The organism is Bacillus sp. OTU530 (assembly GCF_038440375.1).
In genome coordinates, this window is the sequence record NZ_JASATP010000051.1 from 1 (window position 1) to 40,822 (window position 40,822).

The following is a 40,822-nucleotide window of genomic DNA, read 5'->3' on the forward strand; positions in this document are numbered from 1 at the left end:
TGCAGCAACATCCATTCCATCTTCTACACGAATATATTGCCAGCCGTATGCTTCGTAACGTCCTTTTACACTTTCAGAGAAGGAACGATCTAAATCGCCATCTAAGGAAATATCATTGGAATCGTACAATACAACCAAACGCCCTAAGCCTAAATGTGCTGCCAAAGAGGATGCTTCAGCTGAAACACCTTCCATTAAGTCACCGTCTCCGCAAATTACGTATGTATAATGATCTACTACGTTGTATGCTTCGCGATTATATTTTGCAGCTAAGTGACGTTCCGCCATAGCCATACCTACAGCTGTAGCAATCCCTTGTCCAAGCGGTCCTGTTGTGCAATCTACGCCAGGAGTATGATCGTATTCTGGGTGTCCTGGTGTTTTGCTTCCCCATTGACGGAAGTTTTTTAGATCATCCATCGTTACATCATAGCCAGATAGATGAAGCATGCTGTATAAAAGCATAGATCCATGACCTGCAGAAAGTACAAAACGGTCCCGGTTAAACCATTTTGGATTGCGTGGATTATGGTTCATAAATTGTGCCCATAATGTATACGCCATCGGAGCAGCACCCATCGGCATCCCAGGATGGCCTGAATTTGCTTTTTCAATTGCATCTATAGAGAGTGTTCGAATTGCCGAAATAGATAATTGTTCAATGGCTACTTGTTCAGTAGATAGATTCATATTACATTCGCCTTCTTTCTTATTTTCTAAAAAGTAACGGGACGATTATATTATCTATATCGCCCCGGACTACCTTTAAATCCAGTTTAATAAAGCATTTGCGATCAGTCGGTACATCAACACTATCTTCCAATTTGATAAGGTTGATGCTCCAATTCCTTTTACAATACTTTTGTCTATGCTACTTTCTCTGTTTTCCGTAAAGTTCTACAACATCAAAGCTTATTGTTGATACATTCCAAAACTTGCAACATAAGCAATGACAACCGCAAGAACACCTGTGATTAAACGGCTATATAATACCGCCGGTACACCATATTGAATGGTCTCAGGTTTTGCTTCCCCAAGTGATAAACCAACAGGTACGAAGTCAGCCCCTACTTGTCCATTGATTGCGAATAAAGCTGGCAATGCGAACTGAGGCGGAATATTCCCTGCAGCTATTTGTGTACCAATTAATACACCAATAACTTGTGAGATTACCGCGCCAGGACCAAGCACTGGAGATAAAAATGGCAAGGTACACACCACAACAATCGCGATTAATCCCCATAAGGAGCCTGCAAGGGGTGACAAGAAGTTAGCAATTAAATTTCCAATTCCCGTGTAGTTAATAATTCCGATTAACATACTGACAAATGCCATAAACGGAATGATGTTTTTAATCAGCATATCAATCGAATCTCGGCCTGCCTGATAAAACGTTCCCGTTACTTTTCCGATCCCTCTTGAAAATCTCATTAAAAAGTTATCATTATTATCTAACTTTTCCTTTTTAAGCTCTTCATAATTCTTTTTGAAGCTTTCTTTATCTTTTGTATCAAAGTTCTTCGTTGCTTCTTGTTCTTCTGTTTCTTGTTGACTCTCTGTAGCTCCTGATTGTTCGTCCACTACCTGAATTTGTTTTTCCGTAACCCCTGAAACGAAAATGTCTTCTGTAATATGTTTAGCCAACGGGCCTGACGGGGAAGACGGAAGAATATCAACTGTCGGGATACGTTTCATTGGATACAGACCAATTCTCGCGGTCCCACCGCAGTCAATTACTACACACATCATTTCATCTTCCGGTACGGAATTTTTGAATCCATCAACAGCTTCTGTTCCTGACAATTCAGCTATTCTTCGAGCAACAGGATGAATTCCTCCGCCCGTAATGGAAACAACCTTTACTTTTTTCCCTTTTGGTTCAATCTTTAGGCCTCTTCCCCAGCCCCCTGAACCTTTATCAACAAAAATTGCACGAGCAGCCATCATAATCCCTCCCTAAGTTAAGAATTCGCTTCCATTTTTTTCGCCAGATACTTTGTGATCATCTCTGTAATCACGCCACGCACCAGCATAATAACGATTCCCACTAAAAAGTATCGGACAGCAAGTTCTGACATGGAATAACCAGCTTCTTTTATACCGTTGGCAATTCCCAAATACACGAATAGCTCACCTGCGTTTGCATAAGGAAACAGAGCAGTAACAGGATGCAAGAAGGAAACTAAAGAATCATAAAATGCTGGCTTTTGCTTTTCCGGTACAAATCGGCCGAATGTATAAGCCATTGGGTTAGTCAACATCATAATAGATAACATCGGCATTAACGTATATCTTAAAATTGTATATTTTGCAGCAAATTGAATGACCCTATTCACTCGCTCTTCCCCGATGAATTTGATCATTGCGTACGTAAACGTTAACAAAACAACTAACGTTGGAACAATCCCGGTTAATAACCCCATAAACTGTTTTCCACCGGCATCAAACATTCCGATAAAGTGTTCTCCAAACCATTGAATCCATTCCATCGAACCCAACACTCCTTCCCGCTACACTAAAGATGTTATTAAATAATCAACAAAACACATAAAATAATGGCAATTTCCTTAAAAAAGAACGGTATTGTCTCCAGTTGCTCTCTTAGCATAAAGGCAGTGCTGCAAAACTCTTGTAAACCTTTTTAAAGCTATGAGTTTTGCAACACCATCTACAAATTAAATTAATCCTTAAATGACGCTACTATTAAAGTGTTATTTCGCGCAAATCTTGTACAGGGAATAAACGATCCTGAAGCGCTCTTAGCTTCCAAACTGTTGTATTAGTGTCTAACTCTACATCATCAGTTGTTAGGAACTGACCTTGGCGGATGTCTTTCTTAGCTACAACGTTACCACTGATTAAACCGATAGGAATATGGCCGTTTCGCTTCATGTCCTGATGCGTTTCAAGAACGCCGCGTACAGAATAACCTCCGATACCATCTAACGTTTCCCCAGCTTTAATGTCACGTTTTGCAACGGTAACAGTTTCAGAAATAGGTGCGCCTAAAGGGTGAATGGATGATTCATGCTGTAAAACCGCTTTTGCAATGGTAATTGGTGTTTCTAGACTTGCCAAATGATATGGACGATATAGGATATGGTGATCTCTTTCACCTTTTTTCAACAAATAGTTCAATTCATGTGCTACACCTTCGTTTTGGCCTTTTACAATGACAAACACCCCAGGAGCAAGACCATCCACATATTCAACTACTCCAAATTGACTTAATACCCCGCCATTTTCCTTAAGATCTAGATCTTTCACAACGGAATCAAGATCTCCGGCGATTCCGTGCATTCCCACTACATCGGGAACAAATCCAATCGCGTTAGACAATAGATTCATTTCAGCCATTGTTTTTGTGCCATCTTGGAAAGCAGCAAGCATCTTAGGAGACATTTTGTTCCTCATTGCCTCTTCTTTTGCAGTATCAGGATTTGCTGTGGTACGCAATTTATTGTTCTTTCCTTTACCAGCAACGAGTACTTCCATGCCCATTGTCTTTGCAAATTCAAATAACTCAAGTGTTGCTGCTGGCTCATCACCTGCTGAACCTGTGTATACCAACCCAGCATTGTCAAACAACTGATGCATAATAGAACCAATTGTGATGTCCACTTCAACATTTAATAAAACAAGGTGCTTTTTAGATCTTAATGCTTCAAGGGAAATGTTTGCTCCTACTTCTGGAACACCTGTAGCATCGACAATTACTTCCACGTTAGAAGATTGAATTACTTGACGGAAATCATTTGTTACAATAATCTGCTCTTTCTTAGCTGCTTTTGAATTATAGTAATCTGCAGCTCTTTGTGCAGCCTCAACATTGATATCACTAATTCCTGTTACAGACATACCTGGAATACTGGAAATTTGAGCAATCATACCAAATCCCATTTGTCCAGCACCGATAACACCCACTTTAATTGGCTCGTTCGCACGTTCTCTTTCTAAAAGCTGTTGATAAATTGACATTGTTAAATCCTCCTCTTAAAAAGTTCTGAAAATTTTTAATGTTAATTACTTTTATATAAAAGTAGAAAATAAAACCATTTATAAATTGGAACCTAGTTACATAACCTGCCTCTATCAAGTTATCATTAGCACTTCTCATACCAGACAACTCGAAATGTAACTTTTGTTCAATTAGTTAACATTAAAAAGATAATGTTAACTTTTTTTATAAACAGTAACAAAAGATGAATTTATTTAACATATGACACGATGTTTATCATTTGTTACTGCCATGTGCTTATAATAAAACGAAATGAAAGGGTTGTCAATAAAATTTGTGAAATAATATAAAGAACAAGGAAAGGCTCAGAGAATGAATAAAAAGGGTTATTACTACGGTCAATATGCTTGATTACTCCTGCTATTTCAGCGGTAATGACGATCTGCAACACCTATAAAATTCCATATTGAGAACGAGTGGATATTGAAAAATGGTGTTTGATCAGGTGAGACCCTGGAGGGATTGGAATAAATACAGACACAAAACAACTAATTGTAGCGGATAGTAATGCTAATGACGTCGTACGTAGCACAGAATGGGCAGGACAGAACTGTTTATGAGGTAATCCAAACAGCTAGACAAATATGTTAAACATGCATTAAGGAGTGATATGATCTCTTCTAGAAGGTAGACACAGAATCCCCTGTACTCTAAAGTGAAGTGAGCCCTAATAATAGGTCATGAAAAAACCTCCTTTGATTCGCATACTAAATAGGCGAACCAAGGGAGGTTTGTTTGTTTTGATCACAAGAGTATATTACCTAGCGGAGATCAAATGGAGTGGAAATCAAACTTTGTGATAACAGTCTGAGCGCCTGTCAGACGATTGGATTTCCATGTAGGATTAACGTATGGACTATTATCTAAGGGCTAGTGGAAGAAAAAATATATAGAAAGCAGGAGCGGATCCGGTTGTATCTCCTAACTCTCCCCAAAGAGAATTTGAAGAAACTTCACGGAATCAAAATTGGTTTACAACTGTAACGTATCCCCTATTTGGAGGTTGTGCCTTATCTCTCTTCACCATTACAGATGCCTGCAACCTTGAATTTCTCAGCTATGTCAAACAGGCGATACGTAAGCGTGATGCCACGGTTGTCATTCTTCACTCTGATCATGGAAGTATCTATACCTCTAAGGAATTCCAGATGTATGCCAAAGAAAACGGCATTACCACAAGCATATCCCGTAAGGAAACTGCCATGATAATGCCGTAAAGGAAAGCTCCTTCGCCGTATTAAAGTGTGAAACTTTCTACTCACAACAGATAATAGAATTATCCAATAAAACTGTATACACAGGAAGGATAATATCACTCTATTTATGAGTCATTTCATATACTTTGACTTTGTTAACTCGTGTTGCATGTCTACCACCTGCAAAAGGGGTTGTTAACCATACTTTTGCAATATCACGAGCTAAACCAGGACCGATCACGCGCTCTCCCATCGCTAATATATTAGTATCGTTATGTTCTCTTGTTGCTCTAGCGCTAAACGTATCATGCACAAGCGCACAGCGAACTCCCTTTACTTTGTTTGCTGCAATGCTCATTCCAATGCCTGTACCACAAATCAGAATACCACGTTCTACTTCACCATTTGCTACTTTTTCAGCTACTGGAATCGCATAATCTGGATAATCAACAGATGTGTCGCATTCACAGCCTAAATCTATATAATCGATATTCATGTCTTCCATCAAGGAAATTATTTCTTTACGAATAATTATACCGCCATGGTCAGATGCAATAGCTACTTTCACTTTCTTTCCCCCTATTCGATAATGCCAAATTCAATATCACCAGAAGCGGTAATATCTGCAACTTGAATTCTTCTTTATTTTTAAAGAAAACTCGCCGATTGGCGAGCCCTGCCCTTGGACGAAGACAGAGGCGTAGTTGCACTTATACTTTGTTCCTAAAATTTCTCACTACGTCGAATTGTCTTCCAGCCAGAAATTTATACTTTCTTAAAGTGTAAAGAAAACTCGCTGATTGGCGAGCTCTGCCCTCGGGCGAAGACGAAGGCGTAGTTGAACTTATATTTCATTCCTAAAATTTCTCACTACGTCGAATTGTCTTCCAGCTAGAAATTTATATTTTCTTAAAGTGCAAAAAAATAACGGGACGACTGTATAAATATCTCGTCCCGAACTGCTTTTAGACTTGGTCCAACAAAGCCTTGGCTGTTTGTTCATCTGTAACTAGTACATGAACCAATCTACCTTCCAATGCTGCTTTTATTGCTTGTACCTTTTCTAATCCACAAGCCACTCCAATGATAAGGGGAATTTCTTTTAGTTTCTCTAATTCCAACGTAATAACTTTTTCATTCCACGAACTATGGGCTGTCCGTCCATTCTTATCAATGAAATTGTAACAAATATCTCCAACTATATCTGTATGGTCAAAATGCTCCTGATGTTCCTTCCCTAAATAAGACTGTACCATGGTTGAGTGCTCTGGCGTTCCCCCAATCCCCACAATTGCTATATTGGATTGAGTAGCTAAGTTAAAAACATCTTGAATGGAGGTTTGCCTCATAAATATTTCTTTTGCTTCTTTAGAATCCACCATTACTGGAGCATGAAGGAGCTTGTATTGAGCTTGCATACTCTCGGCTAACTTTGCGACAATATGGTTTGCATGGATATCTACCCTCTCATTTCCCATTCCTCCAACTAGGGGAACAAAGGTAACAGCTGGATACTGCTGATTCGTGGACATAGCCTCGGCTACCTCATGTAGAGTCGTTCCAGCCGAAACTCCGATGGTTTGTCCATCTCGAATTACCCTTAATAGGTATTTAGTCGCTGCAGCTCCCAGTCGGCTTTTGGATGACTCATTTCCGAGATTCGGGATACATACCACTTCACGTAAACCATACAATCGTTCGAGCTTTCCTTCTAGCTGCCTAAAAGGATGAATGGTATCATCATGGATAATAATTTCAACAATACCAAGATCTTTAGCTTTGGCAAGGTACTTAGAGATAAGGGAACGACTTACTCCAATTTCATCCGCAATCTGCGATTGGGTAGCCCCCTCTTCGTAGTACATATGAGCAATTTTGACGAGTATTCTTCTATCTTCAAAAGAAGACACATTAATACACCCTCTTTCATTTTCTCTAATATCTCACTTCTAGAGGGCCTTGTTACACTAACCCTTAAATTCAATTATACTGCCTTCTTTAAACTTTGGAAGTACGTGTGGGCTAGCAAATACAGCTCCTGGGAGAACTTGTTCAGCCGGCTCCGAGAAATAGATTGAAATATGGCCGAGCTCCTTTAAATTATTATTTGCTGCAGACCCTACAGCTGTAATTGTAAATTGTTGATCATCAACTTGGAGCGTTCCGCCTTCTTTAATCGGTTCTTCTGAACTGTTTCCTTCTAACTCATGGATAACCGCTATTTCTTTTAACTCTTGCGTCGCTTGAGGACCAAATAAAACCACAATTTTTTCCTCTTCGAATGATAAAGCTAATGCCCCAATTTCTTTTACAATACTTTTATACATGTTAGTTCCTCCATTTTTTTGTAATATTATGCAACATCAAATGTTACTGATATTCTCAATACTTATAAAATAGATATAGGCTTATTGTTGATACATTCCAAAGCTTGCAACATAAGCAATGACAACCGCAAGAATACCTGTGATTAAACGGCTATATAATACTGCAGGTACACCATACTGAATGGTTTCAGGTTTTGCTTCACCAAGTGATAAACCAACAGGTACGAAGTCAGCACCTACTTGTCCGTTGATTGCGAATAAAGCTGGCAATGCGAACTGAGGCGGAATATTCCCTGCAGCTATTTGTGTACCAATTAATACACCAATAACTTGTGAGATTACCGCGCCAGGACCAAGCACTGGAGATAAAAATGGCAAGGTACACACCACAACAATCGCGATTAATCCCCATAGGGAGCCTGCAAGAGGTGACAAGAAGTTAGCAATTAAATTTCCAACTCCCGTGTAGTTAATAATTCCGATTAACATACTGACAAATGCCATAAATGGAATGATATTTTTAATCAGCATATCAATCGAATCTCGGCCCGCTTGATAAAACGTTCCTGTTACTTTTCCGATCCCTCTTGAAAATCTCATTAAAAAGTTATCATTATTATCTAGCTTTTCCTTTTTAAGCTCTTCATAATTCTTTTTGAAGCTTTCTTTATCTTTTGTATCAAAGTTCTTCGTTGCTTCTTGTTCTTCCGTTTCTTGTTGACCCTCTGTAACTCCTGATTGTTCGTCTGCTAGCTTAATTTGTTTTTCTGTAACTCCTGAAACGAAAATGTCTTCTGTAATATGTTTAGCCAACGGGCCTGACGGAGAAGACGGAAGAATATCAACTGTCGGGATACGTTTCATTGGATACAGACCAATTCTCGCAGTCCCCCCGCAGTCAATTACTACACACATCATTTCATCTTCCGGTACGGAGTTTTTGAATCCATCAACAGCTTCTGTTCCTGACAATTCAGCTATTCTTCGAGCAACAGGATGGATTCCTCCGCCTGTAACAGAAACAACCTTTACTTTTTTCCCTTTTGGTTCAATCCTTAGGCCTCTTCCCCAGCCCCCTGAACCTTTATCAACAAAAATTGCGCGAGCACCCATCATAATCCCTCCCTAAATTAAGAATTCGCTTCCATTTTTCTCGCTAGATACTTTGTGATCATCTCTGTAATCACGCCACGCACCAGCATAATAACGATTCCCACTAAAAAGTATCGGACAGCAAGTTCTGACATAGAATAACCAGCTTCTTTTATACCGTTGGCAATTCCCAAATACACGAACAGCTCACCTGCATTTGCATAAGGAAACAGAGCAGTAACAGGATGCAAGAAGGAAACTAAAGAATCATAAAATGCTGGCTTTTGCTTTTCTGGTACAAATCGGCCGAATGTATAAGCCATTGGGTTAGTCAACATCATAATAGATAACATCGGCATTAACGTATATCTTAAAATTGTATATTTTGCAGCAAATTGAATGACCCTATTCACTCGCTCTTCCCCGATGAATTTGATCATTGCGTACGTAAACGTTAACAAAACAACTAACGTTGGAACAATCCCGGTTAACAACCCCATAAACTGTTTTCCACCGGCATCAAACATTCCGATAAAATGCTCTCCAAACCATTGAATCCATTCCATCGAACTCAACACTCCTTCCCATTACACCGTAGAGATATTTTTTTTAGATATTGATAATAAAGCATTTTCAGCAGCCTTTGTAAGAGCCGCACCTAATGCAGGTAGTTGTTTACGCTTTCCTTTTTTGTTTATATTTTGTTCTTGCACTTCGTTTATAACGGCCCCTACATGTTGTCCTTTGTAATTTCCTACTTCTTTAAACTTTGATAGGATAGAAAAACCATTAACCGCATAACATTCTTGAACGATATAATTACTATCTACAACAAGCATAACGATTGCCCCTGGGCGGAATTGTCTTCTTTCCATCCCAGAGAATAAATAATATCCTTTTTTCCGGGTGTATTTTTTCACAATTTTATCCATGTTTTTGCGATAGTATCGAACTTGTATGAAAGTCAGTACATGCTGAACAATTAATAAGCCACATAAAATAATGATAATTTCCATAAAGAGTAACGGCCTCCTTCCCAATTGCTCATTTAGCACGAGAACAGTGTTGCAAAACTCTTGTAACCCTTTTTTAAAGCTATAAGTTTTGCAACACCATCTTACAAACCAAAGCGATCTTTACATTACACTACGATTAAAGTACTGTCTCACGCAGGTCCTGCGTAGGGAATAAACGGTCCTGAAGCGCTCGTAATTTCCAAACTGTTGTATTAGTGTCTAACTCTACATCATCCGTTGTTAGGAACTGTCCTTGGCGGATGTCTTTCTTAGCTACAACATTACCACTGATTAAACCGATCGGGATATGACCGTTTTGCTTCATGTCTTGATGCGTTTCAAGCACGCCGCGTACACAATAACCTCCGATACCGTCTAATGTTTCTCCAGCTTTAATGTCACGTTTTGCAACTGCAACAGTATCAGAAATTGGTGCGCCTAGAGGATGAATAGATGAGTCATGCTCCAACACCGCTTTTGCAATAGAGATTGGTGTTTCCAAACTTGCTAAATGATATGGGCGATATAGGATGTGATGATCTCTTTCGCCTTTTTTCAACAAGTAGTTCAATTCATGTGCTACACCTTCGTTTTGGCCTTTTACAATGACAAACACTCCAGGTGCAAGACCATCTACATACTCAACTACGCCAAATTTATTTAATACTCCGCCATTTTCTTTCAAATCTAGATCTTTCACAACTGAATCAAGATCTCCAGCGATTCCGTGCATTCCAACTACATCTGGCACGAATCCAATTGCATTCGATAATAGGTTCATTTCAGCCATTGTCTTAGTACCATCTTGGAAAGCGGCAAGCATGTGAGCAGCCATGTTTTTGCTCGCTGCTTCTTCTTTTGCAGTGTCAGGGTTTGCTGTCACATTTAATGCATTATTCTTTCCTTTACCCGCAACTAATACTTCCATACCCATTGTTTTCGCAAATTCAAATAGCTCTAGTGTTGCTGCTGGCTCATCACCCGCTGAACCTGTGTAAATCAACCCAGCATTGTCAAACATCTTATGCATAATAGAACCAATTGTGATGTCCACTTCAACATTTAATAAAACAAGATGTTTTTTAGCTAGCAGCGCCTCAAGAGAAATGTTTGCTCCTACTTCCGGAACACCTGTAGCATCGACAATTACTTCCACGTTAGAGGATTGAATCACTTGACGGAAATCATTTGTTACAACAATTTGCTCTTTCTTAGCTGCTTTTGAATTATAATAATCTGCAGCTCTTTGTGCAGCCTCAACATTAATATCACTAATTCCTGTTACTGCCATGCCTGGAATGCTAGAAATTTGAGCAATCATCCCAAATCCCATTTGTCCAGCACCGATAACACCTACTTTAATTGGCTCATTCGCACGTTCTCTTTCTAAAAGCTGTTGATAAATTGACATTGTTATATCCCCCTTTAAATACTTCTAAAATTCAACCTTTTAATCGTTTTCTAATAATAAAGTTAAAAAATAAGACGAGCTAAATAATTTATTGTTTGTTAAATTTTTCAACATTATCTATAATGAAAAATATCTTAACTTTTTTCTTAGACAGTAACAAAAGATTCGTTTTATTAACATATGACACAGTGTTTATCATATGTTACTGCCATGTGCTTATAATAAAACTAAATGAAAGGGTTGTCAATAAATTTTGTGAAATAATATTAAAGAAATGGAAAGGAGCAAAAAATGAATAGAAAGGATTATTATTACGATCAACATGCCCCAAAACCACAAACAATCGTTCCTGCTGTTTCAGCTGTAATTGTTAATAACAGACAGGAAATTTTACTTCAAGAACGAGTGGATAATGAAAAGTGGTCTTTGCCCGGTGGAAAAATGGAACCAGGAGAAACCGTAGAGGAAGCAATCAAGCGGGAGGTAAAGGAAGAAACTGGTTTTGATGTAGAGATAAAACAACTAGTTGGAGTGTACAGCGATCCTAATCATGTCATAGCATATAAAGATGGGGAAGTTCGACAACAATTTTCGATTTGCTTTTTATGCGAGGTTATAGGTGGTTCACTAGTAATTAGTGATGAATCAAAAAGGGTAGAATTTATTGCGCTAAGCAAGTTGGATTCTTTAAATATTCACGTAACCCAGAAGATACGAATTCAAGATGCTCTCAGCGGAGAGAGTAAAGCCTTTATACGATAAATCAATTAATGATTGGGAAAAGATACTATGAAATCTATGGAGGAACTAGATGAATAAACAAATGCATATTATTAAGAATGAACAGATTACAAAGGCATTAGAAGATACTACTAGACAATACTTAGTAGGTAAATTATCACGCCCTCAGGCGCTTGAGCATATAGAGGATGACAATTTGGAAATTGGCATTACCTCATATGATGAATTCTATAGTGAATTGCCGCACTATCATACTCAAGCATACGAATATCAGTACATAATCAGTGGTATGACAGAATATAAGGATGTAGAGACAGGTCAGCAGTATACCTTTCGTAAAGGGGACTTTTATGTGACTCCACCAGGTATTAAATACGCCCAACGTTCACAACCAGGAACAACCATTTTATTTATTAAAGCACCACCAGGCAACGATAAGATGCATGTTGAAGTGACAGATGAAATAAAAAACTGGCTTAGTGAGGAATGATGTCACTAAGCTTTCCTTATCAAAGTCACAAAAGCTACGACATCTGTATACTTAGCTTGGACTTGTTTTCCCTCCCCTGCTGAAAAAAATAGGTCCAGACTAAGTTTTTTCGAGGAAATTACTGGTTCCGTTGTAAATAATTTTTGACAGTCTCATTCACCAATTTGGATTTTCCTCCACATCCTAGTTTTTGTGACTGTTCTTCAATAACATCCCATACTTCAAAATCAAAATAAATCCCCCTCATAACAGTAGTAAGTTCCTTTGCAGGGATCTTTTCTTGAAGTTTTTTATAGTAGAAACGCTCTTTTTGTATGCGAAAAGTAACCATTAATTGATTAGAAGCATAAAAAAAGTTATTCACTAAAAAATAACTGAAAATAAAAATAATTTTGATTTTATAACAAAATTAACTAACTATAAAAAATGTTATTGCTTCTGTATAAAAGTCATGATAGTATACTGAATATAAATTAACCCAAATTAACAAAAAGGAACAAATTTGGTGTAAATTAGCATAATACAGATTCAGTGCTTGAGGATTATTAGTATAACTTTAATGCTTGTTTAACTATCATTGGGAAAAGTACTGATAAGGGGGCTGTTACATAAATTAGAATATTCTATCTGTATATTCCGAATTATTGCAATCATTATATCGATTGTCATAGAATCGAATCCTTCTGATCTTTTTAAAAAAATAATGAACTCTGTTTGGTGCTGCAACATATTGATTGATGATTGAGTATGTGCATCTTTTTTGTAAGCGGATACAAAAATCTCACAAATGGGTATTAAGTAAAAGTAGAAAAAGTAAAGATAACCCATCCGGAACATGACGTTGCGCATTTTGAACACGTCTCAACTCTCATATAAGTACTAGATAAATAGATAGTCCTCAACTTCCGGTTCTGTGCAAAGATTACATTTGTTTGAAAGAGGTATATAGATTCCTAATGAAATCTATTCTTATGCAGTTATTCCATTTATGTGCTTCATTCGGGATCCTGACGACATTTCGCGGATTTTATACGCTAAGACAATTACTGTAAATTGATATACCTAAAACAAGGTTTTTTGGTCAAAAGTACCCTTAGCGTAAGGAAATCAGAATTTTACCTTCTAGAAAATGTATCATCATACAGTATCCTCATTTTGTCGGCAGGAACTCGATATTTATAAAAAATTTTTTAGATGAAGGGAGAAACTTTTATGTTAGAAACAAAAATTATAGAAATTGGTCCAGCTGCTCCAGAGTTTAGAGAAGAAAATTTATTAATCCTTTTCGGTCCAGCTGCTCCACCTGAATTAAAGGAATTTTCAGTTGTTCATGAAGTAAAACAACAACCGGAAAACTCAATTGTTGAGGGTGGGACATTAGAAATTGGAAATAAAGTCTATAAGATTGAAAAAGTAGGGTCACTTGCTAATAAAAATTTTGAAGATCTAGGTCACCTTTCAATTTATTTTAAAGATGACACTTCACAGGAACTTCTTCCAGGAGCCATTTTAGTAACTCCTGAAGAGTATCCAGAACTTAAGGTTAATGATTATATAGTGCTTAAATAGTGATTCTGAAAAAGTTCAAGTATTTAACAAGTTCTTTAATTGGGAGGGATAAATAATGGAGCTTTTTGTTAAATTAGCAGAGGGATTTATGGCAATGATTAAAGAGGGTGCCGGCGTATTTATGGGATTTGTTACAGGGATTATTCCTGTTCTTATAGTTTTGATTACAATTGTAACCGCTTTTATTAAGTTGGTCGGCGAGGAGAGAATCTTTGGTTTCATGAAAAAGATTTCTCGTTTTACCATATTTAGATATACACTCATACCGTTCCTTAGCATGTTTTTCTTAACAAATCCTATGGCTTATACCTTTGGAAGATTTATTCCTGAAAAACAGAAACCTGCATTCTATGATTCTGCTGTGTCTTTTTGTCATCCGATCTCTGGGATTTTTCCACATGCGAATTCAGCAGAGCTGTTTATTTTCCTCGGAATTGCTAATGGTTTTGCAAAGGTTGGAAATCAATCTGAATTGGCTGTTTTGTACCTTGTAGCTGGTCTTACCGTGAGTCTAATGCGAGGAATTATAACTGAGAAAATTACAGCATTCCTTATGAAACGCAATGAAGCTTCCAAACAAAATGTTGCATAATATGGGGGGATAAAACATGTCTGAATACAATGTGGTAAAGGTTACAAAGGGGAAAAATGGCTGGGGAGGGCCATTCATTTTAAAACCAGATTCTCAAAAAAAATATGTCATAAGTGTTACCGGTGGAGGAATTCATCCTGTTGCACAAAGAATTGCGGATTTAACAGGGGCTATTGCCGTTGATTCATTTAAAAATCCAGTAGAAAAAGAAGAAACATTATGTGCGGTCATTGATTGTGGGGGGACTGCTCGTTGTGGAACCTATCCAAGACTTAGAATTCCAACGATTAATGTTAAGGTAGCGAGTCCATCAGGTCCTCTTGCCAAGTTCATGACTGAAGATATATTTATGTCCGATGTATCTGTCGATGACATCGCATTAGCTGAATCAGAATCTGTAGCCTTTGTTGCAGCCACTGTTGCAGCGGCTGTTGAAGAAACAAATATACAAAGGAAGCCTGCAGTCGAATCAAAAATTAATGTGGCCCCTCAAGCTTCTATTGAAGTAAAGAAAATGAATCCTGTTATGAAACTTATTGATGTGATTGGCCGTGGTGCAGGAAAGTTTATGAATGTTATGTACCAATCAGGTAGAGAAACAATAGATACAGTTATGAGGAACATTTTACCGTTTATGGCTTTTGTTGCTGCTTTAATTGGAATTATTAACTTTACGGGAATTGGGGAAATTTTAGCTCATGTACTAACTCCATTAGCTGGTAATATAACAGGATTGGTAATACTAGCATTAATTGGAGGTCTCCCTTTCCTTTCCCCATTGCTTGCGCCTGGAGCAGTTATCGGAGCGATTGTTGGTGTATTAATTGGTGGAGAAATTGCTAAAGGCACAATTCCACCGGCATATGCTTTACCCGCACTGTTCGCCATTAATGCTCAAGTAGGATGTGACTTTGCACCTGTTGGTTTAACTTTGGGAGAAGCCAAACCTGAAACGATTTCAGTCGGTGTTCCAGCTATCCTATTTTCAAGGGTTATTACAGGACCCCTATCCGTATTAGTTGCCTATGGATTTTCATTCTTTTTGTGATAACGAAAGCTAGGTGTAATTAAAAAAAGGGGCGATATTCATGCTACCCAATAAAATGAGGTTTGCGGTTTTAACAGAAAAAGGACATGCTGAAGTAAGAGTAAAGGAACTACCTAGGTTAAGAGAAGACGAACTCCTGGTCAAACAAGAGGCTTGTAATATTTGCACGACCGATTATCAACAATGGCTCGGTTTAAGGGAACATCAAGGGTACCCAATGGCCGGCGGGCATGAGGCATCAGGAATTGTTATTGCAAAGGGCGATAAAGCAGGAGATGCCTTTGAAGTGGGAGACCGGGTAAGTATCTTATATGACTATTGTGCCATATGTGATAACTGCAAAGCTGGTATGATCACAATCTGTCAAAATAAAAAACTATTTGGAAAGAATTATTCTGATGAGTGTTATGGAATCTTTGGTTTTTCTGACTATTTTATTAGAAATGCAAAAAGCTTTGTGAAGCTGAATGCAGATTTATCGCCATCTGAAGCAGGCTTTGTAGAACCCCTAGGATCCGTACTCCATGGTATGAGAAAGCTTAGATTGCGAGGTGGATATGATACAGTTGCAGTAATCGGTGGGGGAACGATGGGTTTATTGAATGCAGCAGCTGCTAGGGCAATGGGGGCCAGAGTGATTGTTTCTGGAAGAGGAGAAAGGAAACTGGAAATAGGAAGAAAAATGGGATTTGAAATGATTGACGCTGGCAACACCAATCCTGTAGAAGAAGTGAAAAGGTTGACAAATGGCCGTGGAGCAGATGCAGTTATTGTATCAGCAGGGGCAACATCAGCTAATCAGCAGGCTTTAGAAATGGTGAAGGATCAGCATGGACGAATATTATTATATGCCGCCGGATATCCAGTACCTGAATTAAATGTGGATTCAAATGTAATTCATTATAAAAATTTAGAATTAATAGGAACCTTTGGCTCTACTTTAGAGGATTTTAATAATGCAGGTGCAATGCTTAGCGAAAGACGAATTGATGTTTCATATTTAATAGAAGAGAAAGTCCCATTAACGAATATTCAGCAGGCATTTGAAAAAGCAAGCACAAAAGGTAATTTCAGGATATCAGTAATGTTACAGGAGTAGCAGGTAATGATACGAGCCAGAGTGTAAATAGGAGAGGGGAAATGAACAATGAAATGTTTAGCGATCTCTGATTTATTTATTACGAAAGATATGATGGATAAAGGTTTAGTTGAATTACGTAATCAAGGTGTTGAAATTACCATTAAGGAATGGCTTCATGAAGACTTGGAAGCTTTACAGAGGGATAACATAAAGTTGGAGCATGAGGGAAGCGAGGCCATTGCTTTACCTGCTGAAATTGTAGATAGTATTGAGGATTATGATATTATCATTACTCAATTTGCACCGATAGGGAAACAAGTGATTGATAAAAGTAAAAACTTAAAAATATTAGGAGTACTTCGAGCTGGAATAGAAAACGTTAATTATCGCTATGCGGGAGAAAAAGGAATTAAAGTATTTAATACACCTGGAAGAAGTGATACCAGTGTATCTGAATTTACTGTAGGCTTAATCTTGTCCGAAATTCGGAATATTTCACGAGGAAACTATCATTTAAAAAATGGGAAATGGGAAAAATATTATCCAAATGGGATTTTATCTCCAGAATTGAAAGAATCAACCATTGGAATCATTGGATACGGCGCGATAGGACAAAGGGTCGCTAACCTTCTTCGCCCATTTGGAGGGAGAATTATCTTTTTTGATGATTACTTTAAGGGGGAAACAGAAGATATCCAAGTTGATTTGGATACATTAGTCAGAGAAGCAGATATCATTTCAATGCATTGTCGATTAACAGAACAAACGAAACATATGCTTAATAAGGTCCACTTTGAAAAAATGAAGAGGTCTGCAGTTGTAATCAATAGTGCTCGATCCGGCTTAATCAATGAGCGTGATTTGATTGAAGCTTTACAAGAAAAAATAATTGCTGGTGCAGCGGTAGATGTATACGATCAAGAACCATTACCTCAAGATCATCCTTATTTACAGCTCGACAATATAACGATAACACCACATATTGCAGGTTCGACAATTGGAAACTTTGCCAACTCACCTAAGATCCTGACAAAAAGAATAATTCCGGAGATTTCCAATCTAGCAATTAAACAAGGAGAATAAAAGTGAAAGAGTTATTGGTTATTATTGTTACCCTTATGATTTTACAATTCCTAACAGGGATCCTACACATTAAATATTATCAAAGCGTACTTAGAAAAATGAGTAAAAAATCAGAAGGTTATCTCGGTGTGGGAATGAACCGACAAAAATTTAAGTTAAATCAAATCTGCATTATGGTTACCGATGTTCACGGGGAAATTACAGAATGTCGAATTCTATCTGGATTCACCATTTTTTCAAGGTTCCGTAAAGCCCCTGGTTATGAAGGTAAAAATATCTTTCACATGGAATGGAACGGAAAAGAAAAATACAAAGAAGTAATGGAAAATGCTATCCAAATGATTAAAAATGAAATGGAAAAGAGAAACACAAATGGATTAACAACTATAGAATTGTCAGCTAATTGAATATTATCTATTGGTTCTCCTTGTAATGAAGAATATATCTTGCTATATATTCTTCATTACAAGGAGTCTTTTGATTTTATCATGCAAAGGAAGTCTATGATCGAATCTCAACAAAGCCATCAAGAATTACCGAAGAGTATAAACAAGGTTTAGATGAGTTTTTAGGTATTACCTCATAATTTGGTTCATATTCCGCCTACATAAAAAACCCGAATAAGGCACTTTTTTATAAGCGTCCATTATTCGGGTTATTGTTCACTGCTAAGTTAACAGGGTATATCTTATAATTCTTCCCCATTCGTTTCGATTACTTGTTTATACCAATGAAATGAATCCTTCTTATATCTCTTCATTGATCCATTTCCTTCATTATCACGATCAACATAAATCATGCCATAACGTTTTTTCATTTCACCTGTTGTGAATGACACGATATCGATGATTCCCCATGGTGTATAGCCAATTAAATCAACACCATCATAAGTGACTGCTTTTTCTAATGCTTCGATATGTGATTTTAAATATTGGATTCTTTCTGGATCATGGATGGAGCCATCCGCTTCTAGAGTATCCACAGCACCAAATCCATTTTCTACGATAAATAATGGAACTTGATAGCGATCATAAAAACGGTTTAGTGTATATCGAAGTCCAGTTGGATCAATGGACCAACCCCAATCACTAGCCTTGATGTACGGATTTTCTACACTATTGGGTAATCCTCCATTCACAACATCTCCAGTGTTATCATTTACGACATCGCTTTTGACAGTTGTAGACATATAGTAACTAAAGCCTAAATAATCAACTGTACCATTTCTTAGGATTTCGTCATCGCCTTCTTCGAACTTGATATTATATCCTTCTCTTTCAAATTCTTTTAAAGCGTAGCTTGGGTAGTAACCGCGAACCTGTACATCAGGGAAAAAGTAACGTTGTCTCATTTCTTCTTCAGCTAACATCACATCTTCTGGATTGCATGAATAAGGATAAATTGGTACATGAGATACCATTGCCCCAATTTGGAACTCTGGGTTAATTTCTTTTCCTTTTGCTACAGCTAATGCACTTGCAAGCAGTTCATGGTGTGCTGTTTGGTACATAACTTCTTTCGCATTCTCGCCTTCTTTTACCATAACACCAGAGTTTGTCCATAAGAATATTGGATTGTTAACATCCATTTGGTTATTGATTTCGTTAAATGTCATCCAGTATTTCACTTTATCTTTATAGCGATTAAAGCAAACTTCAGCGAATTTTACGAAAAAGTCTACTACTTTTCTATTTCTGAATCCGCCATATTCTCTTGCCAAATGTAGCGGCAATTCAAAGTGAGATAGTGTAATAACAGGTTCAATTCCATACTTTAGTAATTCATCAAATACATCATCATAGAATTGTAGACCCTCTTCGTTCGGTTCAGCTTCATCGCCTTTTGGAAAAATTCTGCTCCAGCCGATCGATGTTCGTAAGCATTTTAATCCCATTTCAGCAAACAAGGCGATATCTTCTTTATACTTATGATAGAAATCAATTGCTTCATGGTTTGGATAAAACTTATCAGCTTCAATTGTTTCTGTGATTTCTCGTGGTACGCCATGTGCACCTGCTGTCATTACATCTACAACACTTGGCCCTTTACCGCCTTGATTCCAGCCACCTTCAAATTGATGCGCGGCTAAAGCGCCGCCCCATAAAAAGTCTTTTGGTAATTGTCCCATCTTCATTTCCTCCTTATTTCACTACTGTAAATAATTCCTGGTCTAATGTACTGTCTTTAACATCTTCGACAATAACTTCTTTATAAGCATGTGAATTCGTTATAATGACAGGTGTAATTGTTTTTAACCCTTTATTTTGGATAAATTCTTTATCAAAGCTGCTTAACAAATCACCTTTTTTAATTTTATCGCCATCTTTTACATGCAAAGTAAAAGGTTTTCCAGCTAGGGTTACTGTATCCAGCCCAACATGCACAAGTAATTCAACACCCGATTGAGAGCGCATCCCGATTGCATGCTTTGTAGGCGCAACCATAACAACTGTTCCATCAAACGGGGCGTACACTTTATTGCCCGATGGCTCTATCGCTACCCCTTGCCCCATTGCACCTGAACTAAATACTGCATCCGGAACCTCTGAAAGTGGTATTACTTTACCGATAAAGGGAGCAGCTACTGTTTCTTCATTGTTTTGCAGGCTATTTACTTGTAAATCAGCTCCACCTTGTTCTTGCTTTTCATTATCTGCTTTTTTTGCTGTGTCCTCGCCGTATCCGAAGATTTGGATTAAAACAACCGGAAGAATAACAGCAATCGCAACCCCAATTAAAATTCCCCAAATAGACATTGGATAGTCTGCACTGATACCATTTACAACTGTTAACGGTCCTGGCAGTCCTGCATATGCAAAGTAATATGGATTAAAGAAACTTGCTACGATAGCACCAATGGCGCCTGAAATACAGCCAAATATAAACGGCTTCTTAAACTTCAAAGTTACCCCGTAAATTGCTGGTTCTGTAATACCAAATAATCCAGTTACACCAGCAGAAATACTGACTTTACGTACTTCTTGGTTTTTTGTCTTTAGAATAACACCAAGCACTGCACCAACTTGTGCGATAACCGCAATCGTTTGATACGCTTGAAATGAATCTCGGCCATGTAAATCAAAATTCGCTAATACCATAGGAGTAATGCCCCAATGCACACCGAAAATAACGACTACTTGCCAGAATCCGCCGATAATTGCTCCAGCCAAAGCAGGTACATGTTCTGCCAAGAAATTGTATCCGCTTGCAATTCCGTTTGCTCCCGCTGTTGTAATAGGGCCAATTACTAAAATTGTTAATGGTACCATAATTACCATACATAAAAGTGGAACAAATAACGGTTTAATTACCTCATTCATTCTCTTATTTAAGAACTTCTCAAGATAAGATAAAATCCACACTAAGAATAATGGCGGTAGTACAGAAGATGTATATGTAGTTTTAGATAAGGCCATCCCCAAGAAAGTGATGCTTTTTCCTGTTGCAATTTGCGCTGCCATATCTGCCCATGTCGGACTAACTAATGCGGCACAGCATGCTACCGCTATGTACATGTTTGTTTTAAAATGCTTCGATGCCGTCATCGCGATAAAAATCGGTAAAAACGTAAATGATGCCCATGATATAAAGCTAAAAACCTGATAAGTTCCTGTCTTTGCAAAGCTAGGAAATACTAAATTAATTAATATTAACGCACCTTGCAAAATACCGGCCGCAGCTAAGATATATATAAATGGTGCAAAAACTGCTGACATCGTGGCAATTACACGGTTTAATACTGTTCCTTTGTTTCCGCCTGCGTCATCAGATGTGTCAAGTTTTACTAAACCCGCAAATTTCTCATAAACTTCTCCTACGTGCTGCCCAATAACAACTTGGAATTGGCCGCCGTTTTCCACCACTGTGATTACGCCAGGCATAGATGCTACTTGTTCTTTTGCTTTTGGATTAGAGCGTTTCAGTACTAATCTAAGTCTGGTTGCACAGCGGGTAGCTCCAATAACATTCTCTTCTCCACCAACAGCTTCTAAAATGTCCTTTGCAAGCTGTTGGTAATCTCTGACTTTCCCTGACAATTTAAATCCCTCCTTAATCTATCTATGCGCTTACATTTTTATTGTACCGGTATAATCGAATTATAATTGTACCGGTACAATTAATCAATACCTAAATAAAATATTTATATATGTATAACATTATTGAATGAGTTTTTTATAGGTTTATGCTATACTTCTGATTGTTAAGTGAAATAAATAAAACTAAAGTGAAATAAATAAACTAGCGAGGAATGTATATGCTAAAATACCAGCAAATCGCAACAGAAATTGAAAAATATATTGAAGATAACTCTCTCCAACAAGGAGATAAGCTGCCAGTATTAGAAGCATTAATGGCCGAATTTGAAGTAAGTAAGAGTACGATTACGAAATCCTTAGATCTATTAGAGAAAAAAGGGGTAATATTTCAAGTCAGAGGCAGCGGAATTTTTGTTAGAAGACTTAAGAGAAAGGGATATATTAGCCTGCTTATTAATCAAGGATTTAAAAAGGATCTTGAAGAGTTTAGTATAACTTCAAAAGTAATTGAATTAGATGTGAGACAACCAACACAAGAAGCGGCTCATAATTTAAATATTAAACTCGATGACGATATCTATTATGTAAAAAGAATCCGATATATTAACGGGCAAACATTATGTTTAGAGGAATCATATTATAATAAGTCCATCATTACCTATTTAAATAAAGAAATTGTTTGTGAATCCATATTTACCTATATAAGGGAAGGGTTGGGCTTAAAGATCGGCTTTTCAGACTCATATCTTCGTGTGGATAGATTGAATGAAGAAGAAGCGGAATATTTAGGTTTGGAGAATGGAGCGCCTAAACTTGACGTTGAAAGTATTATTCATCTAACCAATGGCCAGCCATTCGACTTTTCAAAAATTACTTATAACTATCAACAATCACAGTTCTTCATTCAAGCAAATAGTCATGCGTTATAAAGAAAACTCGCCGATTGGCGAGCCTTGCTCTTGGGCGAAGACAGAGGCGTAGTTGCACTTATACTGTATTCCTAAAACTTCTGACTACGTCGAATTGGCTTCCAACTGAATATTTACATTTTCTTACAGAGTAAAACATTACTGTCTAATCTCAAACCTTTAGATAGAAAGGAGTTAGTCATGACTGCCTTTTGGGGAGAAGTCGTTGGTACTGCCATTTTAATTTTTTTAGGAGGAAGTGTATGTGCTGGCGCTTCTCTCAAAAAGTCTTTTGCTTATAATGCAGGTTGGTTAGCAATTCAATTTGCATGGGGGTTCGCGGTAGCTACAGCCATTTTTGCTGTAGGGAAATTCAGCGGGGCCCATTTGAATCCAGTTATAACCTTGGTTCTTGCATCCTCAGGAGATTTTCCCTGGAATCAGGTGCCTGTCTATATAATGGCTCAGTTTGTGGGCGCAATGTTTGGTGCGGCAGGGGTATACCTACAGTATTTGCCTCACTGGAAGGAAACAAAGGATCCAAAAGCTATACTCGGTGTCTTTTCAACGGGTCCAGCTATTCAGCATACGTTTTCTAATATTTTAAGTGAGATATTAGGAACTTTTATTCTCGTTTTAGGGATACTCTCTATTGGTGCTAATAAGTTTACTGATGGTCTCCATCCATTAGCTGTTGGTTTCTTAATTGTTACTCTCGGATTATCTTTAGGTGGATCGACTGGTGCCGCAATGAATCCAGCCCGTGATTTAGGACCGAGAATCGTACATTTTTTATTGCCTATTCCAGGTAAAGGAGATTCGAATTGGCGCTATGCTTGGATACCAGTTGTAGGACCTATTCTTGGTGGATGCCTAGGCGGATTCTTTTATAACAGTGTGTTTCAAGGAAAAATGCTCCCTCAGTTGTCGATTACGTTAGTACTAACTATCCTTGTATTAATTTTATCGTATCTTTCAGGAGTGAGAAGACAAAAGCAAACGCTTTCGAAGACAAAGGCGGCGTAGGTAATTGCTCTGTAAGTAAAATAAGGGCTAAACTATATATTGCATATATAAACAAAAGGTGCTCCCTCGAAGCACCTTTTATTTATAATCATTTTTTATAGCTTCATACTTTATGTTTTTCTATTTTCACATCAGGGATCTGCCTGTAAATCGTAATACTTCAATACTACTTTGAGTGTTGTTTCTTTTACTGTTTTGACTGGTGGGGCTTTAAAGCTTATCTAGGACAGTTATGAAAAAAATTGTCCATTGATGAGCTTTCAATTTTTGTTTAACCGGTTTTCTGCTCAGCGCATGCTCTCCAATACTAGGGATACAAAGGTTTTTACACTAATGCTGCCTTTTCATGCTCAAACTCTACCCAAGTCGATCCGTTGTCTGCAGAGCGAACACAATTTTCAATCCAGCGAATGCCATCCAGGCCAGCATTAATATCAGGGTAAACGAGATTTTTTAATGTTTCCTCATCATTTCGGTTTTTAGCATCCATCGCAATGGCAAATTTGAGATAAATATTTGCCCAAGAATCAGACAAGCCTTCTACATGCAGTGCTCCTAAACGCTCATCAGCATTACAGCTATCATCTAAATAAGGCATTGCACGAATTAAGGTTTGGGCAGGCTCACCTTGCACTTCATATCTAAGTTCGCCGCCTTTGTTATCCCACCATTCTAAGCTTCCTTTAGACCCTACAATGCGAATTCTATGCCCATCCATACATCCTGCATTGACAGAGGATGTCCAAAGTCTTCCTACTGCTCCGTTTTCATAGTGCATGAGAACATAAGCATTATCCTCTAAAGGAGCGCGGCTTCCCACAAAGCTCTGGCGGTCACATAATAATTTCTTAATTTTCATCTGCGGCATAATCAACTGGGACATATAGTAGGTATGTGTAGAAAGATCCCCTAACACAAAGCTTGGTCCTGCAACCTTAGGATCAATACGCCACTTTTGCGCATCGCTTGTTTTATCAGCTGCATCATTTGCACTAAAGCCATGCGTATACTGCAGCTCGACCATACGAATGTCACCAATTTTTCCTTGCTCGATCATTGCCCGCATTTGAAGCAGCATTTGATTTCCAGAAAAACCGTAGGTTACCCCAACAATTTTTCCTTTTCTCTCCGCCAATTCTTTAATTTCTTCACCTTCTTCAGAAGTGAAGAATAAAGGTTTCTCACAAATAACATGTAAACCAGCTTCTAACGCGGCCTTACAAATTTCATAGTGAGTTCCGTTCGGAGTCGCAATAGAGACAACCTCAATCCCATCCTCTCTCTTTGCCTCTTCAGCAAACATTGTTTTGTAGTCAGGATAGCAGCGATTTTCATTAACGCCGAGATTTACTCCAAATTCTTTCCCTCGTTCTGCATCAATATCAAAGGCTCCTGCCACTAGGGTAAAAGCAGTATTATCTCTTAATGCACCCGTTCTATGCTTATATCCAACCTGACTTAATCGGCCTCCACCTATCATCGCCCATCTGAAAGGTCTTGCAATTTTCTTTTCACCATTTAACATCATAAGCACCTCTTTTTTGAAATTTTGATTTTATTTTTAATTTTTTGTAAGCGTTTGCTATAGTTAAAATTATAGTCTTTTTTCCAGTAATAACCTCTAATATCTTATTTTTGTAGCGGTAGAAAAGCCGCATTTTGACAGAAGCTTATTAACTATTTTTCAAAAAAACTTCACAATCTTGCACTATAGAATACGTAAGAAAAGAAACAGATTATTTACGTCTACCAATTTTAATGATTAGAAAATCCGACTCTTCTATCAACTAATTTTGAAACTCGCAACATTTTGCTAATCTCTTTTGCAGTTAATATCAATTAGCTGAACAATTGAAATAGCCTAAAGGCTTTGCCTTTAGGCTAAGGACTATCTCTTTGAATCAAAAAATGCTACTCCAATATTGCAATAATTATAATAAAGAGGCATTCATTTGGGGGTCTCCAATTGATTATAGGATATATTTATTAGCTCACAAAAATCCAATAAAGTTTTTTTGTACAAGCTGTTTACCGATTTTATAAAAAAGGACTACATAAATAATAAGAAGGAAAGATACATAAAAATAATAAAAATCAGGAAAGAAAATAAAATAGATACAAAGATAATAGAATAATTAGAAGGAATAAACATACCTGCTTGAATTTCTTTTCTTTTCCTTGAGTATTGAATAGTTGATAATACTCCGGTTATGATGCCTACAATGCATGCGAAAATGCCTAAAAATATAGCTATAGTATTAATATAATGATTTGAGCTAATTTTAATAGTAAAATGCAGAGACGTTGTCAAGAACCCTACTCCTATAATAGAAATAGCAGTCCGTATCCAGGCCAAATAAGTTCTTTCATTTGCTAAATGCTGCTGTGCATATTGTACACTTTCTCCTGTTACTTTTTTTATTTTATTTAAGGCTTCCATGAGTCAGCCATTCCCTCCCTCTAGCGTTTTCCTAATTTCGGTAACCCTCAACTCCCTATCTAATAGATTAATAGGGCAGGCACATGATCATTTCATGCACCTGCCCCAACGTAAACCTGTTACATTTCCCTTGATATCCCCTTAACTGGGATTAGATTTTAAAAAGCTCTGCCGCCCTTTTAAAAAAATTGTCTTCTTTCGATTCTTCAAATGCCTTCGGATGTCTTCTCTTTAATTCAGGAATAGCCCAGCCGCGTCCGGTTTCTTCTAAATGTTTCACATACTTCTTTAAATCCTTTGCTTGCGCGTGGAATGGTCCTCCCTCTTTCATGACGGTCCACAACGGATCAACATCAAACGGCATCGATTTCATCATCTCATCATGCCATTGATTGAGATAATAGACGGCTTCCATGCAGATACCTGGTTCTTCTAATGCCAAATTATATTGTTCATGTGGATCATTTTGGAGATCAAATAGCATTTCCTCATCAAATAAATGGAATCCATCATGGTATGTCCGAATGTATAGCCAATTATCAAAGCGAACACTGCGTTGGCACACATGGGCACATTGGGAAACGACTAGATAGTCTCTTCCGCTCGCTTGGCTTCCTCTTAAGGCCTCGACATAGCTTGTACCATCCCAGCTTTCTCTCGGTTCTTTTCCAAGAAGCTCCGCCACAGTTGGCAGTAAATCTAAATGGTAATGTAATCCGTGTTCTACACGTCCTTGCGTCATACCAGGCCAGCGGATAATCATTGGAATCCGGCATGTGGCCTGATCGGCAGTTCCATGTTCACCGTATATACCAAGTTCTCCTAGATTTTCTCCATGGTCCGCTGTAATAATAACGATAAGATCATCCATAACTCCTTTTTCTTCAAGAGCCTGGAAGATTCGGCCGATATGATCATCCATGTGTCGAACACCACAATCGTACCCATCAATTACGTCACGTAATCCGTTCATATCCGAAATCTCTCCTGGATAACGTGGATATTTTGGAGAGGTTGCATTATCATACATATTCAAATCATGAGCACTATGAGGGCCGACCTTTTGCCTATGCTTTTCAAACACTTCCTCTGTAATCCAATCTGGGAGAGGATCGTTTTTAAACGGATTACCAAAGCTCTCAGGTGCCCGGTATGGTGTATGTGGATCCCAATAATTTACGTACAACATCCAGTTATCTTCCTCAGCATTATCCTCTACCCATTTTAATACAGTCGGTGTTACTTCTTCCGCCGATTCCATACCTATTTTCCCTGTGTTATGCACCTCATTAAATCCTGCATAGAAAGTCCAAGCGGAGTGTCTTTCCGGGAAAGGACTTACGAGTGCTGTTTTTAATCCGGCTGAACGGAAGAAAGCTGGTAGGTTATCAAACGTATGAAGGTCTGAGAATGACCGGCTAGCACCTTCTTGCCGTACATATGCAGCTGTTCCCCCATGTCCGACAGCCCCCGTATGAATACCGAAGCGCCCAGTCATTAATGCCGTCCGGGATGGGAAGCACGGGGCATCTGATGTATAGTAATTGGTAAAATGAACCCCTTCCTCTGCGATTTTGTCAATGTTAGGAGAGGTATTCCGATTATACCCGTAACACCCCAAATGGTCAGGTCGTAATGAATCCAAATCTAAAATAAGCATTCTCATAATTAAAACATCCTCTCTTTATATATATTGTTTATGCATCAGCCGCACAGCGGAATCCAATATTTCCTGTTGAACTATCCGAAGTGTTGGAGCTGCGGGCAGCAACTCGGTAACGATTGCAATATGATTGATGGCAAAGATAAGAGCCGCCGCGTGTAACTTTTGCTTTCCCGCCGGATGGCCCCCTCGGACTCTCACATGTATCATCCATATAAGACGTCGGACTAAACCAATCCGAACACCATTCCCAAACGTTTCCGGATACGTTATATAACCCGTATCCATTGGTAGGAAAAGACTTTGCGGGGGCTGTACCCAAGTAGCCATCTGCTCCTTTATTCTTTCCTGGAAACGTTCCTTGCCAGATATTGCACATGTGTTTACCATCGGGATGCAACCGATCTCCCCAAGGGTATCTCTTCTGCACAAGTCCTCCACGGGCTGCATACTCCCACTCCGCCTCAGTTAGTAAACGCTTCCCAGACCACTGACAGTAAGCCATTGCATCATTCCAAGATACATGAACAACTGGGTGATCCATTCGATCCGTAATATTTGAACCTGGCCCTTCTGGTTCCTTCCAGTAAGCTCCTTTAACTGCCCACCACCAGGGAGCATTCTGTACAACCTCCGTCACCGTCTTCGCCACTTGTTCTGAAACAAAATTAGAAAAGACGAACGACCATCCGTATAGTTCAGCTTCAGTCTTGTAGCCTGTATCCATCACAAATTCTAGAAACTCAGAATTTGTAACAGTACATGGATCAATATAAAATGGATTAACCTTTACGTTTCGAACAGGCCCCTCTCCATCTCTAGGAAATCCTTCATTACTATTCGTCCCCATTAAAAATTCCCCGCCGGAAAGATAAATCATTCCTTCCGTCACAGACTTATCACGCTTTATCATCACATCATGTTGTTGTCTAATCCTATGTTCAGGTGACTTTGGTCTGCTCGCACAACAACACGAGGTTTTCTGTTCATGAGACATGGTTCTCACCTTTTTCTTCTATAAGATATGTGCAAAGAGAAGTCGCCTCCTATAATTAATGTAGATTCATACCATTAAACAGCCGCTTCATGTCTCTCTGCTAGATCCTGCGTAATTTTTGCCTCTTCTTTGTCCAATCGATAGAATAGTACCGCAATAATTCCAATAATGTAACAAATAAGCGGAAGCCACACAAAGTTGAATTCAATGGCTGATAACGCAGAAGCGCTTTGCTTTTGATTTGCTACATAACCACCTGCTGATAGAACCCATGCTCCGATTGCTCCCCCAATACCCATACCAAATTTCACACCAAAGGTGGAGGCTGCCATTAATAATCCTGGTGCTCTTACTCCGGATTTCCACTCCCCATAATCTACCGTGTCAGCAATCATCGCAAACTTCAATCCGCCTACTAACCCAAACCCAACCATACCTAACACTCTGCCAGTAATGATCATAGGAATCGTTACTGATTCTGAACCAAGATAAAGTATAATTTGACCAAGGCTAGAAATGATGAATCCTAAAAGCAATGTATTTCGTTTCCCTAATTTTTTTGCAAGAAATGGTACTGCAATAATTCCGACAAGTGCTACACTGGATAATCCATTTAATAAAGGTACCAAATCTACTCGTTCTAGATTATAAGTGAAGTAATACATAGTAGATTGGTTTGCAACAACGAGGGAAATAAAAAGAATAACGTTTAAAAATAATAAAATCCACCAAGGAAAATTCCCTTTTAATGCTTTGACTCCTTGCTTAAAGGGAAGAGGCTTATTTCCATTTACTTGAACACGTTCTTTTGTATTCGCAAATGTTGTAAAGAATAAAACAACTGCAATAGATGCAAACAATATCATTGTGTAGAGAAAGCCTTGTTGTTGGTTTCCTTTTCCAAAAAATGCAACTAAAGGTAATACTGCAGCGTTTACGATAAGTGCACCAATCTGTGATCCAACCATCCTAAACGTATTCACAACTGTTCTTTCTTGTGAACTGCTTGTTAAACTTGGTAATAAGGATGATAAAGGTATATTAATAGCTGCATACATAATGCCTAATACGATATATGTTGCATAAGCATAAATAACCTTACCTGATGGGCTTAAATCTGGCGTCATAAATGTCAACACTGCCACAACCGCAAACGGAATAGCCAACCAGAGAAAATAAGGTCTTGATTTCCCCCACTTTGTACTTGTTCGATCAATTAACACACCAATAGCGGGACCATCAAAAGCATCTATGATTCGTGCAACTAGAAATAAGGTTCCGACCGCTGCCACGTTTAAACCAAATACATCTGTATAAAAGAACATGAGATATGTTGAAACCATTGTAAAAACAAGATTAGAAGCCGTGTCACCCAAACCATAGCTGATTCTTTCTTTTAATGGAACTTGTTTATTATCCACAATATACCCCCCATTTATTTCGTTATATCTCTCGATTGCATCCCAATTTTTGATAGCTTAATATCATTCATTTCCTGTCATTGCTTAAGTGGGGCTTTGATGAAACGCTCAAGCTCTAACAAAATTTGAATGGAAATTAAGAATGTTATAGCCGTTGTTATTATAAAAATTATGCATATAGTGCTTACTCACGAACAAAAGACAGCTATTGATTCTGAATACAAATTACATTTTATTTAACTAGTACTAAATAGTGCGCTATCCCTGCAAACCTTTCTTCCATATCCACTGGTAAGTCCCCCAATTTTCAAGTTAACCAGTACACACAGGCGTATACTAGCCGCCTTTTTTAAAATGGCATCCCTCCTCATCTATACTTTTAGACAATCTCTAAAAATAGAAACTCTTAATTGTTTCCGCTTACTTTATCCCCTCCTTGGTAGTTATTATAAGCGCTTTCATTTCTCCGCTTCCATGTACATTTCTCCGATTTCATGTACGATTTTTCAGAATTCAATGAGTTATAATCATTTCCAGCAAAAAAATATTGTATATTATACTTACCCTATTTCTCTGTTAGGAGAAATTCGTCATACTTTCTATCCTTGTTGTTTATTTTAATAATTCCCTTCCAAATTGTTATACAAAAAAAGGAGAAAGCTACTTATAACAGCTTAATCCCAATAAGATATATTATACTTATCTAACTTCCCTATATTAGGAGTGATTTATTATGCTTTCCATCCTTGCTGTTTTTTTCGATAACTTTATCCCAAATTGGCATACAAAAATGGAAAAAATTGATTACAATGTCTTAATTTTAGTAACACAAGGTCATGTACAATATATATTAGATGGAAAAGAAATCACTGCTGAAAAAGGGGATATTCTATTTATCCCTGCATCTACTGTCCGTGAAGGGAAAAATCATGAATCCGGTTTACACCAAAAATATACGGTTGTCTTTACGTTACAAGACAACGGAATTCCAAATAACACTTTCCCCATTGATCAAAAGTTCCACCACATAAAAACAAGAAGTTTTGAATATATGAAGCACCGATTTGAACGATTATACTTTGATATAAGAGGGGATAAAACACACCGTGATTTTATCTGTCTTGGCATTTTACAGGAATTAATTGGACTGTTTGCACGAGAATTAGAAAGCCCTTCTATTACACCAATAAAAGTAAAATACGCAAAAATTATCGAGCGCTTTTTATTAGAAAACTATCGAAAACCGATAGAAATTGATCAGCTCGCCAAGCTAATCCACCGATCACCGGGATACACAATCTCTGTTTTCAAAGAGGTGATTGGGCAATCTCCAATTAAATATATTCATCAATTACGGGTAATGGAGGCCTGCAATCTCTTGATAAATACAGATATGACGGTTGTAGCGATTTCCGAGTATCTAGGATATTATGATACATCTTATTTTTCTCGTATGTTTAAGAAGCTAACAGCAATGTCTCCAAAGGAATTTATGATGGTTGGACATCAGGTAGAGGTTTCAATGCTATTCACGTAAGGTAATTGGAACAATAAGCTTGTGATAAACTTAAGTACACTAACACCATGAATTTAAGTCAATAATTGGATACAAAAAGCTTGAGCACAATGCTGACTTTCGAGCTTAATCCTCGAAACCTTGGTGATGCAATTTTAAAAGGCAATGGATAAAATGTGGTCAACCACAAATCCATTGCCTTCAAAAACTTGTTATCTTAAGCTTAGTTTCGCTGCACACTCAACGTTCCTAGAATGCTGAAGGTTTACAACGCGTATCCAGTCGGACCATCTCCACACTGAAATAATATCTATGTACAAATGAATAATCTTCACAAAATATATAGCCTTCCTCCCCACACAAACTGATCAGTAGTATGTAGACGCCAACTAGCTATTTTGCAATCCGATTAAGTCGGATTTTCAACCTTAACCTGTCTCAACGTGAATTTTTCCATTAGTATAAAAAATAGTACGCTTGCTGCGCGGATGCAAATCAAGTAACTCAATTTCCAATCTTCATAAAAAACTAATATTCTCATGTTTATGAGGATAACATCACCTAATAGTAAAATAAAAAAAGGAACCACATTCCAATATCTCTTTTTTGGTATATAAATACAAAATATAAAAATTATAGCCATACATACATGATACAAAAAACCACTAAATAGCGTACTGTCCCGGTAAGTATTTTCAACCCAATTCACATGAAAAAACTGTTTTCCAAAAAGCATAAGTACGCTTGTAGGAGTTTGCAGAATGATCCATGCGATTGTCCAAAATGTTATGATTCGCGGGAATTTATGTCTTTTTTTATTTACTATGGAATACCACTTCTTCATAGCAGCCATAAAGATAAATGTCGCAATGCCGGTCATATATGTGTGCCACCAATAATGATCGTAGGCATCGGCTTTAAGAAACACAACCTCTATCGGCATAAAAGCGATGGATATCAATCCAATCCAGTGGTATGAGGGCTGAAAATACATTACCCAAATCGCTGTTGAAGCCCATAATGCTGTATTGGCTATAATATGCCCTATGATATTTTCAGCAAAAGGGTCTGTATAAAGTCCGGGTTTATATGCATAAGCATTTAGTACAAAGAGTATAATAGCTTCACCTATCCATGACCAAGCAGTTGCAAATACAAGATATGAAAACAAATCAGTTACGCTTCTCTTTTTATAAGCTGTATAGACGATAATTACCGTCCCAATGACAATGAGTCCGTAGTACCAGAATATATTTGGCATAGCCCTCCCCCTTCTGTAATCTCTATACCTACTATGAATAGGAATACAATATTCATGAACCTTCCTAGTTTCCGCAGTCATATTAGAAAGTATCTCCAATACAAATAACAATTAATACGTTGGCGGATTGCAACCTGTCTGCACCTATGCTGCGCTACCTGCAACGACAGGTTAAAAGGCTATTCCTTTCGCGGAATAGCCTTTTAAGGTAAATAGATATATCGAAATCCAGTTTGAATAAAAAGACTGTTGCAAAAACAAAAAGGGGAAATCAAGCCAGGTATGTTTTCTTTTTGTAACCTGTATAGATTATCATCATCCCCTTTTTTATAAAAAGGGGATTTTCGCTGGGATTCATGACCAGAATTACATCACAAAAAACTTTCACTCGTTGTGGCAAGTCGTTACCACATCTTTTCACTTGGCAAAATTCAAAAATTTCCCTTCGATCCAATACGCCATCGTATTTCTTCTGAATTTGGTGGACCTATGACAACTGTTTGATCAATAGGCTTAAGCACTTCAGCTAACTGTGCAGCATTCACACCATATATCTCCTGAAACACCTCCGGAGGTGTCTTTCTCAGGATGTCAGATCCATATATCACCCCAGGGTCTTTATTATCAAAAATAGCCAAAAGGTGGGTGTGATCCATTTCTGCGATTGCCCAATGCCACCACCCCATTGGGATATACACCGTTTGAGGCGGCTTAACATGGTAACTGAGTATCTGCAAGGTAAACGGATTGAGAGTAGAAATGACAGCCTCTCCCTGTATCATATAAACGAGTTCATTCGCATTGGGGTGCCAATGGGTCTCCACGCTATGTCCTCTACTCAAATAAACATCAAGCAAACTTAAATTTTGCATTATGGGCAATTGTTTAACAGATTGCTGAAGAATAAAGTTTTGATTGTTTTTCTGAAAGAATGAAGCACGCCTTAAGTCAAAGGATAAATTCAGTGAAGAAGAGCTAAAGTAGAATATATCACTAACTGTTGACATTCGTATCATCACACCTTCCTTAATCGGGTGTTATGAATCAAATATTAAAGCACACAAATATATATGCATGAACCCAAGAATCATGATTAACATGACGATAACAATAGAGATTGTTATCTGATACCAATGTTTTTGAACACTCGGCTTATTGAGAGAATGCAAAAAGCAGATGGTGCAACAAGAATCTCTTATAACTTCTTGTTACCATCTGCTTTTATTTAAAACGCTGTTCTAACAAAAGGTTCTGGTGCAAACACTTGGAAGAGATACAAAGGGACGAGAAATTTCCTAGTGGAACCATTTTATGCTGGAAAGCCGAATAGTTGATGAACGAGGTTCACTTGGCTTTGGACAGACTTCTCCCCTTGGAGAGTTTGTCCTTTTTTGATCATATGCATAGCTTCTATTCCCGCAATAATTCGTTTGGCAGTTCGGAAGGACTTTAAGCCAAGCATCGGACGAATACGTTTTTTAATAAAGCGATGATCCTGTTCCACGATATTGTTAAGATATTTAACTTGCCTTATTTGTATGCCTTTTGGCATACCTTTCTCTTCTTTTAACTCTTGAATTGCTACAGGATAGGCGGGATTTTTGTCTACTGTTATGATACGAGGGTTACAAATATGAGAAGCAGCCAAGGCTTTCTTGAAAAAGCGCTTGGCTGCTTGTTTATCTCTTGATTCACTTAGATAAAAATCAATGGTATTCCCTTCTGAATCGACTGCACGATATAAATACATCCATTGACCTTTTACTTTCACATACGTTTCATCGACTCTCCAGGAGTCATTTGTTGTCTTAAGATGACGTCGTACTCTTTCGTCTAATTCAGGTCCATATTGATGAACCCAACGCATAATCGTTGTATGAGCAATGGATAAGCCCCGTTCCTCCATCATTTCAACTAAATCACGAAAACTTAGGTTGTACCGTAGGTACCATCTTACCGTTAATAAAATAATATTAGGCTGATAATGCTTCCATTTAAACAAATTTTCCTTTTTCATACCGATCACACACCTTTTTTAGAGTAATAGTATCAGTATGTTCAAGATTTAGAGATACTTGCAATGGTCTTGAAGTTTTTGCACCAGAACCCTTAATATCATTCGTTTGCGAACCTTTTAAACAACTGTAATGCTTTTCATTAACTTCTAAAAATTTTTAAAAATATGATTCGAGCTTCTAATTAGTCCCGCAAACCAATTATGAATTTTAATTTAGTACCTATTTAGACCCATTTAGAAACTATCTCTATATTAATTTCATTTTCTATATATTTTTATTTCATGAAATCCCTTTTATAAAAATCCCCTCTTCAAATCAGGTTGATCACAATGTCAAAGTATTGAATTAGTCCATACTTTGACATTGTGAAATCTTTTATCCTTTGTAACCAAAATCCGGTATTTCTGTCCAACGCTTCCTTAAAAGGTGTGCAGCAGCCTTTGGTTTACGATCACGGGTGAAAATACCTTTTTTGTTCCCTTGAACCCGCATAATCCCTTGACTTGTTGCGAAATCAGCAAAGTTCCATACCTGCTCGCCAACAAATTGTTGGAATTCATCAAATACCTCATGGTTTGCTTTATAAAATTCTACTTGATATTCTTCCGTAAACATAACAGGTTCTACATCGTGCAATCCAGCAACTGTATCAGCGCCATACTCGGTCATCATAAACGGTTTGTCCGGACAGCGTTTCAGCCAGCTATTAAATTCCGCACGAAGCTTTTCTTTCGCTGAAGCGAAATCACCACCATCAACATACCAGCCATAGTATCGGTTAAAAGCGAGGATATCCAGTAATTCCGCTATTTGATCCTTTTCAGGTGAAGATTGTATTTCAGTAACAATAGTAACCGGGCGTTTTTGCGGATCAAGTTCTTTGGTCAGCTCGACTAGCGGCTTAAAGTATTCATATGCTCCCTCTTCTTCAGTGGCTGCTTCATTGGCTATATTCCACATAACGACAGAAGGATGGTTTTTGTCACGTAAAATTAGTTGCTTGATCACCTGTTGATGATGCTCGAATGTTTTAAGCTCCTTCCAGGTATCCCGTTTGGATCCGCCGAGAAACACCACCAACATGTTTAAGTGCATACCTACTGCTGGTACTTCATCAATGATGACAAATCCTTCGCGGTCAGCAAGACGCATCATTTCTTCCGAATATGGATAATGGGCTGTACGGAATGAGTTTGCTCCAGTCCATTTCATCAAGTTGAAATCCATTACGTTAGCAGCTTCATCAAAGCCTCTTCCATGAATTGGTGTATCTTCGTGTTTGCCAAAGCCTTTAAAATAAAATGGCTTATTATTAATAAGGAACTTTCCATCTTTGACCTCTACCGTTCTAACTCCAAACGGTTGTTCATAAACATCGATAGTTCTCCCGTCATTTTCCAACTCTACCTCAAGTGTGTACAAATAAGCATTTAATGGCTCCCACAGCTTTACATCTGGAATATTGATTGTACCAGAAACTCCCTTAGTCTCACCTACAACAGTTCCTGATTCGTCTATAACCTTTACTTTTACTTGTGCGGTGCCGGCTACCTCGATAGAATAGTGAACCTGCCCATCTATTTCAGTTATAATCGTTACATCCTTAACATAGGTATTCGGTGTTGTATAAATTTTCACCGGACGATGCAAGCCAGCATAGTTGAAAAAATCAAAATTTGGCTGATTGCGTTTTACTTTGCCGACACCAGGAATCTCCCTTTCTATTACTGTACCAACCGGTAAAGTTGAGTAATCAACAATATTGTCGACAGCAACAGTTAGTCGATTCTTCCCTTTTCGTAAAAATTTATTTATTTCTGCCTCAAACGGTAAGAAGCCGCCTTTATGCTCGACAACAAGCTCTCCATTGACATATACCTTTGCCAGATGGGTTGCCGAACCGAATCGCAAAACCACACGCTCAGATTGAAGAGTAGCTGGAACAGAAAATTCCCTTTCATACCAAACCCAGCCAACATGATTGCGTATACTTGCACTTACCCCAATATCATTGAAAGAGGCAGGAACTGCCATACTAATTGTGTCGCTTAATTTTTCATTTTGCCAGTTTTCCTCAAAGCCAATTCCTGAATCCAGCTTAAAATTCCAAATTCCGTTTAAATCAATGATACTACGTGTTTCAGTAACAATAGGATATAACATTTTCAACTCTCCTTCATTTCATCTATTCAAATCCTAGTGAAACTATTAGCGCTTTCATAATTCAATACACAGAACAAAGTGATCTTTATTCATCGTGTCTTTTCAGAAATGAGATAAGATCGCGAACTTATATCTTTATTCTAAGATACAAAATGGCTTCTCTCTATTCGAATTACGACTTTCTATTTTCATTAATCCGACTTATGAATACAAACAACTCAAAAAATCGATACATATGTGAACAATGCCTTCACCGAAAGAACGAAGGGAACTAGAATGATTATTCTAACTCCCTTTTTATCATAATAAAGATATCCTATTTATTAACCCTAAACCTCTCCTCTTACATTGTCTCCACTTTGGTTTTGGTGGAATTTTTTGAATACATAGTTGCTAAAAAACATGAGTAAAAATGCAGGGACACTTCCGCTAAAAAAAGGAATTAGACCTGGAAAATGAAATAGAATAAAACAGAAAAACCCTGTAAGTACAGCCATTATGAAGGTTACGATTGGGTTAATTGTCATTAAGATAACTGCATTTTTAATTATCCCTTTTATCCCAACATCAAAATGTACAAGGACGGGGAAAATATACAATAACACAAATAAAAAAATAATGATGATTATAATATTAGGAACATAAAGTAACTTTAATATCGGGATTGTTACCGCTTCCACAATCTTTATATTAAAATATAGAAAACATCCAAAAATAGTAATAATCAAACCCATAGAATTACTTTTTAAAAATTCACTTCTATAGACTGTCCAAAAGGTATTAAATACAGGAATATCCTGCTTCATTACCCATTTACGAACAACTGCGAACAGCGCCGTTGTAGCAGGAAAAAAACCAAGAACCACTAGGCCAAGAAGGGTAAAGAGAATCCACAGTATATTTACATACATAAATCTCATAACCCACTCAGAAACACGATAAATTCCTCCTATAAAACCTTCCATTCGTATAGCTCCTTCCTATGCTGCCATTACTGTATACCTATAAACCTTTCATATAACTATAGAGGGGTTAATTCCAGGAGTTTTTAAATTTGTACACCATTCTCTTTTCTATTAGTTAAGAAGAATAGCCCTCATCACTTTGGGACAGGGGCCATTCTTTGATAGATTGAAATATCAACCTTTTACAGATCCTAGTGCAATTCCCTTTATTAGGTACTTTTGGAAAAACGGATATGCAATTAAGATCGGTAATACTCCAATTACAGCAATCGCCATACGTACACCTGTTGAAGGAATTTGCGAAGCTGCCTGACTGGCATTTGTACCCAAATCACTGCTTGCTAAAAACTGAATGTCTGAAATCATCCGGTTTAGGATATTTTGGATACTAAATAATGATGGATCTGTAATGTAGATCAGGCCGTTAAACCAATCATTCCAATAGTGAATCGTTTGAAGCAGCCCAATCGTTGCCAAAATAGGCAATGATAGGGGCAGGATGATGGAGAAAAAGGTTCTAAATTCACCTGCACCATCCATCCGTGCCGATTCAATAACAGGCTCTGGGATGGAAGTAATAAAAAATGTTCTCATTAATAATACGTTAAAGCCGTTCATAAGTAGGCCCGGTATAATCAAAGCCCAAATCGTGTTTTTCAAATCAAAAAGTTGTGTATATACAAGATAGGTTGGAACAAGTCCACCGTTGAATAATAATGTAAAGAAAACAAAGAAAGCAAAAACATTTCTGTAAGGTAAATCACGGCGAGAAAGTGCATAAGCCAAAAGTGCCGTTATCGCAAGGCTAACAAAGGTTCCAAAAACAGTAACGAAAATTGTAATCCCGTAAGCCCTTACAATACTTGCTGAATTATTTAATAAATACTCATAGGCTGCGAAGCTAAGTTCCTTAGGAAAGAAGGAGTATCCATCTCTTAATATCGCATCTTCACCTGTAAGAGAAGAAGATAAAAGAATGATAAACGGAATAATGCTGCCTGCTGCAAGTACCATTAGAAAGCTATGAGAAATCCACTGTATTATACGATCAGATTTATACATTTTCATCCACCTCCAGTTTAAAATAATGCATTGTCTTTACTTTTCTTACGAACGATATAATTTGATAGTAATACGAGTACAAAACCGACGATAGATTGGTATAAACCTGCTGCTGCTGACATACCAATATCCCCAAGCTGCATTAATCCACGGTAAACATAAGTATCAATTACATTGGTCGTATCATATAAGGCACCTGAATTCATTGGCACTTGATAGAATAAACCGAAATCCGAGTAAAAAATGCGACCTATTGAAAGTAATGTCATCATGATAATGACAGGCATAATAGATGGGATTGTAATATGAATAATTTGCTGCCATTTATTAGCCCCATCTAAAGTAGCTGCCTCATAGTACTCTTGATCAATCCCAATGATAGCGGCCAAGTAGATAACACACAAGAATCCGACACCCTTCCAAATGCTGATGAAACTTAAAATATAAGGCCAGTATTTTGCTTCGTTATACCATGAAACCCCATCAAGTCCCAGTAGTGGCAATATCGTTTTGTTAAGATAACCTACATCCTCACTCAAGAAAGCAAATCCCAAGTAACTTACTATAACCATCGAAATCAGAAATGGCAATAAAATTACACTTTGATAAAAGCTTTTCGCAAGTTTATTTTTTATTTCATTTAACATAATCGCTACACCGATTGCCAGTATAGTATTTAAAATGATAAATCCCCCATTATAAAGGATAGTATTTCGCGTAATAACAAAGGCATCTCGTGTAGTAAACAAGTATTCAAAGTTTTTAAAGCCTATCCAATCACTCGCAAAGATTCCTTTTGCATAATCAATATCCTTAAAAGCAATAATCATTCCAAACATCGGTAAATAATTGTTAATTAATAAATAAAGCAATCCGGGTAGCATCATAATCAAAAGAGGCAAAAATCTTTTAAATTTTATGATCCTGTTGTTTACCTTTGCCCCAGATACCGACTGGACATCTGTTTTCAATTTCTTCACTGTAACTCCCGTCATCCTATTTCCTCCTTCTCCAAACTGAATGTTTCCGCTTACATTTTTAATTTTAATAGACCTGGAATTTTATCACTATCCATATTACGACTTCCTATTTTCGTTTATCCGACTTTTCATAGAAATACAACTTTTGAAGGTTTAACGCTCTCTAACCTACATAGGCATTATAAAAAAAGAAAAACTAGAAATTTGCACTGTATACGACTAACAAGCGGAGACACATTTTTTGTGCAGAAACATTCGTTAGAAACAAAATTAGAGGTAACCTAATATGTATTTTGGAGGTGAAAAATCCTTAAGATAGACTGCTTGGGAATACGGGATAAATAAAGCAATATTGTATAAATGGCTAGTAGATGTATTTGTCACTGATTCTTGACCTCTAATAACAGTGAGATTATTACGTATGACTTAAAGAAACAACGTCCTATGTGGAGCTGCTTGAACAAGTGTAGAAGGGCAATTCCTCGACCCTTTAACCCAAACAGGGCTAGTATTGTTAAATAAAATTGCATCAAGATATACTGAAAGGATGAGAACCCTATAAAGGCAATCGCTTAGATAACGCAGCCATGGGGAATTTTTTTGTCTTACACCTTAAAGGGCTTGAGAGCATGGAGCACTTCAGGCAGGTCTGGAGAACTGCCCTTACTATTACAGCCATAAACGGGGATCAAAGCAAAATG

Annotated in this window: 36 protein-coding genes and 1 pseudogene; 12 read left to right on the top strand and 25 right to left on the bottom strand. The window is 37.6% G+C overall.

The window, feature by feature from the left end; genetic code table 11:
* The 4 genes and pseudogenes from AAHB12_RS25355 to AAHB12_RS25370 form a co-directional block, all read right to left on the bottom strand.
* A pseudogene (locus AAHB12_RS25355) lies at positions 1–690 on the bottom strand (transketolase); the annotation flags it as partial.
* A 222-nt stretch (positions 691–912) separates the two neighbouring features.
* The gene (srlE, locus tag AAHB12_RS25360; protein ID WP_342047962.1) at positions 913–1,944 is read right to left on the bottom strand and encodes a PTS glucitol/sorbitol transporter subunit IIB; all 1,032 of its coding nucleotides are present in this window, start codon (positions 1,942–1,944) and stop codon (positions 913–915) included.
* 17 nt (positions 1,945–1,961) lie between these two features.
* Complete coding sequence (srlA, locus tag AAHB12_RS25365) at positions 1,962–2,489, bottom strand: PTS glucitol/sorbitol transporter subunit IIC (protein WP_342047918.1); 528 nt, start codon at positions 2,487–2,489, stop codon at positions 1,962–1,964.
* 214 nt (positions 2,490–2,703) lie between these two features.
* Entirely contained in the window at positions 2,704–3,978 is a 1,275-nt protein-coding gene (locus AAHB12_RS25370; RefSeq protein WP_342047920.1) for an NAD(P)H-dependent oxidoreductase, read from the bottom strand.
* Between the two features lie 1,065 nt (positions 3,979–5,043).
* On the opposite strand from AAHB12_RS25370, the gene AAHB12_RS31960 reads away from it, so the two are divergent.
* Positions 5,044–5,235, top strand: coding sequence for a DDE-type integrase/transposase/recombinase (locus AAHB12_RS31960; RefSeq protein ID WP_446715615.1), 192 nt, complete (start codon positions 5,044–5,046; stop codon positions 5,233–5,235).
* A gap of 100 nt (positions 5,236–5,335) precedes the next feature.
* Here the strand turns inward: AAHB12_RS31960 and rpiB are convergent, their stop codons facing one another.
* The 7 genes from rpiB to AAHB12_RS25405 all read right to left on the bottom strand — a co-directional run bounded on the left by rpiB (position 5,336) and on the right by AAHB12_RS25405 (position 11,060).
* Positions 5,336–5,782, bottom strand: coding sequence for a ribose 5-phosphate isomerase B (gene rpiB, locus AAHB12_RS25375; protein WP_129732085.1), 447 nt, complete (start codon positions 5,780–5,782; stop codon positions 5,336–5,338).
* A gap of 397 nt (positions 5,783–6,179) precedes the next feature.
* Positions 6,180–7,124 carry a sugar-binding transcriptional regulator gene (locus AAHB12_RS25380; protein ID WP_342047922.1) on the bottom strand — a complete coding sequence of 315 codons (945 nt, stop codon included), beginning with the start codon at positions 7,122–7,124 and terminating at the stop codon, positions 6,180–6,182.
* 57 nt (positions 7,125–7,181) lie between these two features.
* Positions 7,182–7,541, bottom strand: coding sequence for a PTS glucitol/sorbitol transporter subunit IIA (locus AAHB12_RS25385; protein WP_342047923.1), 360 nt, complete (start codon positions 7,539–7,541; stop codon positions 7,182–7,184).
* Between the two features lie 81 nt (positions 7,542–7,622).
* Positions 7,623–8,654, bottom strand: coding sequence for a PTS glucitol/sorbitol transporter subunit IIB (gene srlE / locus AAHB12_RS25390; RefSeq protein WP_342047963.1), 1,032 nt, complete (start codon positions 8,652–8,654; stop codon positions 7,623–7,625).
* A 17-nt stretch (positions 8,655–8,671) separates the two neighbouring features.
* Positions 8,672–9,199 carry a PTS glucitol/sorbitol transporter subunit IIC gene (gene srlA / locus AAHB12_RS25395; protein WP_342047925.1) on the bottom strand — a complete coding sequence of 176 codons (528 nt, stop codon included), beginning with the start codon at positions 9,197–9,199 and terminating at the stop codon, positions 8,672–8,674.
* Between the two features lie 21 nt (positions 9,200–9,220).
* Positions 9,221–9,649, bottom strand: coding sequence for a transcriptional regulator GutM (locus AAHB12_RS25400; RefSeq protein WP_342047926.1), 429 nt, complete (start codon positions 9,647–9,649; stop codon positions 9,221–9,223).
* A 136-nt stretch (positions 9,650–9,785) separates the two neighbouring features.
* A complete protein-coding gene (locus tag AAHB12_RS25405) occupies positions 9,786–11,060 on the bottom strand; it encodes an NAD(P)H-dependent oxidoreductase (protein WP_342047927.1) in 1,275 nt (424 codons plus the stop codon).
* Between the two features lie 291 nt (positions 11,061–11,351).
* Here AAHB12_RS25405 and AAHB12_RS25410 point away from each other — a divergent pair, with 291 nt between their 5' ends.
* The 8 genes from AAHB12_RS25410 to AAHB12_RS25445 all read left to right on the top strand — a co-directional run bounded on the left by AAHB12_RS25410 (position 11,352) and on the right by AAHB12_RS25445 (position 18,071).
* Positions 11,352–11,822 carry an NUDIX domain-containing protein gene (locus AAHB12_RS25410; RefSeq protein ID WP_342047929.1) on the top strand — a complete coding sequence of 157 codons (471 nt, stop codon included), beginning with the start codon at positions 11,352–11,354 and terminating at the stop codon, positions 11,820–11,822.
* 49 nt (positions 11,823–11,871) lie between these two features.
* Positions 11,872–12,291 carry a cupin domain-containing protein gene (locus tag AAHB12_RS25415; protein WP_342047930.1) on the top strand — a complete coding sequence of 140 codons (420 nt, stop codon included), beginning with the start codon at positions 11,872–11,874 and terminating at the stop codon, positions 12,289–12,291.
* 1,212 nt (positions 12,292–13,503) lie between these two features.
* Complete coding sequence (locus AAHB12_RS25420; protein WP_129730871.1) at positions 13,504–13,860, top strand: PTS glucitol/sorbitol transporter subunit IIA; 357 nt, start codon at positions 13,504–13,506, stop codon at positions 13,858–13,860.
* 55 nt (positions 13,861–13,915) lie between these two features.
* The gene (srlA, locus tag AAHB12_RS25425; protein ID WP_129730869.1) at positions 13,916–14,452 is read left to right on the top strand and encodes a PTS glucitol/sorbitol transporter subunit IIC; all 537 of its coding nucleotides are present in this window, start codon (positions 13,916–13,918) and stop codon (positions 14,450–14,452) included.
* Positions 14,453–14,468: 16 nt separating this feature from the next.
* A complete protein-coding gene (gene srlE, locus AAHB12_RS25430; protein WP_342047932.1) occupies positions 14,469–15,500 on the top strand; it encodes a PTS glucitol/sorbitol transporter subunit IIB in 1,032 nt (343 codons plus the stop codon).
* Between the two features lie 40 nt (positions 15,501–15,540).
* Positions 15,541–16,599 carry a zinc-dependent alcohol dehydrogenase gene (locus AAHB12_RS25435; RefSeq protein ID WP_342047934.1) on the top strand — a complete coding sequence of 353 codons (1,059 nt, stop codon included), beginning with the start codon at positions 15,541–15,543 and terminating at the stop codon, positions 16,597–16,599.
* A gap of 48 nt (positions 16,600–16,647) precedes the next feature.
* Positions 16,648–17,664, top strand: coding sequence for a 2-hydroxyacid dehydrogenase (locus AAHB12_RS25440; RefSeq protein ID WP_342047935.1), 1,017 nt, complete (start codon positions 16,648–16,650; stop codon positions 17,662–17,664).
* A 2-nt stretch (positions 17,665–17,666) separates the two neighbouring features.
* Positions 17,667–18,071 carry a transcriptional regulator GutM gene (locus tag AAHB12_RS25445; protein ID WP_342047936.1) on the top strand — a complete coding sequence of 135 codons (405 nt, stop codon included), beginning with the start codon at positions 17,667–17,669 and terminating at the stop codon, positions 18,069–18,071.
* Between the two features lie 281 nt (positions 18,072–18,352).
* Here the strand turns inward: AAHB12_RS25445 and bglA are convergent, their stop codons facing one another.
* Positions 18,353–19,792, bottom strand: a complete 1,440-nt coding sequence (gene bglA / locus AAHB12_RS25450; RefSeq protein WP_342047937.1) for a 6-phospho-beta-glucosidase BglA — start codon at positions 19,790–19,792, stop codon at positions 18,353–18,355.
* A 13-nt stretch (positions 19,793–19,805) separates the two neighbouring features.
* Complete coding sequence (locus AAHB12_RS25455) at positions 19,806–21,701, bottom strand: beta-glucoside-specific PTS transporter subunit IIABC (protein WP_342047939.1); 1,896 nt, start codon at positions 21,699–21,701, stop codon at positions 19,806–19,808.
* Positions 21,702–21,919: 218 nt separating this feature from the next.
* On the opposite strand from AAHB12_RS25455, the gene AAHB12_RS25460 reads away from it, so the two are divergent.
* Together AAHB12_RS25460 and AAHB12_RS25465 are read left to right on the top strand one after the other, a co-directional pair.
* Positions 21,920–22,630, top strand: coding sequence for a GntR family transcriptional regulator (locus AAHB12_RS25460; protein ID WP_342047940.1), 711 nt, complete (start codon positions 21,920–21,922; stop codon positions 22,628–22,630).
* 180 nt (positions 22,631–22,810) lie between these two features.
* Positions 22,811–23,635, top strand: a complete 825-nt coding sequence (locus tag AAHB12_RS25465) for an MIP/aquaporin family protein (protein ID WP_342047941.1) — start codon at positions 22,811–22,813, stop codon at positions 23,633–23,635.
* 325 nt (positions 23,636–23,960) lie between these two features.
* Here AAHB12_RS25465 and AAHB12_RS25470 read toward each other — a convergent pair whose 3' ends face one another.
* From AAHB12_RS25470 to AAHB12_RS25490, 5 genes are all read right to left on the bottom strand, one after another.
* Positions 23,961–25,163, bottom strand: coding sequence for a Gfo/Idh/MocA family protein (locus tag AAHB12_RS25470; RefSeq protein WP_342047943.1), 1,203 nt, complete (start codon positions 25,161–25,163; stop codon positions 23,961–23,963).
* A 522-nt stretch (positions 25,164–25,685) separates the two neighbouring features.
* Complete coding sequence (locus tag AAHB12_RS25475; RefSeq protein WP_342047946.1) at positions 25,686–26,075, bottom strand: YidH family protein; 390 nt, start codon at positions 26,073–26,075, stop codon at positions 25,686–25,688.
* Between the two features lie 151 nt (positions 26,076–26,226).
* On the bottom strand, positions 26,227–27,741 hold the full coding sequence (locus tag AAHB12_RS25480) for a sulfatase family protein (RefSeq protein WP_342047948.1): 1,515 nt from the start codon (positions 27,739–27,741) through the stop codon (positions 26,227–26,229).
* Between the two features lie 31 nt (positions 27,742–27,772).
* Positions 27,773–28,735, bottom strand: a complete 963-nt coding sequence (locus AAHB12_RS25485; RefSeq protein WP_446715614.1) for a formylglycine-generating enzyme family protein — start codon at positions 28,733–28,735, stop codon at positions 27,773–27,775.
* Between the two features lie 74 nt (positions 28,736–28,809).
* Positions 28,810–30,156, bottom strand: a complete 1,347-nt coding sequence (locus tag AAHB12_RS25490) for an MFS transporter (RefSeq protein WP_342047949.1) — start codon at positions 30,154–30,156, stop codon at positions 28,810–28,812.
* A gap of 733 nt (positions 30,157–30,889) precedes the next feature.
* Between AAHB12_RS25490 and AAHB12_RS25495 the strand changes: the two genes are divergently transcribed.
* Entirely contained in the window at positions 30,890–31,693 is an 804-nt protein-coding gene (locus AAHB12_RS25495) for a helix-turn-helix domain-containing protein (protein WP_342047951.1), read from the top strand.
* 388 nt (positions 31,694–32,081) lie between these two features.
* Here the strand turns inward: AAHB12_RS25495 and AAHB12_RS25500 are convergent, their stop codons facing one another.
* The 7 genes from AAHB12_RS25500 to AAHB12_RS25530 form a co-directional block, all read right to left on the bottom strand.
* A complete protein-coding gene (locus AAHB12_RS25500; RefSeq protein WP_342047953.1) occupies positions 32,082–32,933 on the bottom strand; it encodes a hypothetical protein in 852 nt (283 codons plus the stop codon).
* A gap of 431 nt (positions 32,934–33,364) precedes the next feature.
* Positions 33,365–33,940, bottom strand: coding sequence for a cupin domain-containing protein (locus AAHB12_RS25505; RefSeq protein ID WP_342047955.1), 576 nt, complete (start codon positions 33,938–33,940; stop codon positions 33,365–33,367).
* Positions 33,941–34,242: 302 nt separating this feature from the next.
* Positions 34,243–34,950: an IS6 family transposase gene (locus AAHB12_RS25510; protein ID WP_342047957.1), complete on the bottom strand. Its 708-nt coding sequence runs from the start codon at positions 34,948–34,950 to the stop codon at positions 34,243–34,245.
* A gap of 376 nt (positions 34,951–35,326) precedes the next feature.
* Positions 35,327–37,114: a beta-glucuronidase gene (gene uidA / locus AAHB12_RS25515; protein ID WP_342047958.1), complete on the bottom strand. Its 1,788-nt coding sequence runs from the start codon at positions 37,112–37,114 to the stop codon at positions 35,327–35,329.
* Between the two features lie 329 nt (positions 37,115–37,443).
* Positions 37,444–38,079, bottom strand: a complete 636-nt coding sequence (locus AAHB12_RS25520; protein WP_342047959.1) for a YesL family protein — start codon at positions 38,077–38,079, stop codon at positions 37,444–37,446.
* A 174-nt stretch (positions 38,080–38,253) separates the two neighbouring features.
* Positions 38,254–39,141, bottom strand: coding sequence for a carbohydrate ABC transporter permease (locus AAHB12_RS25525; protein ID WP_342047960.1), 888 nt, complete (start codon positions 39,139–39,141; stop codon positions 38,254–38,256).
* 17 nt (positions 39,142–39,158) lie between these two features.
* On the bottom strand, positions 39,159–40,028 hold the full coding sequence (locus tag AAHB12_RS25530; RefSeq protein WP_342047966.1) for an ABC transporter permease: 870 nt from the start codon (positions 40,026–40,028) through the stop codon (positions 39,159–39,161).
* Positions 40,029–40,822 lie beyond the last annotated feature (794 nt).

Bases quoted from the DNA above. Each gene is read 5' to 3' on its own strand.
- AAHB12_RS25510 (WP_342047957.1), bottom strand. From the start codon at position 34,950: ATGAAAAAGGAAAATTTGTTTAAATGGAAGCATTATCAGCCTAATATT.
- AAHB12_RS25400 (WP_342047926.1), bottom strand. From the start codon at position 9,649: ATGGAAATTATCATTATTTTATGTGGCTTATTAATTGTTCAGCATGTA.
- srlA (WP_342047918.1), bottom strand. From the start codon at position 2,489: ATGGAATGGATTCAATGGTTTGGAGAACACTTTATCGGAATGTTTGAT.
- AAHB12_RS25485 (WP_446715614.1), bottom strand. From the start codon at position 28,735: ATGTCTCATGAACAGAAAACCTCGTGTTGTTGTGCGAGCAGACCAAAG.
- srlA (WP_342047925.1), bottom strand. From the start codon at position 9,199: ATGGAATGGATTCAATGGTTTGGAGAGCATTTTATCGGAATGTTTGAT.
- AAHB12_RS25500 (WP_342047953.1), bottom strand. From the start codon at position 32,933: ATGCCAAATATATTCTGGTACTACGGACTCATTGTCATTGGGACGGTA.
- srlA (WP_129730869.1), top strand. From the start codon at position 13,916: ATGGAGCTTTTTGTTAAATTAGCAGAGGGATTTATGGCAATGATTAAA.
- AAHB12_RS25525 (WP_342047960.1), bottom strand. From the start codon at position 39,141: ATGTATAAATCTGATCGTATAATACAGTGGATTTCTCATAGCTTTCTA.
- AAHB12_RS25385 (WP_342047923.1), bottom strand. From the start codon at position 7,541: ATGTATAAAAGTATTGTAAAAGAAATTGGGGCATTAGCTTTATCATTC.
- srlE (WP_342047963.1), bottom strand. From the start codon at position 8,654: ATGGGTGCTCGCGCAATTTTTGTTGATAAAGGTTCAGGGGGCTGGGGA.
- AAHB12_RS25440 (WP_342047935.1), top strand. From the start codon at position 16,648: ATGAAATGTTTAGCGATCTCTGATTTATTTATTACGAAAGATATGATG.
- AAHB12_RS25530 (WP_342047966.1), bottom strand. From the start codon at position 40,028: ATGATGCTACCCGGATTGCTTTATTTATTAATTAACAATTATTTACCG.
- AAHB12_RS25370 (WP_342047920.1), bottom strand. From the start codon at position 3,978: ATGTCAATTTATCAACAGCTTTTAGAAAGAGAACGTGCGAACGAGCCA.
- AAHB12_RS25465 (WP_342047941.1), top strand. From the start codon at position 22,811: ATGACTGCCTTTTGGGGAGAAGTCGTTGGTACTGCCATTTTAATTTTT.
- AAHB12_RS25520 (WP_342047959.1), bottom strand. From the start codon at position 38,079: ATGGAAGGTTTTATAGGAGGAATTTATCGTGTTTCTGAGTGGGTTATG.
- AAHB12_RS25495 (WP_342047951.1), top strand. From the start codon at position 30,890: ATGCTTTCCATCCTTGCTGTTTTTTTCGATAACTTTATCCCAAATTGG.
- AAHB12_RS25460 (WP_342047940.1), top strand. From the start codon at position 21,920: ATGCTAAAATACCAGCAAATCGCAACAGAAATTGAAAAATATATTGAA.
- AAHB12_RS25475 (WP_342047946.1), bottom strand. From the start codon at position 26,075: ATGGAAGCCTTAAATAAAATAAAAAAAGTAACAGGAGAAAGTGTACAA.
- uidA (WP_342047958.1), bottom strand. From the start codon at position 37,114: ATGTTATATCCTATTGTTACTGAAACACGTAGTATCATTGATTTAAAC.
- srlE (WP_342047932.1), top strand. From the start codon at position 14,469: ATGTCTGAATACAATGTGGTAAAGGTTACAAAGGGGAAAAATGGCTGG.
- AAHB12_RS25435 (WP_342047934.1), top strand. From the start codon at position 15,541: ATGCTACCCAATAAAATGAGGTTTGCGGTTTTAACAGAAAAAGGACAT.
- AAHB12_RS25405 (WP_342047927.1), bottom strand. From the start codon at position 11,060: ATGTCAATTTATCAACAGCTTTTAGAAAGAGAACGTGCGAATGAGCCA.
- AAHB12_RS25470 (WP_342047943.1), bottom strand. From the start codon at position 25,163: ATGATGTTAAATGGTGAAAAGAAAATTGCAAGACCTTTCAGATGGGCG.
- AAHB12_RS25420 (WP_129730871.1), top strand. From the start codon at position 13,504: ATGTTAGAAACAAAAATTATAGAAATTGGTCCAGCTGCTCCAGAGTTT.
- AAHB12_RS25480 (WP_342047948.1), bottom strand. From the start codon at position 27,741: ATGAGAATGCTTATTTTAGATTTGGATTCATTACGACCTGACCATTTG.
- AAHB12_RS25410 (WP_342047929.1), top strand. From the start codon at position 11,352: ATGAATAGAAAGGATTATTATTACGATCAACATGCCCCAAAACCACAA.
- AAHB12_RS25505 (WP_342047955.1), bottom strand. From the start codon at position 33,940: ATGTCAACAGTTAGTGATATATTCTACTTTAGCTCTTCTTCACTGAAT.
- bglA (WP_342047937.1), bottom strand. From the start codon at position 19,792: ATGGGACAATTACCAAAAGACTTTTTATGGGGCGGCGCTTTAGCCGCG.
- AAHB12_RS25415 (WP_342047930.1), top strand. From the start codon at position 11,872: ATGAATAAACAAATGCATATTATTAAGAATGAACAGATTACAAAGGCA.
- srlE (WP_342047962.1), bottom strand. From the start codon at position 1,944: ATGGCTGCTCGTGCAATTTTTGTTGATAAAGGTTCAGGGGGCTGGGGA.